Raw genomic sequence first — 56,901 nt, 5'->3', positions numbered from 1 at the left:
GGCCTCGCGCGCGTGCCGCTCCATGGCCTCCTCCCACTCGGGCGAGGACTGCACGCCCAGGCCCACGAGGTACTCGCGCCAGAAGTCCTCCGGCTCCATGAGGCGGGCGGCCCGGGAGATCGCCGTGGTGACGACGAGGGCCGGGGTGACGTCGAGAAGGGCGTCGATATCCGCCCCCGCCGAGAGCTGCCGGGCAACAAAGGTCCCAAAGAGCCGATCGATCCGCTCCAGCTCATCCGCCCCGAGGTTCGTCTCCACGAACCACTGCAGGTCCGGATCTGCGCACTTCTGAGACAATTCGAGCTCGGTGTGGGATGCCCACCCGAGCAGGGAATCCGTGGGGTCCGCGAAGGGGGTCGCTGCAGCAGCAGAGCTCATAGGGAAGGCAAACTCCTTTGTGTTGGTCTCTCAGGGATCTCGGTGGCGTCTCGGTGTGGTCTCGACGGCAGGGCGAGAGTGCCGTTAACCGTGGAAAGTCTACTCTTTCCGGTGCGGGGCCATGCGTTGGCTGAGGACGCGCGTGACGCCGTCGTCGCGCATCGTCACACCATAGAGAACATTGGCCACATCCATGGTCGGCTTCTGGTGGGTAATGACGATGAGCTGGGAGTCCGCGCGCAGCTCCTCAAGCAGCGCGATAAGGCGACGGAGGTTGACGTCATCGAGCGCGGCCTCCACCTCGTCGAGGACGTAGAAGGGGCTCGGGCGCGCCTTGAAAATCGCCACGAGCATGGCGAGCGCCGTGAGCGACTTCTCCCCGCCCGACAACAAGGACAGACGCTTGACCTTCTTCCCGGGCGGGCGGGCCTCCACCTCGATGCCCGTGCCCAGCATGTCCGAGGGGTCCGTGAGCAGCAGGCGCCCCTCCCCGCCCGGGAAGAGGGTGCTGAATACCTGGGGAAAGTGGCGCTCGACGTCCTCCCACGCCTCGGTGAATAGCTGCAGGATGCGCTCATCGACCTCCTCGATGACCTCCTCCAGGGCCCGCCGCGCCTGGATAACGTCCTCCAGCTGGGTCGCGAGGTAGCGATGCCGCTCCTCCAGAGCCTTGTACTCTTCCAAAGCCAGCGGGTTGACCTTGCCCAGCGCCCGCAGGTCCTTCTCCGCCTGCTTGAGCCGCTTCTTTTCCGCGGCCACGTCGAAGCCCTCACCCGGGTGGTAATTCTCCAGCAGCTCCGCGACGGGGATGCCCAGCTGCTCCACCGTCTTCGCCATCACCTCATCGAGGCGCACCGCGGCCTGGTTGAGCGCCATCTCCGCCTCGTGGGCGCGATCGCGCTGCCGGCTGTGCTGCTGGCGCAAGGCCGAGACCTGCTGCTTCAGCGTGGCCGCCCGGGCGCGCGCGAGCCGCTGCGCCTCCGTGTGCTCATCGCGGACGCGCGTGGCCTCCTCGACGGCGGACTGGATCTTCTCCTGCAGCTCTTCCGCCAGGCGGGCCACCGTCGTGGCGATGGCCACCCGGTGCCGGCGCTGGGCCATCCGCGCCTCGAAGCGCTGGCGGGCCTGGGTCTCCTGCTCCGCCTGGCGACGCAGCCGCTCCCCTCGCTGCTCAAGCTGGGTGACCTTCTCCTCGTGCTGGCGAAGATTCATGCGCGCCTCGAGCTCCATCGCCCGCACCTGGGCGAGCATGGCCTGGGCCTCATCGCGGGCCTCCGTCGAGGGCTCCTCGATGCTGCCCGGCTCCTCGACACGCGCCACCCGGTCCCGGGTCTCCTCCCAGCGTCGCTCCGCCTCCGCCAGCGCGGCCGCCCGCTGGGCGCGCTGCTCCGCCAGGCGTTCGGCCTGCTCCCGACGTCGGCGCACCTCCTTCTCCGCGCGCTCGACGAGGCGCTCGTGCTCCCCGCGCCGGGCGTCGGCATCACGCAGTTCCGCTGTGGCCTGGGCAAGCGCCACGCGGGCCTCCTCGGCGGCCTGCTCAGCGCCCGCGACCGTCCCGGAGAGCTCCCGGTGGCGGGCTTCCACCTCGGCGAGCTCCCGCTCGGCGGCGTCGATCTGTCCGCTCACCTCCACCGTGGAGGTGGCACCACGTCCCACCTGGGCCCATCCCTCGCCGACGAGGATGCCCTCCGGGGTGACGGCTCGCAGCCGGGGATCCCCCTCCACCACCGCCATGGCCACCTGCGCATCGGGGCACAACACGACGTCGGCCACGAGGCGGTTGAGCACCCTCGCCACCCCCGGGCGGGCGCTGAAGGCATCGAGGAGCCACTGGGTTCCCTGGGGAAGGTCGGCGTCCATGCGCCACGGGCTCGCCGTATCATCGGCGTCCTCGCGCAGGAGGGTCAGCCGCGCGACGTCCTCCCGTTGAAAGGCCTCGACGGCCACCGCCCAGGCGGAGCTCACCTGGGCTTCAGCGTGCTGGCCGAGCGCCGCCGCGACGGCCCGCTCTGCGCCGGGGGTGACGTCGAGCCCCTCAGCCAGCGGAGACAGATCGATGCGCAAGTTCTCCCCGATGGCGTGGGCATCATCGGCGGGCAGCGTGGAGCGGAGGGTGTCGATGCGGCTGCGCAGGCCGTACATGGTGCGTTCAAAGTCGGTGTGCTGGGCGCGGATGTCGCGAAGGCGAGCCTCGGCGGCCTCGCGCTCGGCCGCTGCCCGCTCCTGGGCGTCCGCGAGCGGCTCGCGCTCCTCCTCGTAGCCGGCGAGGGAGTCCTTCGCGACGCGCAGCTCCTCCTCGCTCTCCTCGAGCTCGCGGCGGGCGAACTGGGCATTCTCCTCCTGCTGGGTGACCTCCGCGCGGAGGGACTCCACCTCCTTGGCCTGGGATTCCTCCGCCGCGAGGAGGCGGACCACGCCCTCACGGCGGTCGGCGATGGCCCGCACCTGGGCCATGTGCTCAGCTTCTGCGGCGCGCAGCTCCTCCTCGTGCTCCTCGACGGAGTCACTCAGCGTCTCGAGGCGCTCCCGCGCGATGTCGCAGGCCTCCCGGCTCTGCGCTAACTCCTCCTCGGTCCGGCGGGCCTGGGCGCGCAGCGCGTCGGGGTCGGGACCGGAGTAGTGGTCGTCGACGGCCCCATCCGCCGCGCGATCCCGGGCGATGCGGATGGTCGCCTCGCTGCGTTCGAGCAGCGTGGAGAGAGAAAAATGGCGCTCCTGGGCCTCGTCCACCTGGGGGCCCAGCTCCGCGAGGTGCTCCTCGCGGGCCTGCAGGGCCTCCTCCTGTTCCTCCAGCTCCTGGCCCAGTTCCTTCTCCCGGGCCGTCACCGTCTGCGCGTCCTCTTCCGCGCGGCGCACCGCCTCCTGCAGCTCGAGGACGCGCGCGGCGGCGAGGTTATGCTTCGCCTCGCGGAGCTCGGCCTGGACCGTCGCGGCCCGCTGCGCTGCCTCCGCCTGGCGGGCCAGCGGGGTGAGCTGCTTCGCCAGCTCCCCCGTGAGGTCCTGCAGGCGGTCGAGATTCGCCTGCATACCGACGAGCTTGCGCTGGGCCTTCTCCTTCCGACGACGGTGCTTGAGCACGCCCGCCGCCTCCTCGATGAAGGCGCGTCGGTCCTCCGGGCGGGACTCGAGGATCTCCGCGAGCTTCCCCTGGCCGACGATGATGTGCATTTCCCGGCCAATGCCGGAGTCGCTCAGCAGCTCCTGAACATCCATGAGCCGGGCGCGCGAGCCGTTGATCTCGTACTCGCTTCCCCCGTCCCGGAACATCCGGCGCGTGATGGAGACTTCGGCATAGTCGATCGGCAGCACGCCGTCGTGATTATCAATGGTGAGGGTGACCTCGGCGCGGCCGAGCGGCCGCCGTCCCCCCGCGCCGGCGAAGATGACGTCCTGCATCTTCCCGCCCCGGAGGGTCTTTGCCCCCTGCTCCCCCATCACCCAGGCGAGGGCGTCGACAACATTCGATTTCCCCGAACCATTGGGCCCCACCACGGCGCAGATGCCGGGCTCAAAGGTCATCGTCGTGGCCGACGCAAAAGACTTAAAGCCTTTGAGGGTGAGGGATTTGAGATGCACGCAGCTATCCTACAAGTCGCCACCTAGCGCTCGACAAAGCCGGACTCGCCGCGGGCCTCCGCCCACTGCTCGATGACCGCGGTGACCGCCCCCGGGCGGCGGCGCGAACTCGGCTGCTCGCGGAGCGCCTCCAGGAGCGCTTTCACCTTCTCCGGCTCCCCTTCCGCGACGACGCACACCCGGCCATCAGCGAGGTTGCTCGCGGAGCCAGCGAGCCCGAGTTCGAGCGCGACGCTCCGCGTCCACCAGCGGAAACCCACCCCCTGGACGTGGCCGTGGACGAAAGCGGTGAGTCGGATGGAGCTCATGAGGCAGGCAGTCCCTTCTTCCAATCGCGGGTGACGGGGTCCGTGCCATCCCAGCATTCCACGTTCTTCAGCTCGGGGAGCATGGAGCGGTGGAAGACCGGGTCGAGGCCGCGGCGGCGCTGCTCCGAGTAGTTGCGCAGCAGCTTAATGGCCACCCCGCCGAGCGGGACGATGGCGATGAGGTTGATGATGACCATCGTGGCGGAGAAGGTATCCGCCAGGGCCCACACGAGCGGCACCGTCCCCACCGCGCCGCCAAAGACGCAGAGGAGGACGAGGAGGCGGAACACCGTCAGCACCGAGGACTTCTCCGTGAAGAAGCGGATGTTGGACTCCGCAAGGTAGTAATTCCCCAGCACGGAGGAGAAGGCCAGCACGAAGAGGATGAAGGTGACGAAGTGGATGCCCCACTGCCCCACCTCCGCCGCGAGGGCATTCTGGGTGAGCGTGGCGGACTGGATGTCATCGCCGAACGTCGGGTTGGAGAGCAGGATAATGAAGGCCGTGATCGAGCAGACAAGCAGCGTGTCGAAGTACACGCCGAGCGTCTGAACGAGGCCCTGCTTGACGGGGTGGGACACCGTCGCCGTGGCCGCCGCATTCGGCGCCGAACCCTGGCCTGCCTCGTTGGAGAAGAGGCCGCGCTGCATGCCGCGCTTGAAGGCCTCGGCGACCGCAGCGCCCGCGACCTGCTTGACGCCCACCGCGGCGCCCACGATCTCCCCGATCATCCCCGGCACCTTATCAATATTGATGATGAGCACGATCACGCCCATGATGAGGTAGGCCCCCGCCATGAACGGCACGATGATCTGCGTGGCCGAGGCAATGCGCTGCACCCCGCCGAAGATGATGAGCGCGGTGAGCAGCGCCACGGCCAGGCCGATGACGATCTTCAGGCTCATCCCCGTGTGGCCCACCGAGTTGCCCACAGCCTCCACGATGGAGTTCGTCTGCACCGCGTTGTACACGAAGCCATAGGTCACCGTGATCGCGATACCGAAAATCACCGCAAGCCACCGAGCCCCCAGGCCGCGGGTCATGTAATAGGCGGGGCCGCCGCGGTAGGCCTGCCCGTCCTTCACCTTCCACAGCTGGGCGAGAGTGGACTCGACGAAAGCCGTCGCGCCACCCAGCAGGGCGATCATCCACATCCAGAACACGGCCCCGGGGCCGCCAAGGGAGATCGCCACCGCGACGCCCGCCACGTTGCCGGTTCCCACGCGGGAGGCGGCGGAAATCGTGAAGGCTTTGAACGCGGAGATGGAATTATCCTCCCCGTCCTTCCCGTGGCCTTCGTGGGGCACGGGGCGCTCCGCCACGGAGCGAATCATGTCGGGAATCATGCGGATCTGCACGAGGAGGGTGCGCAGACCGAAGTAGATCCCCGCTGCGATGAGGATCGTCGGGACGATCCACGTCCACAGGAAGTTGTTAATTCCATCGGCAAGGATGGACTCTAAGGTCGCCATGAGGGGTATCGTACCGGGTCGGTGACGAAGGACACCGCACAGCACCTAGAGTCGCTGGCATCTCGGGCACCAGTGGGTGGAACGATTCGTCCACGCCACCCGCTCGATAGGCCCACCACAGCGCGGGCATGGCTCCCCTGCCCTCCCATACACCGCCAAGGAGCGGGAGAAGTAGCCGCTCGCCCCGTTGACATTGACGTAGAGGGAGTCAAAGCTCGTGCCCCCGGCGGCGAGGGCCCGACCCATCACCTCCCGGGCGCAGCCCAGCAGGCGCACCGTGTCCTTGAGTCTCAGCCGATCCGCCCGGCGCCACGGCTTGATCCCCGCCGCCCACAGCGACTCATCCGCATAGATGTTTCCAATCCCGGAGACCACCTGCTGGTCCAGGAGCACCCTCTTGATCTCCGAGCGCTTCGTCCTCATCCGACGGGCAAGCGCCAAGTCATCGCACTCCGGATCGAAGATGTCCCTCGCGATGTGGCGCACGGGAAGGGGGATGCCCTCCTCCACCGGGGTCCACAGCCAACGCCCAAAGGTGCGCTGGTCCACGAAGCTGAGCTGCAGGTTCTCCCCCTCCGGTGTCTCAAGCAGCGCGCGGATCCGCAGGTGCGGGGACGTGACCTCCCCCGGCGGCCCGATAAGCATCTGGCCGCTCATCCCGAGATGGACGAAGAGCGCGTGGCTGCCGTCGTCGAGAGGGAACCACAGGTATTTTCCGCGACGCCGCGGGGTGCGAAGAACGCTCCCGCGCAGGAGATCCGGAAGGGAACCCTCCTGGCCGCGGGTGGCGCGGGGGTGGAAGACCTCGACGTCCTGGACGCGGGCGTCGGCGAGGTGCGCGGCCAGCCCCCGGCGCACGACCTCGACCTCGGGCAGCTCGGGCACGGGCTAGTCCTGCGCCGTGGCGGGCTGCTCGGCGGGATTGTCCGCCGGCGGCTCGACAGCCTTGTCCGCCGGCGGCTGATTCATGAGATCGGAGATGTCCCCGCGCAGGTGCCCGTAGGCCTGGCGGGCGGCGGCCTGCTCGGCGAGCTTCTTGTTGGTGCCCTCGCCGCGGCCGAAGACGCGCCCGGCGACGAGTGCCTCGGCATAAAAGTGCAGCTCGTGCTCGGGGCCGGAGGTCGTGGTGCGGTACTCGGCCGAACCGAGGCGACGCTGCGACAACCGCTCCTGGAGGGTCGTCTTCCAATCCTGGTGGCGGCCGCGGGCCGTGGCGTGATCGATCTTGTCGCGGAAGAGCGTGAGGATGACGTCGCGGGCCGTGTGGAAGCCATGCTCGAGGTAGATCGCGCCGAGCAGGGCCTCCGTCGTATCGGCGAGGATGGAGTCCTTATTCTGGCCGTCCGTGGCGTGCTCGCCCCGGCCCAGCAGGATGTGGGGGCCCAGGTTCACCGCCCGGGCGATGTCAGCCAGCCCGTAGCGGGACACGATCGACGCGCGCATCTTCGAAATATCCGACTCCGGCCGCTCCGGGTACTGCTCATAGAGCTGGCCCGCCACGGAGAGGCCCAGCACGGCGTCGCCGAGGAACTCCAGGCGCTCATTGTTCGGCAGGTGCCCGTTCTCGTTAGCGAAGGAGCGATGCGTGAGAGCGAGCTTGAGGGATTCCTCCGGCAGGCTCACACCCAGCGCCTCAAGGAGCGGTGCGTGATCGACCTCGGCGAACGCGGCGTCGAGGGCCTCCTGGCCACTCAGGCGCGAACGGCGACGGCTCATAGGAACTTCTCCAATCCAGCCCACCGGGGATCCGGCAGGTTCTTCTCATCCTCCCCGGACACCCCGTCCGGCTCGGGCACGGCATTCTCCGAGTCCTCCGCCACGCAGCCGCCCTCGCACTGCGGGTTGAAGGGCAGGCTGAGCCCCGCCTCATCGATGACGAGCTGAAGCAGGTCGATGGTTCCGTTCTCGACGCTCAGCAGGCCGTTCTCGCCCTCGTCCTCGTCCTCATCCTCCGCGGACGTGACGAAGTCCGGGCTATCGCTGAACACGCCGCTCACGTGGAACGTGGCCGGCGGGGTCATGGTCTCCAAGCAGCGGACGCACTCCCCCTCCAGCGCGGCGCTCACGTCCGCGTCCGCCATGACAGCATCCCCCAGCGGGGTGAGCGTGGCGGACACGGTGACCTCGGCCCCCTCCGGGATGGCGATCATCTCGACCCCAATCCGGGTCGGGGCCGGGCCGGTCTGGACTCTCTGCTCGGGAACATCGCCGCTGCGCAGCAGGTCGGCAACGTCAAAGATAAAAGGTGAAGTCATGGTGACTGTGCAGTCTACCCCGACGCCCCTTAATTGTCGTAGCCGTAGTCCCGATCAGAGCCGTAGTCGCGGTCACTGTAGTGACGCTCGGCCCCGCCGGCACCAGCACCGCGGCGCAGGGCCTGGCGGTCCCGGCTAATGGTGCGCAGCACGCCGGAGAGCGTGTCCTCGAAGCTCGCGAGCTTCGAGTCCACAAACTGATCGCACTCGGTGCGCAGCTTGCGGGAGTCCTCGTGGGCGGCGTCGACAACACGGTGGGCCTCCTCGTTGGCCCGACGCACCACCTCGGACTCGGAGACCAGACGACGCTGCTCCGCGAGGCCTTCGTCGACACTGCGCTGGTAGTGGTCGTTGCCCTCCGCAATAAGCCGATCCGCTTCCCCACGGGCGCGGCTCACGATGTCCTCGGCATCCTGCCGGGCGGTGGTGACGAGGTGATCCGCATCGTCCTCGGCGCGGGCCACAGTGCTGGTCGCCCGAGCCTGGGCGTCCTCCACCATCTCCTGGGAGTGGGCGGTGGCCTCATCCACCAGGCGGTCGGCTTCCTCCTGGGCGTCGCCCACGATGTCGCGAGCGCGATCCTCCGCGTCCCGGATGATGTCATCGCGGCGGTCGAGGACGTCCTGGGCGTCGTCAACCTCGGCGGGAAGGGCGTTGCGGAGATCGTCAAGGAGAGCTAAGACCTCATTGCGCGGCACCATGCAGTTGGAGGTCATGGGCACGCCATATGCCTGCTCTACGGTTTGAACGAGTTCATCGAGGGCCTCAAAGACGCGATACATGGCCTTGAGTGTAGCGAGGCCGTGGCCCCAGTCGGTGGAGCCACGGCCTAGAGAGCAGGAGAAAGTGGGGAGATTATTTAGATGACACCCTGGGCGAGCATCGCGTCCGCCACCTTCTTGAAGCCGGCGATGTTCGCGCCGATGACGTAGTCACCCTCGTGCTCGTACTCGCGGGCGGTGCGGTCGATGTTCTTGAAGATGTTCGACATGATCTTGTGCAGGCGCTCGTCGGTGTACTCGAAGGACCAGCTGTCGCGGGAGGCGTTCTGCTGCATCTCGAGCGCAGAGGTCGCCACACCACCAGCATTGGCGGCCTTGCCCGGCGCGAAGTGGACGCCCTCAGCGCGGAAGACCTCGATGGCCTCGGCGGTGGAGGGCATGTTCGCACCCTCGGCCACGAAGCGGCAGCCGTTCTTCACGAGCTGGCGGGCGTCGTCGCCGTTGAGCTCGTTCTGGGTGGCGCACGGGAGGGCAACATCGCAGGGCAGCTGCCAGATGGAGCCGTCGGTGTGGAGGATGGCCTTGGAGTCGGTCTCCTCGACGTAGTCGGCGACGCGACCGCGGCGCACCTCCTTGATCTCCTTGAGGGTCTCGAGGTCGACGCCCTCGGGGGTCTCGACCCACCCGGAGGAGTCGGAGAAGGCGATGACGGTGGCGCCGAGCTCCTGGGCCTTCTCGATGGCGTAGATCGCCACGTTGCCGGAGCCGGAGACGATGACCTTGGCGCCGTCGAGGCTCGCGTCGTTGAGCTTGAGCATCTCGGAGGTGAGGTAGACCGTGCCGTAGCCGGTGGCCTCGGTGCGGACGAGGGAGCCACCCCAGGTGAGGCCCTTGCCGGTGAGGACGCCGGACTCGTGCTGGTTCGCGAGGCGACGGTACTGGCCGAAGAGGTAGCCGATCTCGCGGCCGCCGACGCCGATGTCACCGGCCGGGACGTCGCGGTACTCGCCGATGTGGCGGTGGAGCTCCGTCATGAAGGACTGGCAGAAGCGCATGACCTCGCCGTCGGACTTCCCCTTGGGGTCGAAGTCGGAGCCACCCTTGCCGCCGCCGATGGGCAGGCCGGTAAGGGAGTTCTTGAAGATCTGCTCGAAACCGAGGAACTTGATGATGCCGAGGTTCACCGAGGGGTGGAAGCGGAGGCCACCCTTGTACGGGCCCAGGGCCGAGTTGAACTGGACGCGGAAGCCGCGGTTGACGCGGACATCGCCGTTGTCATCCACCCACGGGACCCGGAAGATGAGCTGGCGCTCCGGCTCGCAGAGGCGCTGGATGAGGCCGTAGTCGGCGTAGTGCGGATCCTTGTCCAGGACGATCTTGAGGGAGTCCAGAACCTCGGCCACCGCTTGGTGGAACTCGGGCTCGCCGGCGTTGCGCTTGAGCAGCATGTTGTAGTAGCTCGACACTTGCTGATCGACGCTCATATGAAAAGACCTTCCTTCCCAGGTACTCAGAGGGTGTCTTCTTGCCAGTTTTCTATCGGCAGGTAGATAATGCAAATATTTTCGCTATGGCGATACTCACACCAGTGCGCGCACAGGGCCCTGCGCTACCCTCAAAGCATGTCTGCGCCCCGCATCCTCCTCTGCCCTGATTCCTTCAAGGGGACAGCCTCCGCCAGCGAGGCCGCCCGCTTCCTCGCCACCGGCCTGCGCGAGTACCTCCCTCAGGCCGAGATCATCGAATCTCCCCTGGCAGATGGCGGTGAGGGCACGGCCGAGCTCCTTGGCGGCGCTCCCATCACTCTCCCGACGACGACCGCCGCCGGACGCCTCACAGAAGCCACCTACTACTGGGACGAGTCCTCCGCCACGGCGCACATCGATCTCGCCGCCGCCTCCGGGCTCCCGGCGGTGAGCGAGGACCCGGTCCCCCTGCGCGGAGATACCTATGGCACGGGAGTTCTCATCGCGGATGCGCACAGTCGGGGCGCCCGTCGCATCGTGCTTTGCCTCGGCGGCTCGGCGAGCACGGACGGGGGCACGGGCATCCTCGTGGCGCTGGGCGCCCAACTCCACGATGAGCGCGGCTATCCGCTGCCTCCCGGTGGCGGATCGCTTGGCCGGCTCGGCCAGATCACGCTCGACCACCTCAACGTCGGCGCCGCCGCACTCGACTGGGAACTCCTCACCGACGTCACCAACCCCGCCACCGGCCCCCGGGGCGCGGCGCACGTCTTCGCCCCACAGAAGGGGGCCAGCCCCGAGGAGGTCGAGGTTCTCGACGCCGGGATCGCGCGCCTCTGCGAGTTCTGCGAGGTGGACCCCCAGGCGCCCGGGCTCGGCGCGGCGGGGGCCACGCCGGTGGGCATCGTGTGGGTCTCTCGCCTGCTGCACGGCGATGACAGCCACGTCTCCGTGCGCCCTGGCGCCGCAACGGTGATCCATGCACAGGGCATCGCGGAGACGATGGCAACATCTGACCTCGTGGTGACGGGCGAGGGCTCACTCGACGAGCAATCCTTCGGCGGAAAGCTCATCGGCCAGCTCGCGGAGATGACGAAGGCCGAGGGGCGGGAGCTCCTCGTCGTCGCCGGCCGCGTGGCCCCTGGGCTGGAGCTTCCCTCCCATGTTCACGCCCTCGAGCTCCCCTCGGGAGAGGTCCAGTGGCAGCTCGAAGAGGCGGGGCGGGCCATCGCGGAGCGCATCCTCGCGGGCGGGCTGGGGGCGTCGAGCCCTCACGCTCAGGTGGAGGACTAGCGCAGGATGGACACCGTCCACGGGTAGGTGGCCGGCAGTTCGTAGTCCTGCTCCCGCATGAGGAGAACGGGGTCCTTCGGCAGCTCGGCGCGAGGGGTGAGGAAACGCGCAAGCACCATGGTGAGCTGGTTGACCGAGCCGCTGAGGCCCTCCACCTCAATGTCGTAGCGGTGCAGGCCCATTCCTTCCGGCTCGCGACCATGCTCGGTTTCGTAGGTGGAGCGGAGCTGCTCTTCCACTCCCTCGGGGACGGTTGGGGACGGGGTGTGGCGGGCGGATCCGCCACTCATTTTGTCGGCGGCGATGAGCCTCTCGACGGCGGCCGCGAAGCTCTCACCGAGCGTGGCCGCGTGGGAATCGGGGACAAGGCAATCAAACTGGATCACAGGCATGACGTCACTCTAGCGATACTCTGGACACTATGACAGCCCCCTTGAATTTCCGACCACACCCGCTCAGCACGATGGCCGACGGCACGATCAAGCAGGTCAACCCGTTTTCTGGCACCGAGGTCTGGACGGTGCCGGGCCGCGGTAACCGCCCGATTGCCAAGGCTGTCGCCCATCCCCAACCGCTCACTGATGATATGAGGACGCGGGCCGACGCCTTCGGTTCGGACCGGCCGCTCGACACCCCGCCTGAGAAGGCACGTATGGTCCGGGTGGGGGACAACTGGGAGATCCTCCGCGGGCTTCTGCCGAGCGAATTGGCTGGACATCCGGCAGAATTCCGTCGAGTCCCCAATCTCTTCGAGATCGTCTCCTATGACTACTGGCGCGACAACTACGCCTATGAGCCCGATCCCGAGACACAGGCGCGGATGGAGCGCTACCTCGCCGATGAGGAGGGCCGCGAGCATGTGCTCGCCATCGTAAAGACGAGGCTGCGGGCCTCCGGGCGCACGGAGGAAGCAGACACCCTGAGCGAGGAGGAGCTGCTCGGCTTCGCCCCCACCTACTTCGCTGGTGGGCACGACGTCATCATCGCTCGTCGCCACTACACGGATGAAGCCACCGACACCTCGGGACTGGCCTCCTCGGGGACGCTCAGCCCGGAGGAGCACGCCGGCTTCATCCTCTTCACTGTGGACGCCATGCGCGATCTCTACGAGCGCAATCGCTATGCCCAGTACGTGGTGGCCTTCCAGAACTGGCTCTCCGCCGCCGGCGCCTCCTTCGAGCACCTGCACAAGCAGCTCGTCGCCATTGATGAGGCCTCCGTGCAAACGGAGTTGGAGATCTCCCGGCTTCGCCAGAACCCCAACATGTACAACGAGTGGGGCGTGGACTTCTCCTTCCAGCACAACCTCGTCATCGCGGAGAATGACTCCGCCATCCTCACGGCCGGGGTGGGCCACCGCTACCCCACGCTCACGCTGTACTCGCGCTCGGAGGTGTCCGAACCCTGGGCCCAAAGCGAGGAGGACATCCGCGGCATGAGCGACCTGCTCCACGCCGCCCATGCGGCCGCCGGCCCGCACGTGGCGTGCAACGAGGAGTGGCACCACCGTCCCCCGGGACTGGACCTCCCCATGCCCTGGCGCATCAACATCAAGTGGCGTGTGTCCACCCTCGCGGGATTTGAGGGCGGCACGAAGATCTACGTCAACACTCTCTCCCCCATCGACGTGCGCGATCGCGTGGTCCCGGAGCTCTACCACCTGCGCGACGAGGGGCGCATCGCCCCCTCCATCCGCATCGCCACGGAGTGCCGCGCCGAGCGCAACCCGCTGCGCTACAACCCCCTGCTCCGCCTCTAGCGGCTTCCACGTCCGCACCGCCCGCACGTCCGCACACACCGCACCCGATCGCCCGACCCGGAAGGACTTCATCCCCACATGGTCGATTACGACGCCCTCGCGCACGCCGTCCGCCATCACGACGTGGATCTTCGCTGGCAACACGCCTTCTACGAGGACCTCCACGCCCACCCCGAACTCTCCCAGCAGGAGGAGGAGACCGCCGCCCGGATCCTCGCCGGCCTCGACGGCGTGGAGGGCGAGGTGTTCTCCGGCATCGGGGGCCACGGGATCGTCGTCATCCTGCGCAATGGGGAGGGCCCCTGCGTCCTCTTCCGCGCGGACTTCGACGCCCTCCCCGTCCACGAGCAAACCGGCGTGCCCTATGCCTCCACCCGCACCGCCACCGATCGGGTGGGGCGCACCCAGCCGGTCATGCATGCCTGCGGGCACGATATGCACACCACCGCCCTCATGGGGCTCGTGCACGTCCTTGACCAGCGGCGAGACCTCTGGTCCGGCACCTTTATCGGGCTCTTCCAGCCCTCGGAGGAGAACGGGCAGGGGGCGCTCGCCATGATCGACGACGGCCTGCTCGACCTCGTCCCGCGCCCCGACGTCTGCCTGGGCCAGCACATCATGCCGGGCCCCGCCGGCACGGTGCACACCATGCCCGGCGCGCAATTCGCCACCTGTGACTCCATCCGGATCACCATCCCGGGGCGAAGCTCCCACGGCTCCATGCCGCACAAGTCCATTGATCCGACGTTTGTCGCGGCGATGATCATCGTCCGCCTCCAGGGGATTGTGGGCCGGGAGGTGGACCCGAATGATTTCGCGGTGGTATCCGTCGGCACCCTTCGCGCGGGGACGGCGAATAACATCATTCCGGAGTCGGCGGAGCTCGTGCTCAATTGCCGTTTCTATGACACGGACGTGAGGACGAGGGTGTATGCGGCGATCCGTCGGGTCGTGGAGGCCGAGTGCCTGGCCTCGGGGTGCCCGCGCGCCGCGGAGATCGAGTTCTTTGATCACGGGGAGATGATCGACAATGACCCGGAGACGTTCGCCTTCGTGCGCCCGGCCTTCGATGCCGTGTTCGGGGAGGATTCCGTCGACGCCCGCCGGGTGACACCCTCCGAGGACTTCGCGAACCTCCCGAAGGCGTGGGGCGTGCCCTATCTCTACTGGGTCGTGGGGTGCACGCCGCGGGAGCAGTGGGCGGAGGCCGCGGCGGCCGACCGCATTGACCAGGACATTCCGGTGAATCACCAGGGCACCTTCCTTCCCGACCCCGAGCCCACCACCTACGCCACCACCCACGCGGCCCTCGCCGCCGTCCTCAGCTACCTGCACCGGAGCTGAGCAGGCTGCGAGGCCTCCGCAGTGTCGGGGGCCAGTTTTCGCTCGGATAAAGTAGACACTATTGTCACTTGCTGACTAGTCATCGAACGCTCTCATCGATCAGGAGAACTCTCGTCCTATGACCGACACCGCTTCTCACCCTGCGCTGTCTCAGACCATCGGCGGCCACGTCCGTGCCGCGGCCGGCAAGAGCCCGGAGTCCGCGAGTGCCCGGAAGTTCTGGTTCGGCCTCTCCGACGCCGTCATGGAGAACCTCGCCGACAACTGGGAGGCCACCACCAAGGCTTATGCCGCCACCCGGCAGCAGCACTACTTCTCCGCGGAGTTCCTCATGGGACGCGCGCTGCTCAACAACCTCACGAACCTCGGCCTCGTCGATGAGGCGGAGAAGGCCGTGAGCGAGCTCGGCCACTCCCTCAGCGACGTGCTCGAGGCGGAGAACGACGCCGCCCTCGGCAACGGTGGTCTGGGCCGCCTGGCGGCGTGCTTCCTCGACTCCTGCGCGACGATGGACCTCCCCGTCACCGGCTACGGCCTCCTCTACCGCTATGGCCTCTTCCGCCAGAGCGTCGAAAACGGCTTCCAGGTCGAGCAGCCGGATGCCTGGAAGGAGGATGGCTACCCCTTCGTCATCCGCCGCGAGGATGAGCAGTACACCGTGACCTTCGATGACATGGTGTGCCGCGCGATCCCCTATGACATGCCCATCACTGGCTACGGGACCGACAACGTCGGCACCCTCCGGCTGTGGAAGGCCGAGCCCCTCCACGAGTTCGACTACGAGGCCTTCAACTCCCAGCGTTTCACCGACGCCATCGTCGAGCGCGAGCGCGTCATGGACCTCTGCCGCGTCCTCTACCCCAATGACACGACGTACGCCGGCAAGGTGCTGCGCGTGCGCCAGCAGTACTTCTTCACCTCCGCCTCCCTGCAGAGCATGATCGCGAACTACATCGCGCACCACGGGGAGGACCTGCGCGACTTCGCTCGCTACAACTGCATCCAGCTCAACGACACCCACCCGGTGCTCGCCATCCCGGAGCTCATGCGCCTGCTCATGGACGATCACGGCCTCGGCTGGGAGGAAGCCTGGGGCATCGTCTCCGAGACCTTCGCCTACACCAACCACACGGTGCTGGCCGAGGCCCTCGAGCAGTGGAGCACGTCCATCTTCCAGCAGCTCTTTGGCCGCGTGTGGGAGATCGTCTGCGAGATCGACCGCCGCTTCCGCGAGGACATGCGCTCCCGCGGGCTCGACGAGGAGCGCATCAACTACATGTCCCCCGTCCACGACGGGAACGTGCACATGGCATGGATCGCGTGCTACGCCTCCTTCTCCATCAACGGTGTGGCGGCGCTGCACACGGACATCATCCGCGCGGAAACCCTCCGCGAGTGGAACGACATCTGGCCCGAGAAGTTCAACAACAAGACCAACGGCGTCACTCCGCGCCGCTGGCTGAAGATGTGCAACCCTCGCCTCGCCGAGCTTCTCACCCGCCTCTCCGGCGACGACGCCTGGGTGACCGACCTCGACCGGCTCGCTGAGCTGCGCCACTTCGCGGAGGACGACGCCGTCATGGACGAGCTCCTCGCGATCAAGGACGCCAACAAGAAGGACTTTGCCGCCTGGATCAAGGACCGCCAGGGCGACACCCTCGATCACCACTCCATCTACGACGTCCAGATCAAGCGCCTCCACGAGTACAAGCGCCAGCTCATGAACGCGCTGTACATCCTCGACCTCTACTTCCGGATCAAGGTGGACGGCGAGAACACCATCCCGCCGCGCACCTTCATCTTCGGGGCGAAGGCCGCGCCGGGTTATGTCCGCGCGAAGGCAATCATCAAGCTCATCAACGCCATCGCGGAGCTTGTTAACAACGATCCCGTCGTGAGCCGCACGCTCCGCGTCGTCTTCGTGGAGAATTACAACGTCTCCCCCGCCGAGCACATCATCCCGGCCGCCGACGTCTCCGAGCAGATCTCCACGGCCGGCAAGGAGGCCTCCGGCACGTCGAACATGAAGTTCATGATGAACGGCGCGCTCACGCTCGGCACCCTCGACGGGGCGAACGTCGAGATCGTCGATGCCGTGGGCGAGGAGAACGCCTACATCTTCGGCGCCCGCAATGAGGAGCTCCCCGAGCTGCGCCGCACCTACCGCCCGCGCGACGCCTATGAGACCGTCCCGGGCCTGCGCCGCACCCTCGATGCGCTGGTCGACGGCCACCTCGACGACGGCCAGTCCGGCATGTTCCACGACCTCCTCGGCTCCCTGCTCGACGAGGGCGGCTGGGAGACCCCGGACGTCTACTACGTGCTCGGCGACTTCGCGAGCTACCGCGAGACGCGCGACCGCATGGCCCACGACTATGTCAATGACCGCCGCGCCTGGGCCCGGAAGTGCTGGATCAACATCTGCGAGTCCGGCCGCTTCTCCTCCGACCGCACCATCGCCGATTACGCCCGCGAGGTCTGGCACCTCGACGCCACCCCGATCCGCTAAAACCCCGCGCACAGACGAAGGCCCGGCCAGCACTGCGCTGGCCGGGCCTTGTCGCTGCGCCGGGGCGCAGCGTCAGAGTCCGCGTGTCCTCCGTGCTACTTGGCGGAGTGGGACACGTCCTCACCGAGGAGGTGGACGTGGATGAGGTTCGTGTTGCCGGAGACTCCGGGCGGGGTGCCGGCTACGACCACCATCATGTCGTCGCGCTCATACTCCTTCATGGCGAGCAGCGCGCCGTCGACCTCGTTCATCATCGAGTCGGTGTCGTGCACCGGGTCGCAGAGGAAGGTCTCCGCACCCCAGGTGAGCGCCAGCTGGGAGCGCACCGCCGGGTTCGGAGTGAATACCAGCAGCGGCAGCGGGGAGTGGAGGCGCGCCACGCGGCGGGCCGTGTCGCCGGAGGTGGTGAAGGCGACGATGGCGCGGGCGTTGAGGCGCTCGGCGATGTCACGCGCGGAGTAGGAGATGACGCCTCGCTTGGTGCGCGGGACGTGGGTAAGCGCCGGGACGCTGCCCTGGGACTCCGCGTGGCGGACGATCTTCGCCATGGTCCGGACGACGTTCTGCGGGTCCACGCCCACGGAGGTCTCGCCGGAGAGCATGACGGCGTCGGTGCCGTCGAGAACGGCGTTGGCGACGTCGGAGGCCTCGGCGCGGGTCGGGCGGGAGTTCTCAATCATGGAGTCGAGCATCTGCGTCGCCACGATCACCGGCTTCGCGTTCTCGCGGGCGATCTGGATGGCGCGCTTCTGAACCAGCGGCACCTGCTCCAGCGGCACCTCGACGCCCAGGTCACCGCGGGCGACCATGATGCCGTCGAAGGCCATGATGATGGACTCGAGCGCGTCCACGGCCTCGGGCTTCTCCAGCTTCGCGATGACGGGGACGCGGCGGCCCACCTCGTCCATGATCTCGTGGACGAGCTCGACATCCGCCGGGGAGCGGACGAAGGAGAGCGCAATGATGTCAACACCCAGCTTGAGGGCGAAGCGCAGGTCCTCCTTGTCCTTCTCGGAGAGCGCGGGGACAGAGACGTTCATGCCCGGGAGGGACACGCCCTTGTTGTTGGAGACGGGGCCGCCCTCGGTGACCTCGCAGACCACGTCATTGCCTTCGACGGCCACACAGACGAGGCCCACCTTGCCGTCGTCGACGAGGAGGCGGTCGCCGGGGTGGGCGTCCTTCGCGAGGCCCTTGTACGTCGTGGAGACGCGATCGTGGGTGCCGGGAACATCATCAATGGTGATGCGGACGGTCTCCCCCGTCTCCCAGAACGTAGAACCATCAGTGAAGCGCCCGAGACGGATCTTGGGGCCCTGGAGGTCGGCGAGGATGCCGACGGCGCGGCCGGTCTCATCGGTAGCCTCGCGCACCCAGCGGTAATTCTGCTCGTGATCGGAATGATCGCCGTGCGAGAAGTTCATGCGCGCGACGTCCATGCCGGCCTCAACCAGGGAAAGGATGCCTTCCTTGCTGGCGACGGCAGGGCCCAAAGTGCACACAATCTTGGTTCTTCTATCCACTGAAATTCATCACCCTCATCACATCATTCGGAATCAAACAGAACGGGATCTGTCCGATTATGTTGGCATCTGCCCGTTCGGGTTCGCATTCTAAGGGAAATCATCCGTGATCCCGAATGAGCATCGACTCAAACGCTACCCGTCTTTCCCTGAACCTTCTATGGCACGATGACCTGAATCACCTTCACTCCCACTGACCTGCGATTTTGCACCGTCGGGAATGATCTGTGCCCCATCGGCCAGGGGAGTGACCTCTTGCTCACTTTCCCGCCCGCGGGGCAGCCTCCAAAAGACCACGAGGGCGGCCACGCACACCACCACCGCCACGATGACGTTGATCCTGATTCCGCCGACCAGCGTCGCCTCATCCGAGCGCATGTTCTCCACGACAAAACGCCCGGCGGTATAGAGCGCAACGTAGAGGGCAAAGACCCGGCCGTGCCCCAGGCGGAAGCGGCGGTCGGCCCACAGGAGAACGAGGCAGACGAGGACGTTCCACACAAGCTCATAGAGGAAGGTCGGGTGCACGGTGGCGAGCACCACGCCCGTCGAGTGCCCGGTGAGCGGGGCCACGCGGCCGGCGTCATCGACCCGCTGATAAATCTCCAGAGCCCAGGGCACCGACGTCGGGCGGCCATAGAGCTCCTGGTTAAACCAGTTCCCCAGCCGTCCGATGGCCTGCGCGAGGATGATGCCCGGCGCGATGGCGTCGGCAAAAGGAGCGAGAGGGACCCGGCGCCAGCGGAAGAACAGCCACGTCCCCACGCCGCCGAGCGCCACCGCACCCCAGATGCCCAGGCCGCCGTTGGTGATCCTCAGCGCGTCAATGGGATGTGCCCCGGGGCCGAAGTACTTCTCATAGTCCGTGATGACGTGGTAGAGGCGGCCCCCGATGATGCCGCAGGGGATCGCGACGATCGCCGCATCCCACACCAGGGAGTCATCGCCGCCGCGTGCCGTGTAGCGGCGGACGCTCATCCACAGGGCCACGATGATGCCCGCGATGATGCAGAGGGCATAGGCGCGGATCGGGATGGGGCCGAGGTACCACACCCCCTGCGGCGGGGAGGGCAGTCCAGCAAGATACTGAGTAGTCACTCCCCTAGTGTGCCTGATGGCAAAGCCAGGGTGGCGATACCCCGTGCCCTAACCTGCAAGCGGGTGCTGAGAGGCCGTCACCATCGCCCGGGTGAGCGAGCCCGGCGTGTGCTGTGCGCAGCGGGCGGCCGACACCAGCACCCCGTGGGCGTGCTGCCGCGCGTGGAGGATGAGGTCCGACTCCGTCTTCACCCCGCTGAGCATGATGAAAGGAACTCCCGCCTCGTGCAGCATGGGGGCCACGCGGACGACGAGCCCCGGGTCCCGCCGGGAGCATACCCATCCCTGCGGGTTGAGCCCCACCATGCCCGCGCCCAGGCGGAGGGCGTGATGGGCGGACTGGGTATCACGCACCTCGAGGAGCGGGGTGAGCCCGAGCGACTGCGCCCGGTCCACCAGGGACTCCACGTGATGCTGTCCGAGGAGGCCCACCGGGATGCTCACGACGTCGGCTCCATAGAGCTTGGCCTCGTGGAGCTGATAGGGGTCCACGATAGGATCCCGGCAGATCATGGGGATGTCCACGGCCCGCTTGGCCGCCGCCATGTCCTCGCAGGTGCTGCAGAAGGCCGGCATGTCCGTGTGGCAGGACAAAAGGGCCGCCCCGTGGGCCTCGCACTCGCGGGCGACGTCGGCGATACTCGTCATCTCCCAGCGGGAATCCCCGGGAGGAATGCACCCGGGCAGCTCGGTGATGACGGAGCAGCCCGGGGAGAGAAGAGCGGGGAACGGATCACGCGGGGCGGGAGCCGCCGCGGCGCGGACTTTGATGTCGGCGAAGGGCAGCTGGGCTTCCCGCAGCGCAACTCGCCGCCGCACTTGGGCGAGCACGTAGTCGACGATGACGGGTGCCATGGAGGCCCTCACCTCGCTTTCTTTCACCCTCCCGCACCCCTGCGGACGGTGAATTAGAGCACGATGCTGATCTTGCTGCTTAGATTAACCTGTCCCCCACGGGAAGAGAAATTGAGCCCCTATTTCCGCTTCTCCCCCTGCTCGCGGGTGCTCTCCGGGGACTCCTCCACGTCGGTGGGGTCGAGATCCGCGTCGAGGGCATCCCAGAGGACGCGGCCGGAGTCGGGGTTGTCCTCGAGGTCCTCGGCGATGCGCTCCTCCTTGAGCTTCTTGCGCTCATAGGCCGTCGAGCGCGGGGCATCCCCGCCCGGCCGAATAGCCAGCAAGACACCCCCGAAGAGCGCGAGGGCACAGCCAAGGATCGCGATGAGTGGACCCGCCGGGTGCACCGTGATGTCGGTGATCTGCGCCCACTCGCTCAGCGCGACCGGATCGGCGAGCTTTGAGTGCGCGGCGCTGCTCGTGAGGATGGAGCGGGCGCGCTCGGCGCTCGCCCCCTCAAGGAGCACGGTGAGCGGCGCCCACGCGCAGCCAGCCGCCACGATCGCGGCAAGGATCCCGACGATCCGCCGGCCCCAGCGTCGGAGAGCGAATCCGGCAATGCAGGCCGCCGCCAAGACGAGGGCCAGGGCGGTGATCTCCGTCGACCACGACGCCCCGACGATGTCCTCGTGGTGGACGCCGGACTTGTCGTCATCGGCCACCACGCTCACCCAGCTCATGCGGGAGGCAGCCCACACGATGAGCGCCGCCGCCCCCAGCGCGATCGCTGCGAAGCGTGCGCGCCGTCGGTCCTCGGTCCCAGTCTCCACGTCCTTCACTCTCTTCTTTCTGCCTCGGTGCCCCGCACGGGGTGCGCATTACAACAGCTGGTCTGCGTCAAAGCACGTGCGGGTGCCAGTATGACAGGCCGCGCCCTTCTGGTGAACCTTGAGGAGGACCGTGTCCCCATCGCAGTCCAGGCGCACCTCCGTGACCTCCTGGGTATGCCCCGAGGTCAGGCCCTTGATCCAGTATTCCTGGCGGGAGCGCGACCAATACGTTCCCCGACGGGTGGCGATGGTGTAGGCCAACGCGTGGGTGTCCATCCACGCCATCATGAGGACCTCGTCTCCCCCATCGGCGGACTGCACGATCGCCGGCACGAGTCCGGCGTCGTTGAGGGTGAGGCGCTCGGCGATCTCCGGGGGGAGGATGTAATTCTTCGGGTCATCGCCGGTGTTTGGTGGGGTGGCAGGAATCATCGGCGCACCTCGTAGCCGCCCTCACCCAGGGCATCCTTGACCTCGCCGATGGAGACCTCCCCAAAGTGGAAGATGCTGGCGGCGAGCACCGCGTCCGCGCCGGCGCTGATCGCCGGCGGCATGTGCGCGGCCGTCCCCGCCCCGCCGGACGCGATGACCGGCACGCTCACGACATCCGCCACGGCGGAGATGAGCTCCAGGTCAAAGCCGTCCTTGGTGCCGTCGCCATCCATGGAGTTGAGGAGGATCTCCCCCACTCCCAGCTCCTCCCCGCGGCGGGCCCACTCGATGGCATCGATCCCCGCGCTGCGGCTGCCCCCGTGGGTGGTGACCTCGAAGCCGGAGGGTTGGGGCGTGCCGCCCTCGGGGACGCGGCGTGCATCCACGCTGAGCACGATGCACTGGGCCCCGAAGCGCCGGGAGAGCTCGGACAGCAGCTCGGGGCGGGCGATGGCCGCCGTGTTCACCGAGACCTTGTCCGCGCCGGCGCGCAGGAGCTGGTCCACGTCCTCCTCGCTGCGGACCCCTCCCCCGACGGTGAGGGGAATGAAGACCTGCTCGGCGGTGCGGCGGACCACGTCGAGCATGGTGCCGCGGCCGTCCTTGGAGGCGGTGACGTCGAGGAAGGTGAGCTCATCGGCGCCCTCTTCGTTGTAGCGCTTGGCGAGCTCGACGGGGTCCCCGGCGTCGCGGAGATTCTCGAAGTTCACCCCCTTGACGACGCGCCCATTGTCGACGTCCAAACAGGGAATCACGCGCACTGCGACCGCCATGAGGGCACTGATCCTTTCACGAAGCTAGGCTTTGAGAACTGACCTTATCGTAGTCATGATCGCCTCGTGGGCCTCCGGCGACCCCACCACGCAGCCCTCCGAGTGGAGGGTCCACGGCTCCCCGCGGGTGTCCGTGATGAGGGAACCCGCCGCGCGGTTGAGCACGATCCCCGCCGCGTTATCCCACACGTGCGGGGAGAAGGACACCGCCCCGCTGAAGATGCCCTGGGCACAAAATCCCAGGTCAACACCCACAGAGCCGGTGATCCGGGGGCGCAGGAAGGTTCCCGTGAGGTCGCCCAGGAGCCCCTGGCGCACGAGCGAGGGGAAGGAGGAGGACTGCTGCGATGCCACCGAGGAGAAACCCACCTGACCCGAGCGCCCCTCCCCGGAGGGAAGGCGCGTGGCCGGCTCGCCATTGACGAACAGGGGGCTTCCCTCATAGGCGGCGAGGCGGCGGGAGAGCGTCGGGAAGGAGGTGAGCCCGAGGACCGGCTCGCCATCGACGAGGAGGCTGATGAGGATCGCGCAGAGCGGGTTCTGCACGGAGTAGTTGGCCGTGCCATCAATGGGATCAACGACCCACACGGCCTCCGACGCGAGCGTCCCGCCCTGCTCCTCCCCGTAGACGGGGATTCCGCTCAGGTCTTCGAGTCGCTCGCGGAGGACCTCCTCAATGGCGACGTCGACGTCCGTCGCGAAGTCCCCGGAGCCTTTCCACTGGCTCGGGCCCGCGCCGAGCCCGTCGAGGAAGAGGCGCTCGGCGTCCTCGCAGACGCGCTCCGCGATCCTCAACTGTGCCGCGAGGTCCATGCTTACTCCCCGGAGCGTGTGCGGAGGGCGTCGAGGGCCTCGGCGAGCGTGAAGCGCTTCTCATAGAGGGCCTTGCCGATGATGACGGAGTCAATCCCTTCGTCCTCATACTCGACGAGGCCGAGCACATCATCGAGGGTCGAGATCCCCCCGGAGGCCGTGACCGCCGCATCCGTGGCCGCCGAGACATCCCGGAGGAGCTCCACGTTCGGCCCGCTCAGGGTCCCGTCGCGCGAGACATCCGTGACCACGAAGCGCTCGCAGCCGGCGGCGTCGAGCCGCTCGAGCACCTCCCAGAGGTCCCCGCCATCGGAGACCCAGCCGTGCCCGCGCGTGCGCCACTCCCCCTCGACGGTGCGGGCGGCGAGGTCGACGGCCACCCGGTCCCCATACTCGCCAAGGACGCGGGCGATCCACTCGGGCTTCTCCAGCGCCGCGGTCCCAATGTTCACCCGCCGGGCGCCGGTCGCGAGCGCGCGCTCCAGCGAGGCGTCGTCGCGAATCCCCCCGGTGAGCTCGACGTGAATGTCGAGCTTGCCCGTGATCTCCGCCATGAGCTCGTGGTTGGAGCCCCGCCCGAAGGCGGCATCGAGGTCCACGAAGTGCAGCCACTCGGCCCCCTGGGCCTGCCACTCCATGGCGGCCTCCAGCGGGGAGCCGTACACCTTTTCCGTCCCGGCCTCCCCCTGGTCCAGGCGGACAGCGCGGCCGTCAACTACATCCACAGCGGGTAAGAGAGTGAAGCTCATGGCTGCCCAGTGTAGCCCGCCCGCTACAGCGAACGCACCCAGTTCTCCAGGAGCGCGAGCCCCGCGTCCCCTGACTTCTCCGGGTGGAACTGCGTTGCCCACAGCGGCCCGTTCTCCACGGCGGCGAGGAAACGATCCCCCTCGTGCTCCGCCCAGCTCACCAGCGGCGGCGTCGTCGGGCCGCCGCCCGGGAAGTCCCAGGTCCGCACGCCATAGGAGTGGACAAAGTAGAAGCGCTCATCCTCCGGGATGCCCGCGAAGAGCGCGGAGCCCTCGCCCCGATCGACGGTATTCCACCCCATGTGGGGCAGGGTGCGCGCCGCAAGTTTCTCGACGATGCCCGGCCACTCCCCGCACCCCTCGGCGCTCACACCGTGCTCCACGCCCTTCTCGAAGAGGATCTGCATCCCCACGCAGATTCCCAGCACCGGACGGTCCCCGGCGAGGCGCTCGCCGATGATGCGCGGGCCCTGAACCCGCCGCAGCCCGCGCATGCAGGCGTCGAAGGCGCCGACGCCGGGCACGAGCAGGCCGTCGGCACCCAGGGCGGTCGCGGGATCCGAGGTGACGGTGACCTCCGCACCGACGGCTTCCACGGCGCGGTGGGCAGAGCGAAGATTTCCGGAGCCATAGTCCAGGAGTGCAACAGTGGGACTCATAGCGACACAGTCTACTGCCTGGGCTTTAGCTCCCCGCGCTCTGGTCTGTGGCCGGCGGCTCCTCGCGCCGCTTCCAGCCGGGCCGCGGCGGGCGTCGCATGACCAGCTTGGTGACCTCCACCGGGCGGGTGGCCACCCGGCGCACCCGTCGAGCCTGATAGACCGCCTGGCGGGCCACCGGCACCTGGCGCAGCCGGGCCCGCATGTTCGAGTGCTCGGTGATGCGGTGCCGGCCGATCACGTGGTCGGCCACCGTCATGAGCAGCCCACCCGCGATGAAGATCGAACCGGCGGCAAAGGCGCCGCTGTAGAAGAAGACGCCGGCCACGGCACCGAGCAGCGTCGAGCCGATGCCCGTCCCCGCGTCATAGGACATATTCCAATAGGTGGAGGCGTCGGAGACACGGGAGCGCGGGAGCCGGAAGAACATGGAGAGCAGCGACTCGTTCTGCACCATGCCGAAGGCCCCGCCAAAGAGGATGCCCGCCACGACGAGGAACCACACCGACCACGACCACTCAATGACCGCCGCCATGAGCGCCGTGCCCACGAACGCCGCGATCTGGGCGGGGATCATCGTCGCCCCGGGCATGCCCTTGCGGTCCGCGATCCAGCCCGACACATAGCGGAACACCATCATCGCGCCGCTCACGATGGCGAGGATGATCCCCGCGATCGCCGGCCCGAGCACCGGGTCCACCTCCTCCACCGCGAGCGGCAGGAAGGAGGAGACCGCACCAAAGGTCATCGACAGGGAGGTCACCGCCAGCGCCGGCACCGTGATGAGCTTCCACGTCGCGGTCACCGGGGTGCCCTGTTCCTCCGGGTACTCATACTGAGAGGTCTCGACGACCGGCGCCGGCCTCAGCCGAGGAATCGCGGCGCACATGAGCGCCGCCACCAGGGCGACCCCCGCCGCAATGATGTACACCCAGGAATAGCCCCACTCCCTGCTCACGCTGAGGCCCACCGGCAGGAAGAACATCTGCGAAAGCCCAATAGAAATGCCCAGCAAGCCCGTGGACTTGCCCAGGAACTTCACCGGGACGAGCTCCGCGCTCAGCGCGGATTGCGCCACGGTGAGGGCGCCGAATCCCATCCCGCGCAGCGCGGAGAAGAGCAACACGATCCACGGATCCATCCCCAGGAGGTGGCCGAGCGCCGGGACCCCGAGCATGAACGCGGAGCCCACCATCACCGGATTGTAGCCCACCGCCCGAAGCATCTTCGGGGTCACCATCTGGGTGAGCACGGTGGCCAGCATGAAGGCGCCCGTCGAGGCGCCGGCGAGGGAGCTCGACCCGCCGCCGTCGACCACAGCCTTCGGGATGACGGGGAGGAGCAGAGCATAACTACCAAAGGCCCCCGCCACCGCGATGAGTGTGGCAACAAAGCCGGGACACTCCCACACCGAGGTGGCGTCGTCGAGAGAGGCGGACGGGAGGTCCCGCGTGGCCACTAGCTCATCACTCCTATCAACCACAGAATTGCACCGACAAGAGACACCGCCGCGATGAGGGCGAACACGATGGTGAGAACCTTATTACCGGCCTGGTACATGGACCACGTGCCGCCCACCATGAGCCCCGCGACGAGGAAGAGAAGGTAGACAAGCCAGCTCATGGAGCTCCCCGAGCCGGCGGAATCTGCGGCCACTATAGCAAGAGCGGGCATCGGCTAGAGGGCTCCCTTCGTGGAGGGCACGCCCGTGACCTTGTCGTCCCGCTCGACGGCCTGGCGCAGCGCCCGGGCCACCGCCTTGTACTCCGCCTCGGTGATGTGGTGCGGGTCGCGGCCATAGTGGCAGCGGACGTGGAGCGTGGTCCGGGAGTTGAGGGCCAGAGTCTCAAAGAAGTGCTGGTTGATGACGGTGGCGTAGTGGCCGCCGATGATCGCCGTCGTCATGTACTCCGGCTCCCCCGTGAACACGATGTAGGGGCGGCCGGAAATATCGACGATGGCCTCCACCAGGGACTCGTCCATGGGCAGCTGCTGGGAGCCGAAGCGGCGGATGCCCTTCTTATCCCCGAGCGCATCGAGGAGCGCCTGGCCAAGAACGATCGCCGTGTCCTCCACGGTGTGGTGGGCGTCGACATCAATGTCCCCATCCGAGTGGACGGTGAGGTCGAAGTTGCCGTGCACGCCGAAGGCGGTGAGCATGTGGTCAAAGAAGGGCAGGCCCGTGTGGATGTCGACGGAACCAGAGCCATCGAGGTTGATCTCTACCGTGATGACGGACTCGCTCGTCGCGCGGCTGGCGCGGCCGATCCGATCCTGGGGTTCCTCCCCCACGAGCCCCTGGGCTCGATCTGCACGATCTGTCACGAATTCTTCCTTCCAATCTCGCGGGCGGCGGCGAGGAACGCGTCATTCTCCTCCGGCAGCCCCATACTGACACGCAGGTAGCCCTGGACTCCTACGTCACGGATGAGCACCCCGCGATCGAGGAACTCCTGCCACGCCTGGTGCTGGTCCTCCCAGCGCCCGAAGAAGAGGAAGTTCGACTGGCTGGGGATGACCTCAAAGCCCATCTCGGTGAGGGAGGCCTCGACGCGCTCCCGTTCCTTCACCAGCGTGGCGACCGTCGCGAGGGTGTCCTCGCTGTGGCGAAGCGCGGCGATGGCCACCGCCTGGGTGAGGACCGACAGGTGATAGGGCAAGCGCACGAGCATGACGGCCTCCACAAACGCGGGGGCGGCCACGAAGTAGCCCAGGCGCCCGCCGGCGAAGTCGAAGGCCTTGGACATGGTGCGGGAGACGACGAGGCGCTCCGGGAACTCCTCGATGAGGCTCACCGCGCTGGGCTCGGAGGAAAACTCCTGGTAGGCCTCATCCACGATGATGATCCCGGGCGCAGCCTCCAGCAGCCGGCGGATGTCCGCCAACGAGGTCACCCCGCCGGTCGGGTTATTCGGCGTGGTCACCATGATGATGTCCGGCTGGTGCTCCTCGATGGCCGCCAGCGCCGCCGCTATGTCGATCTGGAAATCCGCGGTGCGCGGGCAGTTAATGAAGCGGGTCTGGGTGCCGTCGCTAAGAATCGGGTGCATGGAGTAGCTCGGCTGGAAGCCGAGCACGCTGCGGCCGGGCCCGCCAAAGGCCTGGAGAAGCTGCTGGAGGACCTCGTTGGACCCGTTGGCGGCCCACAGGTTCTCCATGCTCACCTCCACCCCGGTCTGCTCCGAGATGTAGTGAGCGAGCTCCGTGCGCAGGTCCACGCAGTCACGCTCCGGGTAGCGGTTGAGCGTGTGCGCGAGCCCCCGCACCGTTTCAACGATGTCCTCGATGAGCGCCGGCGAGGGAGAGTACGGATTCTCATTGGTGTTGATCTGCACCGGCACCGTGAGCTGCGGGGCGCCGTAGGCGGACTTGCCGCGCAGCTCCTCACGCAGCGGCAGTGCGCTGAGCGGCGTGGTCGACGCGAGTGTCATGTCTAGTTCTCCTCGGTGGTGGTCGTCGAGCTCATTGCGGCGGAGAGCTCCTCCTCCGTAAAGCGGGCGCGCACGGCCTCGCCGTGGGCGGGCAGGCGCTCCTCTTTAGCGAGGGCAATCACTGCGGGGGCCACCCCGCGCAGACCCTCCTTGTCATACTCCACCAGGTGCACCGCGCGGAGGAAGGTGCGCGTGTTGAGGCCCGAGTTGAAGCGGGCCGTCCCGGAGGTCGGGAGCACGTGGTTGGAGCCGGCGGCATAGTCGCCGAGGGGCACGGGCGCGTAGGTGCCGACGAATATCGCGCCGGCATTCGTGATCCGCCGCGCCACCGCGGTCGCGTCCTCGGTGTGGATCTCCAGGTGCTCGGCGGCATAGGCGTCAGCCGCGGTGATCATGGCATCCAGGTCATCGACCAGCACAATCCCGGACTGTTCGCCCCGAAGCGCCTGCTCCACGCGCTCGTGATTCTGCGTGATGCTGTAGCGCGCCTCGATTTCTTCGTCGACGCGGCGGGCCAGCTCCTCGGAATCCGTGATGAGGACCGAGGCGGCCATGACATCGTGCTCGGCCTGGCTGATGAGGTCATAGGCCACGGCCACGGGGTCGGCGCTCTGGTCAGCCATGACGGCGATTTCCGTCGGGCCGGCCTCCGCGTCAATCCCCACGACGCCGTTGACGATCCGCTTCGCCGCGGTGACAAAGATGTTCCCGGGCCCCGTGATCTTATCGACGGGCTCGAGCCCCTCGTCATCATCGCCATAGGCGAGGAGCGCGACGGCCTGCGCGCCGCCAGTGGACCAGACCTCGTCCACGCCCAGGAGGGCGCAGGTCGCGAGGATGGTCGGGTGCGGCCAGCCGCCGTGATCGGCCTGGGGCGGGGAGGCCACCACCATGCCCTTCACACCCGCCTCCTGCGCCGGGACCACGTTCATGATGACGCTCGAGGGGTACACGGCCTGGCCGCCGGGGACGTAGAGCCCCACCCGCGCGATGGGGAGGAAGATCTCCCGGACCTGGGCGCCGTCGGCGAGGGTCGTCGTGTGTTCGGCGGGAAGCTGGTCCGCGTGGACGGCGCGGACGCGGCGGATGGTCTCCTCGAGGGCGGCGCGCAGCTCGGGGCTGAGCTCCGCGAGGCAGCGGTCCATCACGTCGCGGGGCACGCGGATGGCCGGCGGGCGGATGTGGTCAAACTTCTCGCCGAAGTCGAGGGCCGCAGCGGCGCCGCGCTCCTTGACCTCATCCACGATGGGGCTCACGGTCGGAATCATGGCGGCCACGTCCGTCCCGCCGCGCGGCAGAGCGGCGCGGAGCTGCCGGACGGAGGGGGTGCGGCCTCGGAGGTCAACAAGGTTGAGCATGATGGGGGTCTCCAGGAAAACTGTCGTATCGCGGATCTTCGCGTGTTCCATTGTAGGGGGAGACCACTTCTGCTCTTTGTCCAGGTCCTGGCTCCGAGCTATCGGGCGGGATCGCCCTCCCCCAGCACCCGGCGCGGGGCCGCCTTGCCGGGGGCCTGCGGCGCTCCGGCGGGCTCCTCGGGATACTCCGGGCCCTCGGGAGTCGTCGTGACCGTCGCCGGCGTCGTCTTCCGCCCCCGCCGCGAGGACACAATCCCCGAGTCCAGCACCATGCCAATCCAATAGGCCAGCCCCGCGATGAACGGCCCCACGAGGTAGGCCACACCCGGCGCGACCCTCGGGACGACGCTCACCGCGTCCCCCTCCGCCAGCGCGCTGAGGTCTGGCGTCGGGTGCACCGCCATGGCGGTGGAGTCCCCCGCCACGTGGAACACGAACCCGCCGACCAGGCAGAGAAGGACCACCCAGAGCATCATGCCCAGCCCCCGTTGGGTCCACAGGTGCACGAGCACTCCAACGACGAGGGAGATAAGCACCGTGATGATGACGAACCAGGCATAGCCGAGGAACTGAGGGCTCGTCCCGGGGTCCGAGGCGGGGACGAGTCCGTCGGCTACCTTCACCCCGGGCATCCCGGGGCGCAGCAGCCCACCCCACACAATCCCCCCGAGGAGGAAGGCCGCGAGGATTCCGGCAAGGCTCAGTGCATAAGAACGAATCACAGGCTCACTCTAATTGCAGAACGTCCACTGTCCATTTTCGCGCAGGAAGCGCATGGTGCTCGTGTGGGTCTGGCCATTGCCGGACACGGAGGTCACGAGGGCTGAGGCGTTATCGCCATCGACGCGCACATCCTCGACGGCCTGGATGCCGGATCCTTGGAAGCCCGGCAGCTGGGCCACGGGCAGGTCGGGGACCTCTCCACGGTCAAAGGCGGCATCCCCACCGTTTTGGTCGACGACCTTCTGGCAGGCGTGGTGAAGCATGTATTCCGCGAACTCACGGGTGGTGGTGACCTGGTATTGCCCCTTGAGCAGGCCCTCGATGGCCTGCTGTTCCTCGGCGGAGGCGGGCGCCCCCTGGATGGGATCCACCTGGCCGAGCGCTTCGGCGCCGGTATCCGTTGCGGGATCCTGGTTCTGGGGCTCCTGCGGGGCGGGTTCCGGAGCGGGAGCCGGGGAGCTTTCTTCAGCGCTGCTCGAGGAGCTCGACGTGCTGCTGGACGAACTGCTGGAGCTCGAGGAGCTCGTGCTCCGGCTCGGGGTGGTCGACGTGGTAGACGCGTCCGTCTCCCCATCCTGACCACATGCGACTAGCCCCAGGGGGAGCAGCAAGGTGGCGGCACACATTGTGGTCGTGAGAGCGCTAAAACGAGGCACTGGCAATTCTCCTGATCTGGCCGCTCCGCGCAGGCCGTGGTTCTCTAACGCAGCACACAATACCAAGAACGCACAATTCCGATTAGACGTGACCTGAGAATTTCCGTGTCTTTCACAGTCAAACTGGTTAAGGTGGTGGGGTGCAGTTAACCCGAGCGAGAATCCTCGACGCCGCCCTTAGCATCCTCGACGAGTACGGCCTGTCCGATCTCACGATGCGGCGTCTCGCCCGGCACTTGGAGGTCGCCCCGGGGGCGGTTTACTGGCACGTGGCCCACAAGCAGGAGCTCATCGCGCTCGTCGCGCAAAAGATCGTGGAGCCGGCTCTGCTCCCGGCGGCGGAGCCCGCGGAGGATGCTCGCGCGGGGCGGGCGTCGGCCCCTCCCCTCCCCACCCCGCAGGAGTGGTGCGAACAGCTGCGTAACCTGCTGCTGGCACATCGCGACGGGGCGGAGCTCGTGGCGGCGGCGACGGCGATGTCCTCGCTCCGGGAGGACCTACATGCGACGGTCATGTGGATTCTCGCGAGTGCGTTTCCTCAGCTCAGCGAGGCGGAGCGCCATCACGGCGCGATGACCATCGTGCATTACATGCTGGGCGCGGTGGTGCTGGAGCAGTCCGCGAATCAGGCGCGGGAGCTCAGCCCGGCGGAGGGCTCGGTCTCGCTTGCCGAAGATATTGATACGGCGCGAGGGGTAGAGATCATCCTCACAGGCCTTCGCCAGCTGTCGGAGACGTCACCCGCCTAGTGCCCCGCTACGATGCGCGTGCGAGAGCGGAGAAAGGGTATCGTGGTCCACTATGTCTGTTAGCTCTTCCTCTGCACTTCAGGTATGGCCTGGTGATCCGTATCCGCTCGGGTCCACCTACGACGGCGCCGGAACCAACTTCGCCATCTTCTCGGATGTTGCAGACAAGGTAGAACTGTGCCTCGTCGACGACGACCTCAATGAGCAGACCATTGAGCTCACGGAGGTTGACGCCCACGTGTGGCACTGCTACCTCCCGGGCATCCAGCCGGGACAGCGCTACGGGTACCGCATCCACGGCCCCTATGACCCCCACCAGGGCAAGCGATGCGACCCCTCCAAGTTCCTCGTCGACCCGTATAGCCGGGCCTTCGACGGGGAGTTCGACGGGCACCCCTCCCTCTTCAACTACGACATCAACGATCCGGACAACCCGGATTCCCGCAACACGGAGGACAGCCTGGGGCACACGATGACCTCCGTCGTCATTAACCCCTTCTTCGATTGGGGCGATGAGCGGGCGCCCCGCACCCCCTTCCACGAAACCGTCATCTACGAGACCCACGTCAAGGGCATGACGATGACGCACCCCGACGTGCCCGAGGACCTCCGCGGCACGTACGCGGGCCTTGCCCACCCGGCGGTGATCTCCTATCTCAAGGAGCTGGGGGTGACCGCGATGGAGCTCATGCCCGTCCACCAGTTCCTCCAGGATGACCGCCTCCGCGAGCTGGGCCTGCGCAACTACTGGGGCTACAACACCTTCGGCTTCTTCGCCCCGCACCAGGACTATGCCGCGGCGAAGAACCCCGGCGGCGCGGTGAGCGAATTCAAGGGCATGGTCCGCGCCTACCACGAGGCGGGCATCGAGGTCATCCTCGACGTCGTGTACAACCACACCGCCGAGGGCAACCACCTGGGGCCCACCATCGCTTTCCGCGGCATCGATAACGAGGCCTACTACCGCCTCGTCGACGGGGACCCCTACCACTACATGGACTACACGGGCACGGGGAACTCCTTTAATGTGCGCCACCCGCACTCCCTCCAGCTCATCCTCGACTCGCTGCGCTATTGGGTGACGGAGATGCACGTCGACGGCTTCCGCTTCGACCTCGCCTCCACCCTCGCCCGGGAGTTCCACGACGTCGACCGCCTGGCCACCTTCTTCGACCTCGTACAGCAGGACCCGGTGGTGAGCCAGGTCAAGCTCATCGCGGAGCCGTGGGACGTCGGCGAAGGCGGCTACCAGGTGGGCAACTTCCCGCCGCTGTGGACGGAGTGGAACGGTAAGTACCGGGACACGGTCCGCGACTTCTGGCGCGGCGAGCCCGCGACGCTCGGCGAGTTCGCCAGCCGGCTGACCGGCTCCTCCGACCTCTACGCGAACAACGGCCGTCGCCCCACCGCGAGCATCAACTTCATCACCGCCCACGATGGCTTCACCCTCAATGACCTCGTGAGCTACAACGAGAAGCACAACTCCGAGAACGGCGAGGACAATCGCGACGGCGAGAGCCACAACCGCTCCTGGAACTGCGGCGTGGAGGGCCCGTCGGATGACGAGGAGGTGACGACGCTCCGCGCGCGCCAACGCCGGAACTTCCTCACCACCCTGCTGCTCAGCCAGGGCACCCCGATGATCTCCCACGGCGATGAGATGGCCCGCACCCAGGACGGCAACAACAACGTCTACTGCCAGGACAATGAGATCTCCTGGATGGACTGGGATCAGGCGGAGGAGAACAAGGCCCTCCTGGGATTTACCCGCCGCCTGCTGAAGATCCGCCAGAATCACCCGGTCTTCCGCCGCCGCAAGTTCTTCGCGGGCGGGCCGCTGGGCTCGGACGTGCAGGATCGTGACATTGCGTGGCTGGTGCCCTCGGGCAAGCTCATGACCCAGGATGATTGGGACTTCGCCTTCGGCAAGGCCCTCATGGTGTACCTCAACGGCACCGCGATTTCGGAGCCCGACATGCATGGCCGGCCCGTCGTCGACGACTCCTTCCTCATGATCTTCAACGCCCACTACGAGCCCATCGACTTCACCCTCCCCACCGAGGACCTGGGCCAGAGCTGGCAGCTCATGATCGACACCACCGTCGATAATGGTTATCCCGACGACCCGGTGACGATCCCGGCGCGCGGAACCATCTCCGTCCCGGAGCGCGCGACGCTGCTGCTCAAGCAGACCGAGGGCCCGACGCACAACCAGTCTGCGCCGCGCTCGGGCGGGGACTTAGAGTAGAGCTCAATCGAGAGAAAGGACGAGGATCGTGATCTCTGGCCAGGGCGCCCAGCTCAGTGTCACGGCGAGCGATATCCGCCTGCACTACTCCCCGCTCTGTGCCTCTCTGCGCGGGGAGGCACCCACCATCGCGGTGGCGGATGTTACCGGGGTGAGCCTCGTCGAACCCACCGCCTACCTGGGCGGACATGTCCTCCTGCGCTATGCCCCCGAGGGGCAGGAGGAGACGGAGATCGCGGTGCCTTTCGCCCCGCAGCGTGCCGCCGAGGCGCGGGAGTTCGCCGAGGCCGTGGAGGCCGCCCGCCGCGGCGAGTCCATCGCGGAGGAGGCCCAGCCGGCCGCCCCCGGCTTCGCGGGGCTCACCTTCAGCGCGGTGAACATCGCGGCGGCCAACGCGGAGCAGGGCTCCATCTGCCAGATCGGGCTCGCGAGCGTGCGCGACGGGGAGCTTCGCTCCCACACGCAGTGGACATGCCGTCCCCCGGAGGGGCTCGACGAATTCGACCCGCGGATGAGCGCCATCCACGGCATCAGCGCCGAGGACTGCGAGGGGCTTCCCCGCTTCGCTGAGGTCTGGCCGGAGGTAGCGAAGGCGATTGGCAGCGATGTGCTCGTGGCGCACCGGGCGCAATTCGACCTTGCTGGCCTCCACGCGGCGTGGCGGGCCAGCGGCATCCCCGTCCCCGAGCTGCACTACGGCTGCAGCCACATCCTTGCCCTCCACGCCGGCCTGCCCCTCACGCGCACGCGCCTGAGCGATCTCTGCGAGCACCTGGGCGTTGAGGCCCCCGAGCACCACGATGCGGAGAGCAGCGCCATCGCGTGCGCCCGCATGATCCTGGCCCTGGCCGGCCTCCTCCACCCGGAGGCCTCGCAGCTGAGCGTCGTGGAGCTCTTCGCCTCGCGCGGGCTCCTCCTCGGGGTGAGCACCGAGGACACCCTCTACCCCGTCCTCGCAGACGCCTTCCACCGCGCGGATGCGGAGGCCTCGCGCTCCGCGGGTGAAGAGTCCTCGACGCCCGATTCTCGGTGCATCGCCAGCCCGCCGGACGGGGCGGGCCAGGCGGGCACGGACTTCCGCTCCGGCGGCAGGTCCGGCACTAAGAATGCTGGCGCTGCCGGGCGCGGCGGGGGTTCGGGGCGTCGTTCTGCTCGGTGGAGCCGCGTGGCTCAGCCGGAGACCATCCCGGATCCCAATCCGGACGCCGACCCCGAAGGCGAGCTCTACGGCCAGAATGTCACCCTGAGCGGGGATTTTGCCCCCTATGACAAGGGCGAGCTCTGGGATGCCCTCGCCGAGCGCGGGGCGAGCATCGGCAAGAACGTCACGAAGAAGACCACCCTCTTGGTTGCCGGCCCCTGGGGGAAGAAGACCTCCAAGCACAAGCGCGCCGAGGAGCTCCAGGAGAAGGGCCAGGACATCCGCATCTGGAGCGCCGAGGAGCTCTACACCGCCCTCGGGCTCAGCCGGCACGTGGACGAGGAGCCTCCCTTCTAGGCCCGGGAACCGTCGCGGGGAGCGCGCGGTCCTAGGGGTTATGAGTATCGTCACCACACCTCCCACCGCCCTCATCCCCGCCATCCACCCCTATTCCTGGTCCGAGTCGACGCTCGGTGGGCCACACCGCGCGTTTATCGCCCTCTCCGCCGACTTATGCATGGGGCTCCACGCCCTCTCCCACCAGGGGCATGACCTGGTGATGCCGGGGCGCCCCTTAAGCCTCCACGACGTCGGCGAGCTCGGCCTCAGCGTCCACCGCGCCTGGGACGAGGCCGCCCACCGCATCATCGATTTCGCCCGCACCGAGGAGGGAATCGGGGTGCGAACCCGCCGCATCCAGAAACACATCGGCATCAGACTCCCGGGACTCCAGGTCTCCACGTATGGGGCGCCGCCGGGCTCCTGGCTCGCCCACCCCTACCCCTTCGAGCTCCTCCACGAGCACATCCAGGGTCTTCTGGGCTGCGAGCCCCACTACCTCCTCCCACGGGAGGACCTGCTCATCGCCTTCCCAGCGGGGCACCCGCGGCTCGCCGAGGCCCAGCGATGGGCTCGACGCCAAGGCCCCACGCTCCCGCTGGCCGCGCTGCGATTCGACGGCGGCTTCCCGGCGCGCGTGCACCCAGATGGTTAGGCTGGGGTGGCGAATCAGACCAAGCCTTCGAAGGAGTTGTCTATGTCTGCGCCGTCCCGGCGTCCGATTACCGCCACCTACCGCCTGCAGATGAGGGGGCCACAGGCGGACGAGTCCGGTAATGGTCGGGCTTTCCGGTTTAGTGATGCGGAGGAGATCGTCGATTACCTCGCCGACCTGGGCATTAGCCACCTCTACCTCTCCCCCATCTTCCGCTCGCCGGTGGATTCCTCCCACGGCTACGACATCATTGATCCCACGGAGATCAACCCGGAGCTCGGCGGGCTCGAGGGGCTGCGGAAGCTCTCGGCCAAGGCGAAGGAGCGGGGGCTCGGGATCATTATCGACATCGTGCCCAACCACGTGGGCGTGGCCCGGCCGGAGCTCAACTCCTGGTGGTGGGACGTGCTGAAGAATGGCCGCGAGTCGGAGTATGAGCCCTTCTTCGACATTGATTGGCACGAGGACAATGGCGCCGGCGGCAAGCTGGGCCTGCCGATCCTGGGCCAGCCCGGGGACGAGGACACACTCGAGTTCACCGAGGTCAACGGCGATGAGGCCCTCGCCTACTACGATAATTACTTCCCCATCGCCCCCGGCACCCGGCAGGACGGGGACACTCCCCAGGAGGTCTACGCCCGCCAGCACTATTGCTTGAAGTTCTGGCGCGACGGCGTCATCAGCTACCGCCGATTCTTCTCCGTCAATGACCTCGCGGGGATCCGCCAGGAGGACGCCCGCGTCTTCGAGCACACCCACGGCATCATCCGCCGGCTCATCGCCGAGGACTTGATCGACGGCGTCCGCGTCGATCACCCCGATGGCCTCAGCGACCCCTTCCACTACATCCAGCGCCTGCGCGACCTCGTCGGGCCGGATCGCTGGCTGGTCGTCGAGAAGATCCTCGGCGTCGACGAGCCCCTCGACCCCCGCCTCCCCGCCGACGGCACCACCGGCTACGACGCCCTGCGCGAGTGCGACGGCGTCTTCATCAGCCGCGAAGCCGAGGACACCCTCAGCATGCTCGCTCTCCACTACACCGGCTCCACCTGGGATGACACCGCGATCCGCGCCACGGAGGAGCAGCTCAAGCGCGAGGTGGCCAACAGCGAGCTCGCCGCGGAAGTGCGGCGGCTGGCCCGCGCGATTCGCCGGGATAACTTCTCGACGGCCGGCAGCTCCGTCGATGAGCAGTTGCTCCTCGACACGATCGAGGACCTCGTCGCGGCGATCCCCGTCTACCGGGCGGATTACATCTCGCTCTCGCGGGTGACGGCCACGGTCGTCGCGGACATGGCCCGTCGATTCCCCTCCCGCCGGGACGCGCTCGACCTCATCGTCGCCGCCCTCCTCGCGAAGAAGGAGGCCAAGGTGCGTTTCGCGCAGGTCTGTGGTGCCGTCATGGCAAAGGGCGTGGAGGACACGACGTTCTACCGCGCCTCGCGGCTCATCGCCCTCCAAGAGGTGGGCGGGGACCCGGGCCGGTTCGGCGTGTCGGCCGCGGAGTTCCATCTCCTCCAGCAGGAGCGGGCGAGCCTGTGGCCGCACGCCATGACCACGCTCTCCACCCACGACACGAAGCGTGACGAGGATGTCCGCGCCCGGATCATCGAGCTCACGGAAATCCCCAACGAGTTCGCGGAGACGGTGCGGCGCATCTTCGCCCTCGTCCCCGCCCCCGACTCCGCCACCGGCTACTTCCTTCTCCAGAACCTGCTGGGCATCTGGCCGGCCGACGGCCAGGTGAGCGAGTCCCTGCGTTCCCGCTTCCACGCGTACACGCTCAAGGCCCTGCGGGAGGCGGGCCTGCACACCACGTGGGTGGACCAGGACAGCGCCTATGAGCAATCCGTCCTCGACTGGTGCGATGCCCTCATCGACGGCCCCGCCAGCACGCAGATCACGGACCTGGTCCAGCGCCTGTACCCCGGTCAGGTGGCGATCAGCGTCGGGCGGAAGCTCCTCCAGCTCATCGGGCCGGGTATCCCCGACGTCTACCAAGGCGCCGAATTCCTCACCGACTCCCTCGTCGATCCCGATAACCGTCGCTTCGTGGACTATGTGGCCCGCCGCCAGGCCCTCCAGGCCACGGCCGGGCCACTGCCGCAGGACACGGACCTCGCGACGATGCCGCACCGGGTGAAGCAGAAGGTCGTGGCCACGGCCCTGCGCCTGCGCCGGGCCTACCCGGAGATCTTCCGGGATGGCGGCTACGAGCCCGCCTTCGCCGAGGGCCCTGCCGAGTCCCACGCCGTGGGCATCGCGCGCCTGGCCCCGGAGGAGGAAGGCCCAGAGGCGGTGAAGGTCATCGCGGTGGCGACGCGCCGCCCGCTCATCCTCGCCGAGCGGGGTGGCTGGAAGGACACGACTTTCACCCTCCCCGCCGGACAGTGGACCGAGCTCATCACGGGCGCCACCTTCGAGGGCACCATCGCCATGTCCGATCTGCTCTCCCCGCTGCCCACCGCCCTCCTCGTCCGCTCGGAGCTCGCCGACGATGTCGAATCCTAAGGACGCCCCGCCAGTGCTGCCGGAACTCTCCGAGCGCTATCACCGCTGGGTGGCAGAGCATCCCCGGATCGCCCACGACGTGGCGGCGGACGTCGAGGATCTGCTGGTCGACGCCGGGGTCACCTTCGACGCCGTCACCGCCCGCGTGAAAACCTGGCCGTCGTTTCTCGCAAAAGCCCAGCTCCGCCGCGAGGACGGCAGCCTCGTCTACCCAGATCCCTGGGAGAACATCCATGATCGCGTGGGCGTCCGCGTGACGGTGTACCACTCGACGGAGATCCCCCGCGCGATCGCCGTCCTGCGGCATTCCTTCCGCGTCATCAAGGACGTGGACAAGACCGAGGAGACGCGCATCTCCGGGGGCTTTGGCTACGGTTCCCACCACCTCGTCGTCGAGGTCCCCTCGAACACGCCGGACCTCGGCGCGTACACGGGATTGTGTTTCGAGGTGCAGGTGCGCACAGTGCTCCAGCACGCGTGGGCGGAATTCGAGCACGACATCCGCTACAAACGCGGCGAGCAGGAACTGGACCCGCAGGTGGATCGGGCGTTCACGCTGGCGGCGGGGCTCATCGAGCTCGCGGATCAGCAATTCGACCAGATCGCCACGATCCGTTCCGGGGTGGATAATCCCGCGGAGGACGTCGACATCCAAGCCGAGACCCTGCCAGGGGTGCTGGCGGTGTACCTCGGCAATGACTTCCCGCTCTCCCGCGTCGAGCACTATCGCTGGCTCGAGCAGCTCCTCCGCGCCCACGGGATCACGCAGGTCAAGCAGCTGCGCTCACTCACCGACCGCGCCGAGGTCCGCACCCTTCTCCACGCGATGACATACCGCTTCCGCCCCAGCCAGGTTCGCATTGTCGACGACCTCCTGCTGCTGCGTTATGGGGAATCTCACGTTGAGCGCACGGGGAACACGGGCAAGCGCCCTGACCAGCGGCCGGAGCGGCTACGCCGGCGCCTCGAGCAGCTTCGCGCTGCGGGGCTCAGCCCCGGGGAGTCCCGCGCGGACGGGGAGGTCGGCTAACCTGACCGCTATGAGTTCCATCACTGATTTCCCCGTCCTTGCCGATGCCGTCGCCACCTGGGCCCTCGCCCTCGCGGATTGGCTCCGCCCCTATGGCATCAACTTCCCGCCCCCGGACTGGGGTTTCCACTAGAGCCCGAGGCCTAGGAGCTCCGGTAGCCGCGCAGGCGATCGAGCTCCCGCCGCTCGCGCTTGGTGGGCCGCCCTGATCCCCGGTCTCGCACCGGCACGGCGGCGAAGAGCTCCTTCGGCGGCGGGGGTGGCGTGTGATCGACATAGCACGTGCGCGCCACCGGGGCTCCGACGCGTTTGCGTGGTGTGGACACCACTTCCACATCCACCTCCCGGTGGTTCGCCCACACGCGCACGCGATCACCGGGAACAACGAGCTGGGCTGGCTTCACGGACTCGCCATTCACCTTCACGTGCCCGGCGCGGCAGGCCTGGGCGGCAGCGGTCCGTGTTTTGAGGAGGCGAACGGCCCACACCCAGGCGTCGACGCGGACCGGTGCCTGCTGCGCGTTCTCGTTCACATTCTCCCCCATCTAGTCCTTGTGGTTAATGATGCGGCTGATCTTCTGCCAGTTGCGCACACCGCCCACGACGGCGACGGCAAAGCCCAGCCAGAAAATCAGCCAGCTGCTGAAGACGAGGCCCAGCACAATGCCGCCTCCCAGCCCCGCGCCCACACGGATAGCACCCGACTTGCTATAGCGACGCACAGCAGCTTTACGCCGCTCAATGGGATTGGTGGGATATTTTTCTAGACTCATGGGGACAATCTTAGCGATGCTCTCCCTCAGCCAGGGGATGCTCCACCCATTCCTCCCCTGCCCCGCGCAGCTCCCCCTCCCCTTGAGTGATGCTCGCGACGAGAGCCTGAAGCCCCTCGATCTCCTTCTCGGGGCTCGCGAGCGTCAGGGTGACATGGGCGCCATAGGTCGTCTCCGCGATGGAGACGCCACGGCCACGAAGCTCAGCCTCCACCTTCCCCGCTTCGCTGTGCGCTAAGTCCAATGCCAGGAGTGTCTGAATGCTCCGGCGCACCCGCGGGACGAGTTCAAGTCCGAGTTCCACCGAGTGCGAATAGGCTTTGACGAGCCCGCCCGTTCCCAGCTTGATTCCGCCAAAATAACGGACCACCACGGCGAGAATATTCTCCATTCCAGATCCGCGCAGGACGTCGAGCATCGGGCGGCCGGCCGTTCCCGCCGGCTCGCCGTCGTCGGAGGAATGCTCCCGGGGCTGGGCCCCCTCGGTGTGAATGATGAAGGCGTGGCAGTGGTGCCGCGCATCGGGGAATTGGGAGCGAACCAGCTCAATCGTGTCCCGGGCCTCATCTTCCGAATCCACCCGAGCGATGACGGTAATGAATCGTGAGCGCTGGATTTCCCAGGAGCACTGGTCGCTGAAGCCTTCCGCGGGACAGACGTACATGGGTTGTCATTATAGAGGCGCTGGAATGGGGCGGATCCCCACCACGACAAGTGGCCCAGATCACGCCGGAAAGCTGTAACGCTTTTTGCCTGTAATTAGATAGTCGAAAATCAAACACTACAGTCAATTTATAACACCCCCATTTCACCCCCCTAATTTCTTCCTTTTTGGGCAATAATCCACTCTCTTTTACTGGAAATAATAACTCCCTCAGAGGAAGAAGGAGCAGGTCCGTCGTGACGCAGCCCCCCAACGAATCCACCTCCCCCCAGCAGCCTGAGCCCCAGCCGCAGCAGCCGCAGCAGCCGCAGCCTCAGATCCAATATGTCCAGGCCCCGAAGAAGCCCTGGTATCAGCGGGTCGGCTGCCTCGTAAGCATCGGGATCGTCGTCGTCCTCATTCTCCTGCTTGGAGGGTGCATGGCGATGGTCGGTAAAGTCAGCGAGGAGGTGGACAAAAACCTCAATGCCGAGCACACCATCACCTATGCCGTGACGGGCGATGCGCAGGATGGGACCGTCACGTACACCGTGGGTGACGGGGACATCACACAGGAGTCCGGTGTCGCTGCCGGCTGGACGAAGGATGTCACCGTCAAGGGGATTCTTGGCGCGAACTTCACCGTCACGAATGGCGTGTTCGACGAAGGCACCATCACCTGCCAGATCCTCAAAGATGGCACGGTCCTCAATGAGAACACCGCCTCCGGCGCAGGGACCTCAGCGACGTGCAGCATCACCTCGGATGATCTGAAGAAGTAGCACGGATCAGCGCCCCGTGGTGCCCCGCCGCACCCCGCCTCGTATCCCACCCCGACGCCCTCCCGGCGCCGGGGTGGTGCCGTGTGGGCGCCCGTCTCCCCTGCTGCTCCTGGAAACTTCCCGGGTGCTCTCCTACCGTGGACATCATGACTGAGCAGACATGTATTGCCGTGTGGGCGCCGCGCCCTGAGCGCGTCGATCTCATCACCGAGAGCGAGGACGGCCAGCGCAGCACGCACCCCATGCGCCGCGATGGACAGTGGTGGCGCTCCGACGTGCCGGCCACGCCGGGGCTGCGGTATGGCTTCCAGATCGACGGCGACATCATCGCGCCGGACCCTCGCACCCAGGCCCTGCCCGACGGGCCGCATGGGCTCGGCCAGGTGATTGACCAGGACTTCCCCTGGACTGACGAGCAGTGGACCGGGCGCGCCTTCCCGGGCACCATCCTCTACGAGGCGCACGTCGGCACGATGAGCCCGGAGGGGACCTTCGACGGCCTGATCAGCAAGCTCGATCACCTCGTCTCCCTGGGGGTCAACGCGCTGGAGCTCATGCCCATTCAGCCCTTCGGCGGGACGCGCAACTGGGGTTATGACGGGGTGAGCTGGCACGCCGTCCACGAGGGCTATGGGGGACCGGACGGGCTGCGCCGGCTCGTCGACGCCGCCCACGGGAAGGGGCTGGCCGTGTACCTCGATGTGGTGTACAACCACTTTGGCCCAGACGGCAACTACACGGGCCTCTTCGGCCCCTACACGAGCGAGGGCTCCGCCACCGGCTGGGGCGAGGTGGTAAACATCTCCGGCCCGGATTCCGATGAGGTGCGCTCCTACATCTGCGATGCCGTGCGCCAGTGGCTGGAGGTCTACCACATCGATGGCCTGCGGCTCGACGCCGTCCACGCCTACGACGACACCGGCGCGTATTCCATCATGGAGGACATCGAGGCCGTCGCGGAGGAGGTGGGCGCCCGCACGGGGGTGCCGCGCTCGATCGTCGCGGAGTCCGACCTCAACGATCCCCGCCTCATCACCAGCGCGGAGGCGGGCGGCTATGGCCTCGCCGCCCAGTGGACCGACGACATCCACCACGCCCTGCACACGCTCGTCTCCGGGGAGCAGCACGCCTACTACGAGGACTTCGGGTCGCTCGAGCACCTGCTCCTCACGCTGCGCAGCGCCTACCGCTTCCAGCGGAGCTACTCCGCCTTCCGCCGCCGCATCCACGGCCGCCCGGTGGACATCCGCCGCATCCCGGCGCACCGCTTCGTCACGTACACAACCACCCACGACCAGACGGGGAACCGCGCGCGCGGCGACCGCCCCTCGATGAACCTCAGCCCCGCCCAGCAGGTGCTGAAGGCGGCGGTGATCCTCAGCTCCCCCTTCACCCCCATGCTCTTCATGGGCGAGGAATTCGGCGCGCAGACCCCCTTCCCCTTCTTCTGCTCCCACACGGACGAGGAGCTCAATCGGCTCACCCGCGAGGGCCGCTACCGCGAATTCGCCCGCTCCGGCTGGGACGAGTCCACCGTCCCCGACCCCTCCGCCGAGGACACCTTCCGCTCTGCCGTCCTCGACTGGTCCTGGGACTCCGAGCAGCAGAGCATTCACGACGCTTACCGCACGCTCCTCCACCTCCGCGGGAAGCTTCAGCTCGCCCGGCCGTGGCTGACAGAGTTCGACGTCGACGGCGGCGATGACCACCATCGCTGGGTGAGCTTCGGGTACGAGGACGTCCGGCTCATCGCCAACCTCAGCGACTCCCCCATCGAGGTCCCCTATGGCGGCCACCTCGCATACACCTTCACGAGCCCGGAGGTCCGCGAGGAGAACACCACACTCGATGCCTGGGGCTTCGCCCTGCTCACCGAGCCACGCCGCGCCGCCTAGGTGAGGAACTCATACTCGGGCGTGCCGGGCTTCAGGTGGCGACACGAGATGCGGGAGGCATCCATGCGCTGGAGGAGGGCGTCGAAATCAGAAGCCGAGCCCAGCTGAAGGCCGACCAGCGCCGTCCCGGTCTCGCGGTTGTTGCGCTTGAGGTATTCGAAGAGCGTGACGTCATCGTTGGGACCCAGGATGTCTTCGAGGAAGGAGCGCAGCTGCCCAGGCTCCTGGGGGAAGTCCACCAGGAAGTAGTGCTTGAGCCCACGGTGTACGAGGGAGCGCTCCACGATCTCGGCGTAGCGCAGCACGTCATTGTTGCCCCCAGAGATAATGCACACGACGACCTCGCCGGGGCTCAGCGGCAACTCGTGCAGCGCAGTGACCGACAGCGCCCCGGCCGGCTCCGTGATGATGCCCTCATTCTGGTAAAGGTCCAGCATCTCTGTGCACACTGCGCCCTCGGACACGTCGAGGATGTGGAGGCGGCCCTGGTTCCGCTCGACGATGTCGTAGGTGAGGTCCCCGATCCGCTTGACCGATGCGCCATCGACGAAGGTGTCGACAGTGTCCAGAGTCAGCGGGCCACCGTTTTTGAGGGCCGCCTGAAGGCTCGCTGCACCACTGGGCTCGACGCCCACGACCGCCGTCCGCGGCGACATGTCCGCCACATACGAGACAACACCGCTCAGCAGGCCTGCCCCGCCGACCGGCACGACGATCGTGTCCGCTGACTTTCCTTGGGAGGTGAGCTGGGAGATGATCTCGGCAGCCACAGTCCCCTGACCGACGATCGTGTCCCGGGCGTCAAAGGGCTCCACAACCGTCGCCCCCGTCCGCTCTGCATCGTCCTGTGCGGCGGCGGCCGCCTCGGTGAAGCTCGCTCCGGTGACGACGAGCGTGACAAAGTCCCCGCCGTGGACCTTGATCCGGTCCCGCTTCTGCTTGGGCGTTTTATCTGGCACGTAGATACGCCCCTCAATCCCCAGGGTGCGGCACGCGTAGGCCACTCCTTGAGCATGGTTTCCGGCCGAGGCTGCGACGATACCTTTCGCCCGCTGTTCCTCGCTGAGCTGGCTGATCGCGTTGTAGGCGCCGCGGATCTTGTAGGAGCGAACGTCCTGGAGGTCCTCCCGCTTGAGGTAGATCTCCGCGCCCGTGACGTCGCTAAGGCGCGGGCAGTACTGGAGCGGGGTCTGCGCAATCACACTGGAAATTCGGGCCTGAGCCTGCTGGATGTCCGAGGCATGAACGGTACTCATGTCGGGGCCGGAGGAATGTCCAGGTGAATGCAAGTCTGTCATGCTCTCACAGTGTACTCAGGGTGTCATCGGCCACTATCCACGGCCTCTTCACCGGGAAATACCTGTCACCGATTCGCTTTTGGACCCACAACCTGCTATGAATAGATCACAGAGCATATCTGCTCGTACCAACCAATTGCCCTTACCCACCCTCCTCTTCTGGGAAAGACTCAAGAAAGACTTTCACCCCATGCTTGACTATCGCTTGGGGGAGCGGCTCTTGGCGTGGTACCTCTCCTCCATCACTGGCTTCATCGACGCCATCGGTTTCATCTACCTCGGCGGCTTCTTCCTCTCCTTCATGTCCGGCAACACCACCCGGATGACCGCCTCCGCCTCAGAGGGGCTGTGGGACATGACGGGGAAGGGCGCCGGACTCATGGGACTCTTCCTCCTCGGCGTCATGCTCGGCGCGATGATTCAGCGCGAATCTGCCCGGCGCCTCGCCTATGGCCGCCCCCGCGAGGTGCTTCTGGTGTTTGTTTCCCTCACGAGTATCCTCTCGGCCACACTCGTCACACTCGGGTTGTCCACCCCCGGCGTGCTCACGCTCTCCTTCGTCGTCGGCGCGATGAACAGCATCTTTGAAAAGAACGGCGAGGTGGCGATCTCCCTCACCTACGCCACCGGCACCCTCGTCAAGATGGCGCAACGCTTCGTCGGTGCCCTGTACGGGGAGGGGCATCGCGAATGGACCCACCACCTCCTGTTGTGGCTCTCACTCGCCTGCGGCTCGATCCTGGGCGGCTTGTGCTACATGCACCTCCAATTGCACGCGATCTGGGTGGTAGCCACCGCCATCACGGGCGGGGCGACCGTCGCCATCGTCCTGCGAGAGCGACGCCGCCTCACCGGCCTGCACGTCTAACGTCCCCTCCCCCATGGGGACGACGCCAGCCCTAGAACAATTCCTTCGATGCGATCTCCGCACCCTCCACGAGGGACTCGAGCTTGGCCCACGCGATCTGGCCGTGCAGGCGGCCACCGAGGCCGCAGTCGGAGGAGGCGATGACGCGCTCCGGGCCGACGATCTCCGCGAACTGAATGATGCGATCCGCAACGAGCCGCGGGTGCTCGATGGCATTCATGGAGTGGGAGATGACTCCCGGGTAGATGACGGTCCCCTCCGGCAGCTCGTGGTCGCGCCACACCCGCCACTCGTGGGCGTGCCGCGGGGAGGCGCCCTCGAAGGAATAGCCTCCCACCTCACAGCGGAGGATTTCCTCGATGATGTCCTCGAAGGGTACGTCCGTGGAGTGCGGCCCGTGCCAGGAACCCCAGCAGATGTGAAGGCGCGTGAGCTCCTTGGGCAGCCCCTTGAGGGCCTCGTTGATGGCGTCGATGCGGATGCGGATCCAGGCGCGGTAGTCCTCGATGGAGGGCTCCGGGTTGATCTGGTCCCACGCCTCCGCGAGGTCCGGGGCGTCCAGCTGGACCGTGAGGCCGGCGTCGGTGATGGCCTTGTACTCGTGGTGCATGGCGGCGGCGCAGGCCCGGACGACGGCGGTGTCATCCCCGTAGTATTCGTCGGTCAGACGGGCGGCGGACCCAGGCGAGATCGCGGCGACGAAACCGTCGTTGACCTCGTACTTCTTCATCGCGTTGCGCAGCAGGTGGACGTCGGTCTCCACCTGCTCCTGGCCGATGTAGGTGATCTCCCCCGTGAACTTCGGGTTGCCCACCTGGGCGCGGCCGGTGAAGATGCCGGAGGTCGGGTCCTCGTAGGCCTCGCGGAAGCGGGCGCGGTCGCGGCGGTCGGGGAAGGAGGTGAGCTTGATGTTGCCCGGGGTGGAACGGACGACGGTCTGGTTGGCCCAGCGGTCCTCGTCCGTCATCGTGAGCCCGCCGAGGCGGGTGAAGACGTAATTCCACCAGGCGCCATAGTCGACGGACCCGGAGGTCACGTGGCCGTATTCGCCCTCGTTGATGATGTCGATGCCCAGGTCGATCTGGCGCTTGACGACCTCATCGACGGAGTGTTGGAGGATCTCAAAGAACTCTTCCTCGCCGATGTCCCCGGCGGAGCGCCGCACATTGGCGTCCAGTAGTTCCGGGGTTCGCGGAAGAGAGCCCACATGGGTTGTCCGGATTCGTTGAGTGCTCACGCTCATTCCCTTCGTCGATTAATCACACGGATCTAGACCGTGCTGTCCATCAGGGTACCGGGAGCGTTATTGAAATCCGCTTTCACTCAGTGATCTATCCGGCCTCTCTATCCGATGATCTCCTTCCCTAGATTGGCCTTGAGGTCGCCCATGAGGTTTCCGCCGCGGTGAACGCGCAGGTGCTCCCCCAGAATCATGACCTGGGAGCGCTCCCCGTTGACGAGGTTCAAGTAGACGTCGCTCTCCCCCGGGTTGCGCTGCAGGACCGCCTTGAGGGTGGCGATGGTGCGCGGACTGCACTGCTCTGTCCGGAGCGTGAGGCGTAGCGGCAGGCCGGCCCCGTTGCCCGGGCCCAAGTCGGGGATCTTCATGTCATCGCAGAAGAGGCTCGTGCGGTCATCGCGGATGGAGATGTGCGCCTTCGCGAGGATGATGTTGTCCTCCACGATCTGGTTGGACACCAGTGCGTACACCTTGTTGAAGACGAGCAACTCCACCTGGGCACCGTTGTGGTCTTCCACGGTGACAATCGCCCAGGGCGAGCCGTCCCGCTTGGAGAAGCGCCGATCCACACCCGAGATAATGCCGCCGATGGTCACCTCGGTCTTATCGCGCAGCTCCCCGGAGAGAATCGTGGTGAGCGGCGTGTCCGTCTGGGCGTCGAGGGCCTCCTCATAGCCGTCGAGCGGGTGACCGGAGACGTAGAGCCCCAGCATCTCTCGTTCGAGGGCGAGCTCGTGCTTGCGCTCCCACTTGTCCTCCGGCACGTCGATGCGGAAGGCATTGCTGGCCTCGGATTCCTCATCCCCGCCCAAGTCGGCGAAGAGATCGAACTGCCCCTTGTCCGCGGCCTTCTTGGTGGTGATGACGCTATCGACGGCGTCCTCATGAATGAGCTGCAGGCCCTTGCGGGAGTAGCCCAAGGAGTCGAAGGCGCCGGCCTTGATGAGGGACTCTGTCACGCGCTTGCTGCACGGCAGAGTGTCGATCTTGTCCAGGTAATCGGTGAAGGAGGTGAAGTTCCCCTTGGACTCCCGAGAGCGGATGATGGAATCCACGACGTCATCGCCCACGTTGCGGATGGCGCCCAGGCCGAAGCGGATGTCCTTGCCCACGGCCATGAAGTCGTGGCGGGACTCGTTGACATCCGGGGACAGCACGCGGATGCCCAGGTGACGGCAGTCCGAGAGGTAGATCGCGGACTTGTCCTTCTTATCCGCCACCGAGGTGAGCAGCGCGGCCATGTACTCGGCGGTGTAATGGGCCTTGAGGTAGGCGGTCCAGAAGGAGACCAACCCGTAGCCCGCGGCGTGCGACTTGTTGAACGCGTAGGAGGCGAAGGGGAGGATGGTATCCCACAGCGTCTTGATGGCGTCCTCGGAGTAGCCATTCTCCTTCATGCCGCCGGAGAACTTCTCATACTGCTGGGCCAGCACTTCCGGCTTCTTCTTACCCATGGCCTTACGGAAGCCATCGGCCTCGCCGGCCGTGTAGTTCGCGACCTTCTGCGAGATCCTCATGATCTGCTCCTGGTACACGATGAGGCCGTAGGTCTCGTCGAGGATGTCCTTGAGCGGCTCCTCGAGCTCCGGGTGGATGGGGGTGATGGGCTTGCGGCCATTCTTGCGGTCGGCATAGTCCCAGTGGGCGTTGACGCCCATCGGGCCCGGGCGGTAGAGGGCGAGAGACGCCACGATGTCATCGAATCCCGTCGGCTGCATGCGCTTGAGGAGCTCCTGCATACCGCCGCTATCGAGCTGGAAGACACCCAGCGTCTCGCCCCGGCCGAGGAGCTGGTAGGTCTCATCATCCTCGACGCTCAGCCCCTCGAGGTCCAGGTCCTCTCCCCTGTTCTGCTTGATGTTCTCCAGGGCGTCGCCAATCACGGTGAGGTTGCGAAGCCCCAGGAAGTCCATCTTCAGCAGGCCGATCGCCTCGCAGGCCGGGTAGTCCCAGCCGGTGATGATGGCGCCGTCGGCGGGCCGCTTCCACATGGGGATGTGGTCGAGCAACGGGACCGAGGCCATAATGACGGCGCAGGCGTGCACGCCCGCCTGGCGAACAACGCCTTCCAGGCCGCGGGCGGTCTCGTAGATTTTCGCGACGTCCGGGTCGGACTCGATGAGCGAGCGGACATTCGCGGCCTCGCCGTAGCGGGGGTGCTCGGGATCGGTGATGCCGGCGAGGGGGATGTCCTTCGCCATGATGGCCGGGGGCAGCTCCTTCGTGATGCGATCAGCGATCTGGTAGCCGGGCTGACCGTACTGCACGCGGGCGGAGTCCTTGATGGCCTGCTTGGTCTTCACGGTGCCGAAGGTGATGACCTGAGCGATCTTGTCCTCACCCCAGCGCTCCGCGGCATAGCGGATCATCTCGCCGCGGCGGCGATCATCGAAGTCGATATCGATATCCGGCGCGGAGGGGCGCTCGGGGTTGAGGAATCGCTCGAAGAGGAGGCCGTGGGAGAGCGGATCGATGTTGGTAATCGTCAGCGCATAGGCGACGAGCGCGCCGGCCGCGGAGCCACGGCCCGGCCCCACGCGGATACCGACGGAACGGGCGTGCTTGATGAGCTCGGCCACGATGAGGAAGTAGGACGGGTAGCCCTTCATGTCGATGACCTTGATCTCATACTCCGCCCGCTCGAGGTACTCCTGCGGGACCTCTCCGCCGGGGAAGCGCGCCTTGAGCCCCTCCATCACCTCGTGATGGAGCCAGCTGGTCGGGGTGTGCCCCTCCGGGACGTCGGCGATCGGCATGCGGTCCATCGGGTGGGACTCCCACATCTCCTCATAGGACTCCACCCGCTCCGCGATGGCCAGGGTGTTATCGCAGGCCTCGGGCACCAGGTCATCCCACATCTCCCGCATCTGCTCCGGGGTCTTGATGTAGTAGCCGGTGCCGTCGAACTTGAAGCGATCGGGGTCGCTCAGGGTCTTCCCCGTCTGGACGCAGAGCATGGCCTCGTGGGCTTTGGCCTGGGATTCCAGGACGTAGTGGCAGTCATTAGTGACGACGGGCGGGAGGTTGAGCTTCCGCCCGATCTCGAGCAGCTCGCTGCGGACCCGCTGCTCGATCGACAGCCCGTGGTCCATGAGCTCCAGGTAGTAGTTCTCCTTGCCATAAATGTCCTGCCACATGGCTGCGGCTTCCAGTGCTTTATCGAACTGGCCGAGCCGCAGGCGCGTCTGGACGTCCCCCGACGGGCATCCCGTCGTCGCAATAATCCCCTCGGCGCGCTCCGCGATGAGGTCGGCGTCCATGCGCGGCCACTTGCCGAGCTGCCCCTCATAGGAGGCCATCGAGGAGAGGTAGAAGAGGTTCTTCAGGCCCGTGGCATTGAGCGCGAGCATGGTTTGGTGCAGGTAGGAGCCCGAACCGGAGACGTCGTCCCCCTTCTGGTGGGGCTCGCCCCATCGCACGCGCTGCTTGTGGAAGCGGCTGGCCGGCGCGAGATAGGACTCAATGCCGATGATCGGCTTGATCCCCTCCGAGACCATCTTGCGGTAGAAGGCGTCGGACCCATACATGTTGCCGTGGTCAGTGATCCCCACGGCGGGCATGCCCTGGCGCTTGACCTCCTCCGCGAGCAGGTCGATCTTGGCCATGCCGTCGAGCATGGAGAACTCGGTGTGGTTGTGGAGGTGGACGAAGGACGACTTCTTGGCCATGCCGGTCAGTTTAGCGGCCACCCCGGACATGAAAGAACGCCCTGGGTACGGCCCCAGTGTTCCATCCTCAGGGCCGCAGGATTCGGGGGCTGCGCCGCTCCGGTAAGGTCCCAGCTGTGATCTACGGAATCTTGACGTATGCCCTCTGGGGCCTCTTCCCGGGATACTTCCCCCTCCTCGAGCCGGCCAGCCCCGTCGAGATTCTGTGCCATCGCATCCTCTGGGCGATGGTCATCATGGTCATCTACACGACGGTGCGCCGCCGCTGGGGCGAACTCCGCACCGCCGGGGCCGGCACCTGGCTGCGTATGGCGGCGGCGGGATTTCTCATCACGGCGAATTGGTTCGTCTATATCCTCGCGGTGAACTCGGGCAATGTAGCGGACGCCGCGCTCGGCTACTTCATTAATCCACTGGTCAGCGTGCTGCTGGGCATGATCGTCCTCGGGGAGAGGCTGCGCCGCCTGCAACTGCTCGCGGTCGCGACGGCGTGCGTCGGCGTCGCCTACCTCGCGATCATCGGGGGCCACCCGCCGTATATTTCCCTCGCGCTGGCGCTGAGCTTCGGTTTCTATGGGCTGCTGAAAAAGAAGGTGCACGTCTCCTCCGCGGGATCCCTCACCGCGGAGACGCTCGTCATTGCGCCGTGGGCGCTCATCGGCATCATCGTCAGCGGGGTGCAGGGCACGGCCACGTTCCTCACCCTCGGCGTGGGCCACGATCTGTTGTTGCTCTCCTCGGGCGTGGTCACCGCCGTGCCGCTCCTCCTCTTCGGGCTGGGAGCCAAGTCCCTCTCCCTGTCCACCATCGGCATGCTGCAGTACCTCACCCCCACCATGCAGCTGCTCTGGGCGGTCTTCATTACCCAGGAATCCATCAGCGCCGAGCGCTGGGTGGCCTTCGCATTCATCTGGGTGGCTGTGCTGCTCTACCTCACGGATGTGGTGCAGCATCGCCCCAGGAGGGCGGCCGCACGCCGAAGCGCCCCCACTGGGCATCCGACGGAAGAACCTCGACGCTAAGAACAGTTGGCTCCTCCGCCACCGCGCGGAGAACGGACGGACGATCCCACACGACCAGCCCGCTGATCGGCGCATCCTCGCCGCCCATCCCGACGCGCGCGAAGGTCTCCGCACGGCTCGTCCCCGCCACCGGCTCCGGCACCACGACGGGGGCTCCTCCCCCGCTGAGCACGGCGCTCACCCTCTGGATCGGGGCGCTCACGTCCCCGGCTGTCGCACCGCTCACGGGACGGTGGAACGTCACGAGCGCCCAGGATTCCTCCTCCGGCCAGCCCGCGAGGGCCTCCTCCAGGCTCTCCCCGGCGCGCTGCCCATAGGCCTCCGCGCTCTCCCCTTGGGCGGGCCCCAGGACGTCCCCGTTGGGAGGCATGGGCTTGGCTGTGCGATCGCTCCCGCTGAGCGCAAGTACGATCGCGAGGATCAGCACCAGCGCCCCCAGCAGCACGAGGACCGGAGGGCGACGCCACCAGGGCGCCGGGGCGGGCGTCGTCGCCTCGGGACGCTCGCTCATGCGCGCAGGACCTCGAGGGCGTGCTGAAGGTCCGCCGGGTAGGGGGCGTTGATTTCCATGTAGTGGCCGTCGGCGGGGTGGTGGAAGCCGAGGGTGGTGGCGTGGAGCCACTGGCGGATGAGGCCGAGCTTCTCGGAGAGCTCGGGGTCGGAGCCGTACATCGGGTCCCCGCAGCAGGGGTGGTGGATGGCGGACATGTGGACGCGGATCTGGTGGGTCCGGCCCGTCTCCAGGCGAACCTTGAGCAGCGTGGCCTCGGGGAATGCCTCGATGGTCTCGTAGTGAGTGACCGCGTGCTTGCCCTCGCTCGTCACGGCGAAGCGCCAGCCCGCCGAGGGGTGCCGCCCGATCGGCGCATCAATCGTCCCGGTGAAGGGATCCGGGTGCCCCTGGACCAGCGCGTGATAGGTCTTTGTCACCGTCCGATCCCGAAAGGCCTGCTTGAGGACGGAATAGGCCCGTTCGCTCGCGGCCACCACCATGACTCCCGAGGTGCCGACGTCGAGCCGCTGCACAATCCCCTTGCGCTCCGGCGGACCCGAGGTGGAAATGCGGAAGCCGGCGGCGGCCAGGCCGCCGACCACCGTCGGCCCATCCCAGCCGACGGTCGGGTGCGCGGCAACGCCTACGGGCTTGTTGATCGCGATGATGTCGGAATCCGAGTAGAGCACGTCCATGCCCTCCACGAGTTCCTCGCGCGGGGTGAGCGGGGCCTCGGCCTCCGGGAGGGTGACGTCGAGCCAGCCGCCCTCCACGAGCCGATCCGACTTCCCCACTTCCGCGTTATCGAGGAGGACGTCTCCCGCGGCGCACAACTCGGCGGCCTGGGTGCGGGAGATCCCCAGGAGCCGGGCGATTCCGGCGTCCGCGCGCATCCCGGCGAGCCCCTCAGGAACGGGCAGGGTTCGGCGGTCACGAGTCATGGCGATCCTCCTTCTCAACGTCCTTTTCTTCGCTGGGGGTCGGCGCGTGGGCCGCATCTCCGTGGCGGCGCTGCTCCGTCAGCGAGGCCACAAGAAAAAGGATAACGCCGCACGTAATAGCGGAATCCGCGACATTAAAAATGGCGAAACTCCCCACCGAGATGAAATCCACGACGTGCCCCACAAAGAAGGCCGGCGCCCGGCAGAGCCGATCCACAAGATTCCCCAGCGCACCCCCGGCGATGAGCGCGAGGGCCACCACCGTCCACGGGTCGCGCGTCCGGGGGATCACGACGGCAGCCAGGATGAGAAAGCCCAGCTGAATGCAGGTAAAGACCCAGGTCGCCCCCGTGCCAAAGGAGAATGCCGCCCCGGGGTTAAAAACGAGAAGGAAACGGAACCAGTCCCCGATCACCGGGAGGGCCACCCCGGGCTCAAGGTAGTGGAGGACGAGTGCCTTCGTCACCTGATCGATCACTGCGATAGCCAGCACAATCCCCACGGCAACGCCCAGGAGGCGCCGCCCGGAGGTCCGCCGGGGGTTGGGTGGAGAAGTAGCCGTCGAATCCGCAATCACGGCCTCTATCTTTCCGTAAGCGCCGCTCAAATATCCACTTTGGGGCGGGTTCATGCGGGTACATTAAGGAGTGTGCATTTTCCAGCAAAGTCTCGCCGTGCCCTAATCGCCTGCCTGCTCGCCACGATGAGCTGGACGGGACTGAGCGCCTGTGAGTCCACCCCGGCGCCCCCGCCCACGGAGCAGGCCGTCGGCATCCCCGTGGACGCCCCCAAGGTCACGCTTCTCGACGCCGGCCATGGGGAGAAGATCGCCCTGCGCTACCAGGACGTTGATGAGGACGCGCGCAGCCTCACCGCCGACGTCTCCCAGGGCTTTGACCAGCACGTTGTTCGCGCGGACCGGCTGGACCCCCATCCGCCCTCGGATCTCCACGCGGATACGGCTCGCCTCCCCCTTAACGTCGTCACCCACGCCCCGGCGGAGGGTGAGAAGGACAGTGCGCGCGCTGAGGCCACCCGCGCCGTCGAGGCCCGCCTCACCGGTGCCCCGCAGTCCTCGGAGGTGTCTCGCAACGAGGACCTCGCGGGCGCCGAGGGCTTCCGCTATGGCTGGCGCGCCCAGGACCAGGGACGCATCAGCGAGATCCAGGTGGCCGCGCCCCACGAGGCCTCCGAGGACGCCCGCGGCTACATCGAGTCCGCCTTCAAGACGCTCACCGCTTACCAGGTGGTTCTTCCCGACGAGCCCGTCGGCGAGGGCGCACAGTGGACGGTGGAGTCGCGCGTCGCCGCGGATAACTCCTACCTCCAGACCATCACGTACACCGTGACCTCCATCGCCTCGGACACCGTGACCCTCTCCGTCGACATCGAGCAGCGCCCCACCCTCGGCGCCCTCCAGGACGGGGAGCACACTCTCTCGGTTCTTGGCACCCAGACCTCCTCCACCGGCGAGCTCACCTTCGATCTTCACTCCGCGCTCCCCCGCTCGGGCTCCCTCAGCGCCACCACCCGGGTGGTCTACGGGGAGAAGGACTCCGACGTGCGCGTCGTCCAAGACCTCACGAGCTCGGTGCGCTACTCCCCCGCGCAGCAGGAGTCCGCGAAGAGCTAAGGTGCTCGCCCCTCATCTTTGAAAGGAGACGGTGCTCATGCCCAGCCCCCTCCACCTCCACGTCGATGGCGTGAGTTTCTCCTACCCCACCCACCGTGTCCTCACCGACATCTCCTTCAGCGTCCCCGCGGGGAAGGTCACCGGCCTCATCGGGGAGAATGGCTCGGGGAAGTCGACGCTCCTCTCCCTCCTCAGCGGCCGGCAGCGGCCCGACGTCGGGACCATCTACACCCCACCGGCCACGGGATTCATCGCCCAGGAGACCTCCCTGCCGCCCCGCGCCCCGGCGCGCGCCCTCATTGAGAAGTCGGTCGAGGAGCTGCGCGCCATTGAGCGCACCATTGAGGACCTGTCCGCCCGCCTCGACGACCCCCGCTGCGCCGAGCTCTTCGATCGCGCGCTCGCCCTCGCCGAGGAGGCGGGGGTGTGGGACCTCGACGCCCGCATCGCCACGGTGCTCGCCGGGCTGGGCTTGGGGGACGTTTCCCTCGACACCCCGCTGGGCGGCATGTCGGGCGGGCAGCGCCGGCGCTTTGCCCTGGCCACGCTCCTGCTGCGCCCCACGGACGCGATGATCCTCGACGAGCCCACCAACCACCTCGATGACGCCGGCGTCGACTTCCTCATCTCCGAGCTCAAGGCGAGCAGCGGCCCGGTCCTCGTCGCGAGCCATGACCGCTACTTCCTCGACGCCGTCGCCCACTCCCTCGTCGACCTCGATCCTGCGCTAAGCCCCGAGGGCGGCGACGGGGACCCGCTGCACCAGGGCACCGTCTATAGCGGCACCTTCTCCGAGTACCTCAAGGCCCGGGACGACGCCCGCCGCCGCTGGACAGATCGCTACAACGCGCAGGAGCAGGAGCGCGAGCGGCTGGAGTCACGCAGCCGCCAGACGGAGGAGGACATCTTCCACCACGACACCCCGAAGGCCGAGGGCGGCAAGGCGAAGAAGTTCTTCGCCGACCGCGCAGCGAAAACCCAGGGTAACCGGGTGCGCTCCGCCCGCAACCGCCTCGCGGCCCTCGAGCGCGAGGCCATCCCCGCCCCGCCCGAGCCCCTGCGCTTCCAGGGGATGCCGGACTCCCGGCTCACCTCCCTCGGCGAGCCCGTCGTCTGGGCCCGGGGGCTCGGCCTCCACGGCCGTCTCGCGCCGCTCTCGGTGAAGATCCAGCCCGGGGAGCACGTCCTGGTCGAGGGGCCAAACGGCGCCGGGAAGTCCACCTTCCTCAGCATTGTGGAGGGCAGCCTCGCCCCCGACCGGGGAGAGCTCCGCCTCGCCGAGGACATCTCCATCGCGCGCCTCCAGCAAGACGACTACTGGGAGGACGTGAGCCTCACCCCGCTGGACCTCGTCGGCGACATCATCGTCGACATGGGGCTTCTCACCCCGGCGCAGGCCTCCATGCCCCTCGATGACCTCTCCCTCGGCCAGCGACGACGGGTCTCCCTCGCGCAGATTCTGCGTAATCCCCCAGATCTTCTCCTCCTCGACGAGCCCACCAACCACATTTCCCTCGCGCTCGTCGAGGACCTCGAGCGCGCAGTGGACGCCTTCGAGGGCACCGTGCTGCTCGCCACCCACGATCGGTGGATGAGAAAAACTTGGCTGGAGCACCCGCGCACGCGGATACTCCAGCTCGAAGCGGAATCCCCCTCCCCCCGCTAGGGGCTTCCCCCGATGGTGGTGCTGCCTACTGGGCGGGCGCCGGGGCCTCCTCCGGGGCGGGGGCCGGTGCCGGCTGCTCACCTTCAGCCGGGGCGGGGGCCGGAGCGGGCTGCTCCCCCTCGGCCGGTGCCGGCTGCTCGCCCTCGGCCGGCGGGAGGTCATCGTGGCACATGGCCGGGACCTGCTCCGGCGGCAGGGCGCTGGTGATGAGGACGCAGGCGTCGGCGCGGCTCAGCTTCCACAGGCCGTCCTCGAAGACGAAGCTGATGTCCTGGATCTCATCGCGGCGATCGCCCTCGGTGTAGACGAGGTTGGTGAGGACGCTGTCGTTGGTGTAGCCGG

53 protein-coding genes (2 of these 53 cut by a window edge) are annotated in these 56,901 nt (G+C 67.2%); 17 read left to right on the top strand and 36 right to left on the bottom strand.

The window, feature by feature from the left end; translation table 11 throughout:
* The 9 genes from L1O03_RS04025 to gdhA all read right to left on the bottom strand — a co-directional run.
* Positions 1 to 378 carry the start of a hypothetical protein gene (locus tag L1O03_RS04025; RefSeq protein WP_236118158.1) on the bottom strand. 3,168 nt of this gene lie to the left of the window's left edge, so only the first 378 of its 3,546 coding nucleotides appear in the window; its start codon is at positions 376 to 378; its stop codon lies beyond the left edge, outside the window.
* Between the two features lie 99 nt (positions 379 to 477).
* Complete coding sequence (smc, locus tag L1O03_RS04020) at positions 478 to 3,954, bottom strand: chromosome segregation protein SMC (RefSeq protein WP_236118157.1); 3,477 nt, start codon at positions 3,952 to 3,954, stop codon at positions 478 to 480.
* 23 nt (positions 3,955 to 3,977) lie between these two features.
* A complete protein-coding gene (locus L1O03_RS04015; RefSeq protein WP_236118156.1) occupies positions 3,978 to 4,262 on the bottom strand; it encodes an acylphosphatase in 285 nt (94 codons plus the stop codon).
* Complete coding sequence (locus L1O03_RS04010; protein WP_236118155.1) at positions 4,259 to 5,734, bottom strand: alanine/glycine:cation symporter family protein; 1,476 nt, start codon at positions 5,732 to 5,734, stop codon at positions 4,259 to 4,261. Before L1O03_RS04010 ends, L1O03_RS04015 begins: the two co-directional genes overlap by 4 nt.
* Positions 5,735 to 5,779: 45 nt before the next feature.
* The gene (gene mutM / locus L1O03_RS04005; RefSeq protein WP_236118154.1) at positions 5,780 to 6,619 is read right to left on the bottom strand and encodes a bifunctional DNA-formamidopyrimidine glycosylase/DNA-(apurinic or apyrimidinic site) lyase; all 840 of its coding nucleotides are present in this window, start codon (positions 6,617 to 6,619) and stop codon (positions 5,780 to 5,782) included.
* A 3-nt stretch (positions 6,620 to 6,622) separates the two neighbouring features.
* Entirely contained in the window at positions 6,623 to 7,450 is an 828-nt protein-coding gene (rnc, locus tag L1O03_RS04000) for a ribonuclease III (RefSeq protein ID WP_236118153.1), read from the bottom strand.
* A complete protein-coding gene (locus L1O03_RS03995; RefSeq protein WP_236118152.1) occupies positions 7,447 to 7,989 on the bottom strand; it encodes a YceD family protein in 543 nt (180 codons plus the stop codon). The genes rnc and L1O03_RS03995 overlap by 4 nt, the downstream gene beginning before the upstream one ends.
* Positions 7,990 to 8,018: 29 nt before the next feature.
* The gene (locus L1O03_RS03990) at positions 8,019 to 8,771 is read right to left on the bottom strand and encodes a DivIVA domain-containing protein (RefSeq protein ID WP_236118151.1); all 753 of its coding nucleotides are present in this window, start codon (positions 8,769 to 8,771) and stop codon (positions 8,019 to 8,021) included.
* Between the two features lie 77 nt (positions 8,772 to 8,848).
* Positions 8,849 to 10,195, bottom strand: coding sequence for an NADP-specific glutamate dehydrogenase (gdhA, locus tag L1O03_RS03985; RefSeq protein WP_236118150.1), 1,347 nt, complete (start codon positions 10,193 to 10,195; stop codon positions 8,849 to 8,851).
* Between the two features lie 138 nt (positions 10,196 to 10,333).
* On the opposite strand from gdhA, the gene L1O03_RS03980 reads away from it, so the two are divergent.
* Complete coding sequence (locus L1O03_RS03980; protein ID WP_236118149.1) at positions 10,334 to 11,470, top strand: glycerate kinase; 1,137 nt, start codon at positions 10,334 to 10,336, stop codon at positions 11,468 to 11,470.
* Here the strand turns inward: L1O03_RS03980 and L1O03_RS03975 are convergent.
* Positions 11,467 to 11,862 carry a hypothetical protein gene (locus L1O03_RS03975; protein ID WP_236118148.1) on the bottom strand — a complete coding sequence of 132 codons (396 nt, stop codon included), beginning with the start codon at positions 11,860 to 11,862 and terminating at the stop codon, positions 11,467 to 11,469. The genes L1O03_RS03980 and L1O03_RS03975 overlap by 4 nt on opposite strands.
* Before the next feature lie 29 nt (positions 11,863 to 11,891).
* Here L1O03_RS03975 and L1O03_RS03970 point away from each other — a divergent pair, with 29 nt between their 5' ends.
* The 3 genes from L1O03_RS03970 to L1O03_RS03960 all read left to right on the top strand — a co-directional run bounded on the left by L1O03_RS03970 (position 11,892) and on the right by L1O03_RS03960 (position 17,082).
* Positions 11,892 to 13,229 carry a DUF4921 family protein gene (locus tag L1O03_RS03970; RefSeq protein ID WP_236118147.1) on the top strand — a complete coding sequence of 446 codons (1,338 nt, stop codon included), beginning with the start codon at positions 11,892 to 11,894 and terminating at the stop codon, positions 13,227 to 13,229.
* A 78-nt stretch (positions 13,230 to 13,307) separates the two neighbouring features.
* Complete coding sequence (locus tag L1O03_RS03965; RefSeq protein WP_236118146.1) at positions 13,308 to 14,573, top strand: amidohydrolase; 1,266 nt, start codon at positions 13,308 to 13,310, stop codon at positions 14,571 to 14,573.
* Positions 14,574 to 14,691: 118 nt separating this feature from the next.
* Entirely contained in the window at positions 14,692 to 17,082 is a 2,391-nt protein-coding gene (locus tag L1O03_RS03960) for a glycogen/starch/alpha-glucan phosphorylase (RefSeq protein ID WP_236118145.1), read from the top strand.
* A gap of 95 nt (positions 17,083 to 17,177) precedes the next feature.
* On the opposite strand, the gene pyk is transcribed toward L1O03_RS03960, so the two are convergent.
* From pyk to L1O03_RS03880, 16 genes are all read right to left on the bottom strand, one after another.
* Positions 17,178 to 18,605 carry a pyruvate kinase gene (gene pyk, locus L1O03_RS03955; protein WP_236118144.1) on the bottom strand — a complete coding sequence of 476 codons (1,428 nt, stop codon included), beginning with the start codon at positions 18,603 to 18,605 and terminating at the stop codon, positions 17,178 to 17,180.
* Positions 18,606 to 18,740: 135 nt separating this feature from the next.
* Positions 18,741 to 19,703 (bottom strand): prolipoprotein diacylglyceryl transferase, encoded by a 963-nt coding sequence (gene lgt, locus L1O03_RS03950; protein WP_236118143.1) that lies wholly within the window; start codon positions 19,701 to 19,703, stop codon positions 18,741 to 18,743.
* Positions 19,704 to 19,751: 48 nt separating this feature from the next.
* Positions 19,752 to 20,558, bottom strand: coding sequence for an indole-3-glycerol-phosphate synthase TrpC (locus L1O03_RS03945; RefSeq protein ID WP_236118142.1), 807 nt, complete (start codon positions 20,556 to 20,558; stop codon positions 19,752 to 19,754).
* A gap of 119 nt (positions 20,559 to 20,677) precedes the next feature.
* The gene (locus L1O03_RS03940; RefSeq protein WP_236118141.1) at positions 20,678 to 21,370 is read right to left on the bottom strand and encodes a TIGR02234 family membrane protein; all 693 of its coding nucleotides are present in this window, start codon (positions 21,368 to 21,370) and stop codon (positions 20,678 to 20,680) included.
* A 48-nt stretch (positions 21,371 to 21,418) separates the two neighbouring features.
* Positions 21,419 to 21,802 (bottom strand): phosphoribosyl-AMP cyclohydrolase, encoded by a 384-nt coding sequence (hisI, locus tag L1O03_RS03935; protein ID WP_236118140.1) that lies wholly within the window; start codon positions 21,800 to 21,802, stop codon positions 21,419 to 21,421.
* On the bottom strand, positions 21,799 to 22,575 hold the full coding sequence (gene hisF / locus L1O03_RS03930) for an imidazole glycerol phosphate synthase subunit HisF (protein WP_236118139.1): 777 nt from the start codon (positions 22,573 to 22,575) through the stop codon (positions 21,799 to 21,801). The genes hisI and hisF overlap by 4 nt, the downstream gene beginning before the upstream one ends.
* 24 nt (positions 22,576 to 22,599) lie before the next feature.
* Positions 22,600 to 23,388: an inositol monophosphatase family protein gene (locus L1O03_RS03925; RefSeq protein WP_236118138.1), complete on the bottom strand. Its 789-nt coding sequence runs from the start codon at positions 23,386 to 23,388 to the stop codon at positions 22,600 to 22,602.
* Positions 23,389 to 23,390: 2 nt separating this feature from the next.
* Positions 23,391 to 24,137 (bottom strand): bifunctional 1-(5-phosphoribosyl)-5-((5-phosphoribosylamino)methylideneamino)imidazole-4-carboxamide isomerase/phosphoribosylanthranilate isomerase PriA, encoded by a 747-nt coding sequence (gene priA / locus L1O03_RS03920; protein WP_236118137.1) that lies wholly within the window; start codon positions 24,135 to 24,137, stop codon positions 23,391 to 23,393.
* Between the two features lie 23 nt (positions 24,138 to 24,160).
* Positions 24,161 to 24,796 (bottom strand): imidazole glycerol phosphate synthase subunit HisH, encoded by a 636-nt coding sequence (hisH, locus tag L1O03_RS03915; protein WP_236118136.1) that lies wholly within the window; start codon positions 24,794 to 24,796, stop codon positions 24,161 to 24,163.
* A gap of 25 nt (positions 24,797 to 24,821) precedes the next feature.
* Entirely contained in the window at positions 24,822 to 26,255 is a 1,434-nt protein-coding gene (locus tag L1O03_RS03910; RefSeq protein ID WP_236118135.1) for an MFS transporter, read from the bottom strand.
* A complete protein-coding gene (locus L1O03_RS03905; protein WP_236118134.1) occupies positions 26,255 to 26,470 on the bottom strand; it encodes a hypothetical protein in 216 nt (71 codons plus the stop codon). The genes L1O03_RS03910 and L1O03_RS03905 overlap by 1 nt, the downstream gene beginning before the upstream one ends.
* A 3-nt stretch (positions 26,471 to 26,473) precedes the next feature.
* On the bottom strand, positions 26,474 to 27,088 hold the full coding sequence (gene hisB / locus L1O03_RS03900; RefSeq protein WP_236118501.1) for an imidazoleglycerol-phosphate dehydratase HisB: 615 nt from the start codon (positions 27,086 to 27,088) through the stop codon (positions 26,474 to 26,476).
* A 29-nt stretch (positions 27,089 to 27,117) separates the two neighbouring features.
* The gene (locus L1O03_RS03895; RefSeq protein WP_236118133.1) at positions 27,118 to 28,227 is read right to left on the bottom strand and encodes a histidinol-phosphate transaminase; all 1,110 of its coding nucleotides are present in this window, start codon (positions 28,225 to 28,227) and stop codon (positions 27,118 to 27,120) included.
* Positions 28,228 to 28,229: 2 nt separating this feature from the next.
* Positions 28,230 to 29,585, bottom strand: coding sequence for a histidinol dehydrogenase (gene hisD, locus L1O03_RS03890; RefSeq protein ID WP_236118500.1), 1,356 nt, complete (start codon positions 29,583 to 29,585; stop codon positions 28,230 to 28,232).
* Between the two features lie 98 nt (positions 29,586 to 29,683).
* The gene (locus tag L1O03_RS03885; protein ID WP_236118132.1) at positions 29,684 to 30,307 is read right to left on the bottom strand and encodes a hypothetical protein; all 624 of its coding nucleotides are present in this window, start codon (positions 30,305 to 30,307) and stop codon (positions 29,684 to 29,686) included.
* 9 nt (positions 30,308 to 30,316) lie between these two features.
* The gene (locus L1O03_RS03880; protein WP_236118131.1) at positions 30,317 to 30,679 is read right to left on the bottom strand and encodes an Rv0361 family membrane protein; all 363 of its coding nucleotides are present in this window, start codon (positions 30,677 to 30,679) and stop codon (positions 30,317 to 30,319) included.
* 425 nt (positions 30,680 to 31,104) lie between these two features.
* On the opposite strand from L1O03_RS03880, the gene L1O03_RS03875 reads away from it, so the two are divergent.
* Genes L1O03_RS03875 through L1O03_RS11505 form a run of 7 tightly spaced genes read left to right on the top strand, consistent with a single transcriptional unit; the run spans position 31,105 to position 39,770 of the window.
* Positions 31,105 to 31,713 (top strand): TetR family transcriptional regulator, encoded by a 609-nt coding sequence (locus L1O03_RS03875; protein WP_236118130.1) that lies wholly within the window; start codon positions 31,105 to 31,107, stop codon positions 31,711 to 31,713.
* A 52-nt stretch (positions 31,714 to 31,765) separates the two neighbouring features.
* On the top strand, positions 31,766 to 33,961 hold the full coding sequence (gene glgX / locus L1O03_RS03870; protein ID WP_236118129.1) for a glycogen debranching protein GlgX: 2,196 nt from the start codon (positions 31,766 to 31,768) through the stop codon (positions 33,959 to 33,961).
* A gap of 28 nt (positions 33,962 to 33,989) precedes the next feature.
* Positions 33,990 to 35,459 carry an exonuclease domain-containing protein gene (locus tag L1O03_RS03865; RefSeq protein ID WP_236118128.1) on the top strand — a complete coding sequence of 490 codons (1,470 nt, stop codon included), beginning with the start codon at positions 33,990 to 33,992 and terminating at the stop codon, positions 35,457 to 35,459.
* A 40-nt stretch (positions 35,460 to 35,499) separates the two neighbouring features.
* Positions 35,500 to 36,096 carry a hypothetical protein gene (locus tag L1O03_RS03860; protein WP_236118127.1) on the top strand — a complete coding sequence of 199 codons (597 nt, stop codon included), beginning with the start codon at positions 35,500 to 35,502 and terminating at the stop codon, positions 36,094 to 36,096.
* 42 nt (positions 36,097 to 36,138) lie between these two features.
* The gene (gene treY / locus L1O03_RS03855) at positions 36,139 to 38,607 is read left to right on the top strand and encodes a malto-oligosyltrehalose synthase (RefSeq protein WP_236118126.1); all 2,469 of its coding nucleotides are present in this window, start codon (positions 36,139 to 36,141) and stop codon (positions 38,605 to 38,607) included.
* A complete protein-coding gene (locus L1O03_RS03850) occupies positions 38,594 to 39,637 on the top strand; it encodes a GTP pyrophosphokinase (RefSeq protein ID WP_236118125.1) in 1,044 nt (347 codons plus the stop codon). Before treY ends, L1O03_RS03850 begins: the two co-directional genes overlap by 14 nt.
* 10 nt (positions 39,638 to 39,647) lie before the next feature.
* Entirely contained in the window at positions 39,648 to 39,770 is a 123-nt protein-coding gene (locus L1O03_RS11505) for a hypothetical protein (RefSeq protein WP_268913829.1), read from the top strand.
* Positions 39,771 to 39,780: 10 nt separating this feature from the next.
* On the opposite strand, the gene L1O03_RS03845 is transcribed toward L1O03_RS11505, so the two are convergent.
* From L1O03_RS03845 to L1O03_RS03835, 3 genes are read right to left on the bottom strand one after another with little or no spacing between them, the layout of a single operon-like run.
* Complete coding sequence (locus L1O03_RS03845; protein WP_236118124.1) at positions 39,781 to 40,182, bottom strand: RNA-binding S4 domain-containing protein; 402 nt, start codon at positions 40,180 to 40,182, stop codon at positions 39,781 to 39,783.
* Positions 40,183 to 40,410, bottom strand: a complete 228-nt coding sequence (locus tag L1O03_RS03840) for a hypothetical protein (RefSeq protein WP_236118123.1) — start codon at positions 40,408 to 40,410, stop codon at positions 40,183 to 40,185. It lies immediately after the preceding gene.
* A gap of 10 nt (positions 40,411 to 40,420) precedes the next feature.
* Positions 40,421 to 41,074: a YigZ family protein gene (locus L1O03_RS03835; protein WP_236118122.1), complete on the bottom strand. Its 654-nt coding sequence runs from the start codon at positions 41,072 to 41,074 to the stop codon at positions 40,421 to 40,423.
* A gap of 236 nt (positions 41,075 to 41,310) precedes the next feature.
* Between L1O03_RS03835 and L1O03_RS03830 the strand changes: the two genes are divergently transcribed.
* Entirely contained in the window at positions 41,311 to 41,835 is a 525-nt protein-coding gene (locus L1O03_RS03830; RefSeq protein ID WP_236118121.1) for a hypothetical protein, read from the top strand.
* A 137-nt stretch (positions 41,836 to 41,972) separates the two neighbouring features.
* Positions 41,973 to 43,730: a malto-oligosyltrehalose trehalohydrolase gene (gene treZ, locus L1O03_RS03825; RefSeq protein WP_420830286.1), complete on the top strand. Its 1,758-nt coding sequence runs from the start codon at positions 41,973 to 41,975 to the stop codon at positions 43,728 to 43,730.
* Here the strand turns inward: treZ and ilvA are convergent.
* The gene (gene ilvA / locus L1O03_RS03820; RefSeq protein WP_236118120.1) at positions 43,727 to 45,028 is read right to left on the bottom strand and encodes a threonine ammonia-lyase IlvA; all 1,302 of its coding nucleotides are present in this window, start codon (positions 45,026 to 45,028) and stop codon (positions 43,727 to 43,729) included. The genes treZ and ilvA overlap by 4 nt on opposite strands.
* Before the next feature lie 190 nt (positions 45,029 to 45,218).
* Here ilvA and L1O03_RS03815 point away from each other — a divergent pair, with 190 nt between their 5' ends.
* Entirely contained in the window at positions 45,219 to 45,896 is a 678-nt protein-coding gene (locus tag L1O03_RS03815) for a YoaK family protein (protein WP_236118119.1), read from the top strand.
* 31 nt (positions 45,897 to 45,927) lie between these two features.
* Here L1O03_RS03815 and L1O03_RS03810 read toward each other — a convergent pair whose 3' ends face one another.
* Together L1O03_RS03810 and dnaE are read right to left on the bottom strand one after the other, a co-directional pair.
* Positions 45,928 to 47,133 carry a cobalamin-independent methionine synthase II family protein gene (locus tag L1O03_RS03810; RefSeq protein ID WP_236118118.1) on the bottom strand — a complete coding sequence of 402 codons (1,206 nt, stop codon included), beginning with the start codon at positions 47,131 to 47,133 and terminating at the stop codon, positions 45,928 to 45,930.
* A 107-nt stretch (positions 47,134 to 47,240) separates the two neighbouring features.
* Positions 47,241 to 50,804 carry a DNA polymerase III subunit alpha gene (gene dnaE / locus L1O03_RS03805; protein ID WP_236118117.1) on the bottom strand — a complete coding sequence of 1,188 codons (3,564 nt, stop codon included), beginning with the start codon at positions 50,802 to 50,804 and terminating at the stop codon, positions 47,241 to 47,243.
* A 116-nt stretch (positions 50,805 to 50,920) separates the two neighbouring features.
* Between dnaE and rarD the strand changes: the two genes are divergently transcribed.
* The gene (gene rarD, locus L1O03_RS03800; RefSeq protein ID WP_236118116.1) at positions 50,921 to 51,826 is read left to right on the top strand and encodes an EamA family transporter RarD; all 906 of its coding nucleotides are present in this window, start codon (positions 50,921 to 50,923) and stop codon (positions 51,824 to 51,826) included.
* Here rarD and L1O03_RS03795 read toward each other — a convergent pair.
* Genes L1O03_RS03795 through lspA form a run of 3 tightly spaced genes read right to left on the bottom strand, consistent with a single transcriptional unit; the run spans position 51,738 to position 53,762 of the window.
* Positions 51,738 to 52,337: a hypothetical protein gene (locus L1O03_RS03795; RefSeq protein ID WP_236118115.1), complete on the bottom strand. Its 600-nt coding sequence runs from the start codon at positions 52,335 to 52,337 to the stop codon at positions 51,738 to 51,740. The genes rarD and L1O03_RS03795 overlap by 89 nt on opposite strands.
* Complete coding sequence (locus L1O03_RS03790) at positions 52,334 to 53,260, bottom strand: RluA family pseudouridine synthase (RefSeq protein WP_236118114.1); 927 nt, start codon at positions 53,258 to 53,260, stop codon at positions 52,334 to 52,336. The genes L1O03_RS03795 and L1O03_RS03790 overlap by 4 nt, the downstream gene beginning before the upstream one ends.
* On the bottom strand, positions 53,250 to 53,762 hold the full coding sequence (lspA, locus tag L1O03_RS03785) for a signal peptidase II (RefSeq protein WP_236118498.1): 513 nt from the start codon (positions 53,760 to 53,762) through the stop codon (positions 53,250 to 53,252). Before lspA ends, L1O03_RS03790 begins: the two co-directional genes overlap by 11 nt.
* 147 nt (positions 53,763 to 53,909) lie before the next feature.
* On the opposite strand from lspA, the gene L1O03_RS03780 reads away from it, so the two are divergent.
* Positions 53,910 to 54,893: a hypothetical protein gene (locus L1O03_RS03780; protein WP_236118113.1), complete on the top strand. Its 984-nt coding sequence runs from the start codon at positions 53,910 to 53,912 to the stop codon at positions 54,891 to 54,893.
* Positions 54,894 to 54,930: 37 nt separating this feature from the next.
* Positions 54,931 to 56,559, top strand: a complete 1,629-nt coding sequence (locus L1O03_RS03775) for an ABC-F family ATP-binding cassette domain-containing protein (protein ID WP_236118112.1) — start codon at positions 54,931 to 54,933, stop codon at positions 56,557 to 56,559.
* A gap of 25 nt (positions 56,560 to 56,584) precedes the next feature.
* On the opposite strand, the gene L1O03_RS03770 is transcribed toward L1O03_RS03775, so the two are convergent.
* Positions 56,585 to 56,901: the end of a WKL family lipoprotein gene (locus tag L1O03_RS03770; protein WP_236118111.1), read on the bottom strand. Its footprint extends 322 nt past the window's final position; 317 of the gene's 639 nt are visible here — the last part of the coding sequence; its start codon lies beyond the right edge, outside the window; it ends in the stop codon at positions 56,585 to 56,587.

The organism is Corynebacterium uropygiale (genome assembly GCF_021568315.1).
GTDB lineage: Bacteria > Actinomycetota > Actinomycetes > Mycobacteriales > Mycobacteriaceae > Corynebacterium > Corynebacterium uropygiale.
The sequence above is the reverse complement of the archived record's forward strand: the minus strand, read 5'-3'. Positions and strand labels throughout refer to the sequence as shown.

What these genes read in the sequence shown, in the direction of transcription:
- L1O03_RS03840 (WP_236118123.1), bottom strand. Translation starts at nt 40,410, where the DNA reads ATGAGTCTAGAAAAATATCCCACCAATCCCATTGAGCGGCGTAAAGCT.
- L1O03_RS03945 (WP_236118142.1), bottom strand. Translation starts at nt 20,558, where the DNA reads ATGGCACCCGTCATCGTCGACTACGTGCTCGCCCAAGTGCGGCGGCGA.
- L1O03_RS03850 (WP_236118125.1), top strand. Translation starts at nt 38,594, where the DNA reads ATGTCGAATCCTAAGGACGCCCCGCCAGTGCTGCCGGAACTCTCCGAG.
- L1O03_RS03980 (WP_236118149.1), top strand. Translation starts at nt 10,334, where the DNA reads ATGTCTGCGCCCCGCATCCTCCTCTGCCCTGATTCCTTCAAGGGGACA.
- L1O03_RS03960 (WP_236118145.1), top strand. Translation starts at nt 14,692, where the DNA reads ATGACCGACACCGCTTCTCACCCTGCGCTGTCTCAGACCATCGGCGGC.
- L1O03_RS03975 (WP_236118148.1), bottom strand. Translation starts at nt 11,862, where the DNA reads ATGCCTGTGATCCAGTTTGATTGCCTTGTCCCCGATTCCCACGCGGCC.
- L1O03_RS03795 (WP_236118115.1), bottom strand. Translation starts at nt 52,337, where the DNA reads ATGAGCGAGCGTCCCGAGGCGACGACGCCCGCCCCGGCGCCCTGGTGG.
- L1O03_RS03895 (WP_236118133.1), bottom strand. Translation starts at nt 28,227, where the DNA reads ATGACACTCGCGTCGACCACGCCGCTCAGCGCACTGCCGCTGCGTGAG.
- treY (WP_236118126.1), top strand. Translation starts at nt 36,139, where the DNA reads ATGTCTGCGCCGTCCCGGCGTCCGATTACCGCCACCTACCGCCTGCAG.
- hisI (WP_236118140.1), bottom strand. Translation starts at nt 21,802, where the DNA reads ATGATTCCTGCCACCCCACCAAACACCGGCGATGACCCGAAGAATTAC.
- glgX (WP_236118129.1), top strand. Translation starts at nt 31,766, where the DNA reads ATGTCTGTTAGCTCTTCCTCTGCACTTCAGGTATGGCCTGGTGATCCG.
- L1O03_RS03815 (WP_236118119.1), top strand. Translation starts at nt 45,219, where the DNA reads ATGCTTGACTATCGCTTGGGGGAGCGGCTCTTGGCGTGGTACCTCTCC.
- L1O03_RS03905 (WP_236118134.1), bottom strand. Translation starts at nt 26,470, where the DNA reads ATGCCCGCTCTTGCTATAGTGGCCGCAGATTCCGCCGGCTCGGGGAGC.
- L1O03_RS03965 (WP_236118146.1), top strand. Translation starts at nt 13,308, where the DNA reads ATGGTCGATTACGACGCCCTCGCGCACGCCGTCCGCCATCACGACGTG.
- L1O03_RS03970 (WP_236118147.1), top strand. Translation starts at nt 11,892, where the DNA reads ATGACAGCCCCCTTGAATTTCCGACCACACCCGCTCAGCACGATGGCC.
- L1O03_RS03790 (WP_236118114.1), bottom strand. Translation starts at nt 53,260, where the DNA reads ATGACTCGTGACCGCCGAACCCTGCCCGTTCCTGAGGGGCTCGCCGGG.
- L1O03_RS04015 (WP_236118156.1), bottom strand. Translation starts at nt 4,262, where the DNA reads ATGAGCTCCATCCGACTCACCGCTTTCGTCCACGGCCACGTCCAGGGG.
- hisD (WP_236118500.1), bottom strand. Translation starts at nt 29,585, where the DNA reads ATGCTCAACCTTGTTGACCTCCGAGGCCGCACCCCCTCCGTCCGGCAG.
- L1O03_RS03775 (WP_236118112.1), top strand. Translation starts at nt 54,931, where the DNA reads ATGCCCAGCCCCCTCCACCTCCACGTCGATGGCGTGAGTTTCTCCTAC.
- gdhA (WP_236118150.1), bottom strand. Translation starts at nt 10,195, where the DNA reads ATGAGCGTCGATCAGCAAGTGTCGAGCTACTACAACATGCTGCTCAAG.
- dnaE (WP_236118117.1), bottom strand. Translation starts at nt 50,804, where the DNA reads ATGGCCAAGAAGTCGTCCTTCGTCCACCTCCACAACCACACCGAGTTC.
- L1O03_RS03845 (WP_236118124.1), bottom strand. Translation starts at nt 40,182, where the DNA reads ATGGGGGAGAATGTGAACGAGAACGCGCAGCAGGCACCGGTCCGCGTC.
- L1O03_RS03995 (WP_236118152.1), bottom strand. Translation starts at nt 7,989, where the DNA reads ATGACTTCACCTTTTATCTTTGACGTTGCCGACCTGCTGCGCAGCGGC.
- hisH (WP_236118136.1), bottom strand. Translation starts at nt 24,796, where the DNA reads ATGAGTCCCACTGTTGCACTCCTGGACTATGGCTCCGGAAATCTTCGC.
- L1O03_RS03835 (WP_236118122.1), bottom strand. Translation starts at nt 41,074, where the DNA reads ATGTACGTCTGTCCCGCGGAAGGCTTCAGCGACCAGTGCTCCTGGGAA.
- L1O03_RS11505 (WP_268913829.1), top strand. Translation starts at nt 39,648, where the DNA reads ATGAGTTCCATCACTGATTTCCCCGTCCTTGCCGATGCCGTCGCCACC.
- L1O03_RS03990 (WP_236118151.1), bottom strand. Translation starts at nt 8,771, where the DNA reads ATGTATCGCGTCTTTGAGGCCCTCGATGAACTCGTTCAAACCGTAGAG.
- L1O03_RS03925 (WP_236118138.1), bottom strand. Translation starts at nt 23,388, where the DNA reads ATGGACCTCGCGGCACAGTTGAGGATCGCGGAGCGCGTCTGCGAGGAC.
- L1O03_RS03860 (WP_236118127.1), top strand. Translation starts at nt 35,500, where the DNA reads ATGAGTATCGTCACCACACCTCCCACCGCCCTCATCCCCGCCATCCAC.
- priA (WP_236118137.1), bottom strand. Translation starts at nt 24,137, where the DNA reads ATGAGCTTCACTCTCTTACCCGCTGTGGATGTAGTTGACGGCCGCGCT.
- rnc (WP_236118153.1), bottom strand. Translation starts at nt 7,450, where the DNA reads ATGAGCCGTCGCCGTTCGCGCCTGAGTGGCCAGGAGGCCCTCGACGCC.
- L1O03_RS04010 (WP_236118155.1), bottom strand. Translation starts at nt 5,734, where the DNA reads ATGGCGACCTTAGAGTCCATCCTTGCCGATGGAATTAACAACTTCCTG.
- hisF (WP_236118139.1), bottom strand. Translation starts at nt 22,575, where the DNA reads ATGGCGGTCGCAGTGCGCGTGATTCCCTGTTTGGACGTCGACAATGGG.
- ilvA (WP_236118120.1), bottom strand. Translation starts at nt 45,028, where the DNA reads ATGACAGACTTGCATTCACCTGGACATTCCTCCGGCCCCGACATGAGT.